We start from the raw sequence: 57,254 nt of genomic DNA on the forward strand, positions 1-57,254 counted from the left end.
GACCATGAGGCCCGGGACGCGCATGCCCCACGAAACGGAGAACGCGCATGACGCCCCGCATGACGCCCCTCTTGAGCGCCCGTCATCTGACGAAGCAATACGGCGGCCGCAACGGCTGCCGCGACGTGAGCTTCGACCTCTATCCCGGCGAGGTGCTGTGCATCGTCGGCGAATCGGGCTCGGGCAAGACCACGCTGCTCAACACGCTCGCGCTGCGCACCGAGGCCGATTCGGGCGAGCTGCACTACGCGGACGCCAGCGGTGAAACGCTCGATCTGCGCGCGCTTTCCGAACCGCGGCGGCGTCTGCTCACGCGCACCGAATGGGGTTTCGTGCAGCAGAATCCGCGCGACGGGCTGCGCGCAGGCGTCTCGGCCGGTGCGAATATCGGCGAGCCGCTGATGGCCGTCGGCGCACGCCACTACGGCCGGATTCGTGACACGGCGCAGCAGTGGATGGAGCGCGTCGAACTCGACGCCGCGCGTATCGACGAATTGCCCTCGGCGTTTTCGGGCGGCATGCAGCAGCGTCTGCAGATCGCGCGCAATCTCGTCACGGGGCCGCGCCTCGTCTTCATGGACGAACCCACCGCCGGTCTCGACGTTTCGGTACAGGCGCGCCTGCTCGACCTGCTGCGCACGCTCACCACGACGCTGCATCTCTCGGTGCTGATCGTCACGCACGACATCGGCGTCGCGCGCCTGCTCGCGCACCGGCTCATGGTGATGCAGGGCGGCACGGTCGTCGAATCGGGCCTGACCGACCAGGTGCTCGACGACCCCCAGCACCCCTATACGCAGACTTTGGTGGCCTCCGTGCTGCCGGTCTAGGAGGATCGCCATGACCGAAACCGGAACCGGCACGACTCATGCTGCCAACCATGCAATGCGCGCGTTCGTCGAACGCCCCGCGTTGATGCTGCGCGCGGAAAACGTGCGCAAGACCTTCACGCTGCACGGCCAGGGAGGCATCGGCATCGAAGCGCTTGCGGGCGTCTCGCTCGAGGTCGAACGCGGCGAATGCGTCGTGCTCGTCGGGCCGTCCGGCGCGGGCAAGAGCACGCTGCTGCGCTGTCTCTACGGCAACTATCTCGCGAGCGGCGGCTCGATTGCGATCCGCGACGACGACACCGCGCTGCAACACCTCGAAATCACGTGCGCCGCACCACACGACGTGCTGCGTCTGCGCCGCAAGGTGGTGGGCTACGTGAGCCAGTTCCTGCGCGTGATTCCGCGCGTCGCCACGCGCGATCTGGTCGCCGCGCCGCTCGTGGCGCGCGGCGTGGCGCAGGACGAAGCCTATGCGCGCGCCGAAACGCTGCTCGCGCGCCTGAACGTGCCGCAGCGGCTCTGGTCGCTTGCGCCCGCAACGTTTTCGGGAGGCGAACAGCAGCGCGTGAACATCGCCCGCGGACTCATCGCGCAGCACCGCGTGCTGCTGCTGGACGAACCCACGGCTTCGCTCGACGCGGAAAATCGCGACGCAGTGTCGCAATTGATCGTCGAAGCGCGCGAGCACGGCGCGGCAATCGTCGGCGTCTTCCACGACGAAGACACACGCGAGCGCGTCGCGACGCGGCGCATGCCGCTCGCCGCTGCGCGCACGCAAACGCCGCCGGGCGAAGCCGCCTGAACCTGTGACCGGCGCCTGTTACCCGCGCCTGTTACCCGAGCCTGTTACCCGCGCTTATCTGCGCTTACCCGCGCCCTGACCTGCGCGCCAATCTGATTACGGAGCCCGACGATGTTGATCACGAACGCCCGCATCGTGACGCGAGACGAAGTTTTCATCGGCACGATGCGTGTCGATGGCAGCCGGATCGGCGAACTGTCACGCGGCACGACCGCCGCTGCCGACGCTGAAGACTGGCACGGCGACTACCTGCTGCCGGGTCTCGTCGAACTGCACACCGACAACCTGGAAAAGCACCTCGCGCCGCGCCCCGGCGTGCACTGGAACACCGACGCCGCGTTCGTGATCCACGACGCGCAGATCGCGGCGGCGGGCATTACAACCGTGTTCGACGCCCTCGCCATCGGCACGCGCCTCGCCGTGGGCGTGCGCGGCCGCGACGTGCAGCTGGCGTGCTCCGGGGCGCTCCTGCGTTTCTCCCGGCGCGACCTCCTGCGCGCCGAGCACTTCCTGCACCTGCGCTGCGAAATCGCAACCCAGGACGTGATCGAACTGTTCGACACGCTGAGCGAGCACCCGCTCCTGCGGCTCGCCTCGGTGATGGACCACACGCCGGGCCAGCGCCAGTGGCACGACCGCGAGCAATGGCGCCGCTACCAGGAGCGCCACGGCAAGTGGACCGATGAGCAGGCTGCGACGGCACTGGCCGAACTCGCCGACGAGCAAAAGCGCTTCGCCGACGACCACCGCCGCGAGATCGTCGAGCGCTGCCGCGTGCGCGGCATCCCCCTCGCGAGTCACGACGACACGCTGGTCGAACATGTCGAGCAGGCTGCCGCCGAAGGCATGGTGCTCGCCGAATTCCCGACCACGCGCCTCGCTGCGGCACAGGCGAAAAAACGCAGCATCGCGACGATCATGGGTGCGCCGAACGTGGTGCGCGGCGGCTCGCACTCGGGCAACGTGTCGGCGCTGGAACTGGCCGAGGCGGGTTTGCTCGACATCCTGTCGTCGGATTACGTGCCGTCGAGCCTGCTCGCCGCGGCCTTCGACCTCGTCGCCAAGGCGGGCTGGACGCTGCCGCGCGCCGTGGCGACGGTCTCGCACGCGCCCGCGCGCAAGGCCGGGCTAACCGACCGGGGCGCGATCGAGCCGGGGCTGCGCGCCGACTTCGTGCGCGTGGCGATGCTCGACTCGCTGCCGGTGCCGCGCGAGACCTACCGCGCAGGCAAGCGGGTGGTCTGAGCGGCGCGCGCGCCGCGTTGCAAAAGCGTGCCGGACAGCCCGCGCGGCCAACGGCACGCCATCGTTTTTATTTCATATTCCATACAGAATCTTTCGGCGCGGCAGCGGCGCGGATTGTCGCACCGACACATCACAGCCCCCGCTTCACAGCCCACGCATCACAGCCCGCTTTCACCAGCGTTTCGGGTGCGCCTCGAGACCGCCGCCAAGCCCCGTCCGGCACGGTTTTCCGTGCCCCTGCGCCCGGTTACCGAACGTTCGGTAACACGCGACTGCCCGCACCATCTCGTATTACACTAGCGACGTCATAATTTTGACCTGGTAATCTTGGCGCACCGCTGGCAATACCGTTGGCGGAAATGACCAGAATTGGGACGCAAACCGCGCCTGATAATTGCACTGCGGCGCCCACAACGCACGCGGTGCACCATGAACCATACCGAGGAGTACACATAGTGAAGAAACTGCTTGCCGCCCTGTCGGTTGCCCTGCTGGCCGTATCGGCCGGTGCTGCCCATGCGAAGGACTGGTCCACCGTGCGCTTCGGTGTCGACGCCAGCTACGCGCCGTTCGAATCCAAAGCACCGGATGGCAAGCTGGTCGGCTTCGACATCGACCTCGGAAATGAAATCTGCAAGCGCCTGAACGCGAAGTGCGTGTGGGTCGAGCAGGATTTCGACGGCATCATCCCGGCGCTGAAGGCGAAGAAGTTCGATGGCGCGCTCTCGTCGATGACCATCACGCCGGAGCGCGAGCAACAGATCGCCTTCTCGGTCAAGCTGTTCAACACGCCGACGCGCCTCGTGGCGAAGAAGGGTTCCAACCTGCAGGCAACGGCTGACGCGCTCAAGGGCAAGTCGGTGGGCGTCGAGCAAGGCACGATCCAGGAAACCTACGCGAAGGCGAACTGGGCACCCAAGGGCGTGAACGTGGTTCCCTACCAGAACCAGGATCAGGTCTACGCCGACCTGCTGTCGGGCCGCCTGGACGCAGCGCTGCAAGACGAAGTGCAAGCCGACCTGGGCTTCCTGAAGACCCCGCGCGGCGCTGGCTTCGCGTTCGCCGGCAAGGAAATCCCGACGGGCTCCGCCGCTATCGGCCTGCGCAAGGAAGACGCCGACCTGAAGGCAAAGATCGACAAGGCTATCGCCGACATGATCAAGGACGGCACGTACAAGAAGCTCGCAGCCAAGTACTTCGACTTCGACGTCTACGGCAGCTAATTGCCCTGCGCCGCGCTGCGATGCCCGCGGGCGTCGCAAACGCGGCACACGAAAAACCCAGATTGCGGTCTGGGTTTTTTTTCGTCCTCACTTTTATTCGCTATCGATCGTTGAGGATTGGAAAACATCTTCGGATGCGCAGCGGCAAGGCGCCGCCCGGGTTCCGGCCTCAGATCGAATCCGCTAAGATCGGCCTACCGCTTTCATCGCGGGAATCGCTGGATCCGAACTCAACTTCAATGCGCGCCGCGGCATACCGTGACGCGCTCAGATCATGCAAACCCATCACCATCCGTTGATCGCGCCGGCGCTCGGCACCGAGCGGCACATCACGAGCTTCCACTACGGCGCAGGCGGCGCTCAAAAGGTCTACGTTCAATCGTCGCTGCACGCCGACGAACTGCCCGGCATGCTGGCCGCATGGGTCCTGCGCCGCAAGCTCGCCGAACTCGAAACGGCGGGCCGCATCCGAGGTGAAATCGTCGTCGTCCCGGTTGCGAATCCGATCGGCCTTGGGCAGCACTGGCTCGGTCATCTCGCCGGACGGTTCGAATCGAATACGGCGCAGAACTTCAACCGCAATTTCTACGACCTCGCGGCGCTCGTGCTGCCGGTGATCGAGGCACGCCTCGGTCCCGATGCCGACGCGAACCGAAACGCCATTCGCGCCGCCATGGGCGAAGCGCTGGCCGCCCAGCAGCCGAAGACCGAGCTGGATTCGCAGCGCCTCACGCTGCAGCGGCTGTCCTTCGACGCCGACATCGTGCTCGACCTGCATTGCGACTGGGAAGCCGCGCTGTACATCTACACGAACCCGGAACTGTGGCCCGACGTCGAACCGCTCGCGCGCTATCTGGACGCCCAGGCGTCGCTGCTCGCGCTGAATTCGGTCGGCAATCCGTTCGACGAGATCCACAGCTTCTGCTGGAGCGCACTGCGCGAGCGCTTCGGCAAGCGCCATCCGATTCCTCTCGGCTCGATCTCGGTGACCGTGGAGCTGCGCAGCCAGCGCGACGTGTCGTATGAATTCGCCGAACGCGATGCGCAGGGCATCGTCGATTATCTGGTCCATCGCGGCGTGATCGACGGCGAGGCGCCGCCGCTGCCGCCGCTCGCGTATCCGGCCACGCCGCTCGCCGGTACGGAGCCGCTTGTCGCACCCGCAACGGGCGTGATCGTATTTCGCGCCGAACACGGCACGTGGATCGAGGCAGGCGCACCCGTGGCCGACATCGTGAACCCCCTGACCGACGAAGTGATCACGCTACGCAGCAGCGTGAGCGGCGTGATGTACGCGCGGCATAGCACGCGCTTCGCCACGGCCGGAGCGGAGATCGCACGGATCGCCGGCGCGCGCCCGATTCGCAGCGGCGCGCTGCTCTCGCTCTAATCCGGCGGTGAGCCCGGCTCATGCGGAACGTATGAGCCGGGCGCTCAACCACGACAGCCGGATCCAGTCGGCACTTGCTCTGCATCACTCACGTTCTCGAACGAGCGTCGGCCGATATGAGCTACATCAAAATCCCGGCAACGATCTTTAATTCGTGTTGTTGATCAATCACATCGGCCTGTCTTTATTGGCCAATAGCCACAGGTAAATCCGGCTGCCTAAAGCTGCCTAAAGCTGCCCAAAGCTGCCCAAAGCTGCCCAAAGCGACCTGCCGCGGCATATTCCCAAAATAAATCTTCCCCGGCTTCTCATCCGCGATCCTCACCAATCCGCGTCGGAACCGGGCACGAATACCATTCCTGAACAAATATCAATTCTCCGGACCTGCTGTCGCATCGGCACCACAGAAAAACAACAAATTTCCTACGTACTCCCTCTGTCATATTAAATTCTGCAGCGTGGAATAAATTGCGCGCCACGAATGACCTTGTCCGAACGAGACGAGGCACTCGTATCTTTCCTTAATCCGGAGAACAAGTCTTGTATAAGAAAATACTGACCACCGCGGTTCTCGCCGCTATCGCGAGCGCAGCCCAAGCACAAAGCAGCGTAACGCTGTATGGCTTGATCGACGCCGGCATCACGTACACGAACAACCAGAGCGGCCACAGCGCCTGGCAACTTCGCAGCGCCACGGTCAACGGCAGCCGCTTCGGCCTGCGCGGCTCTGAAGACCTCGGCGGCGGCCTGAAGGCGATCTTCACGTTGGAGAACGGCTTCAACATCAACAACGGCACGTTCGGCCAGTCGAGCCGCATGTTCGGCCGTCAGGCATTCGTCGGTCTCGCAAGCGACCAGTTCGGCGCCGTGACCCTCGGCCGCCAGTACGACAGCGTCGTTGACTACGTGGCGCCGCTGACGCTCACGGGCAGCCAATACGGCGGCACGATCGCTGCACACCCGTTCGACAACGACAACCTGAACAACTCGGTCCGTTTCAACAACACGGTCAAGTACACGAGTATCGACGTTTCGGGCTTCAAGTTCGGCGCAACGTACTCGTTCTCGAACAGCACCGAGTTCGCGAACAACCGTGCATACAGCTTCGGCGCATCGTATAACTACGGTCCCCTGAAGCTTGCAGCCGGCTACCTCCAGCTGAACAACGACGTCGCGTCGGCCTCGTTCGCCGCCAACCGGAGCGGGAGCTTCACGGGCGCAGGCGGCGCAGGCGCACAAACCGGCGAATGGACGTTCCTGGCTGGCCGTCAGCGCACGTTCGGCGGCGGCTTGAGCTATGCGTTCGGCCCGGCAACGGCTGGCCTCGTGTACACGCAGACGAACCTGTCGGACACTGCAGGCGGCGGCATTTCGGGTTCGCAATCGGGCACCGGCAACGCAACGAGTGGCGGCGTCGCCTTCGGCGCGAACAGCGCCCGCTTCCAGAACATCGAAGCCAACGTTCGTTACGCTCTGACCCCGGCCCTGATCCTGGCAGGCGCATACACGTACACCCGCGCGGACCTCGGCGCAGGCGTAAACCCGAACTACAACTCGGTTTCGCTGCAATCGGACTACCTGCTCTCGAAGCGCACCGACGTGTACCTGCAAGGCGACTGGCAACACGTGTCGGCAACGGGTGGCAGGATCCATGCGTTCATGAACGGCGAAAGCTCGGCTTCGTCGACGCAAAGCCAGGTTGCTGTGACGGTCGGTATGCGTCACCGCTTCTAAGAAGCACCCTGCTGGCAGTTTTGCAGCTGAGAAAGGCGCCGTTTGCGGCGCCTTTTTTCATTGCGGCCGTCTCTTCACGGCCCCGGCCCGGCGTGAACGCTAGCCCATGTCGATGGGCTTCACGCGCCAGATATCGCTCGCGTATTCGGCAATCGCGCGATCCGACGAAAACTGGCCCACGCCCGCAACATTCTCGATAGCGCTCGCAGTCCACCCCGCGACGTCGACGAACCGGCGGTCGACTTCCTCCTGAGCCGCGATGAACGCAGCGAAATCGGCCATCACGAGGTAGTGGTCACCCCAGTCCACGAGCGAGTGAAAAATATCCAGGAAGCGCGCAGGGTCTCCCGGCGAGAAAAAGCCCGTGCGAATCTGGTCGAGCGCCGTGCGCAGCTCCGCGTTGTCCTCGTAGATCTGGCGCGGCCGATAGCCCGACGCGCGCAGTGCATCGACCTGATCCGACGTGTGGCCGAAGATGAAGATATGCTCCGGTCCCACCGATTCGCCGATCTCGATGTTCGCGCCGTCCAGCGTGCCGATCGTCAGCGCGCCGTTGAGCGCGAGCTTCATGTTGCCGGTGCCCGACGCCTCGGTGCCCGCGGTCGAGATCTGCTCGGAAAGATCGGCTGCCGGAATCATCAGTTCCACCACGCTCACGCCGTAGTTCGGCACGAACACCACCTTGAGCCGTCCGCCCACCGCGGGATCGCTGTTCACCTTCTCAGCCACGTCGTTGATGAGCTTGATGATCGTCTTCGCCATGCGGTACGCGGACGCCGCCTTGCCCGCGAACAGCACCACGCGCGGCACCCAGTCGCTTTGCGGGTTCTCGCGGATGCGGTTGTAGCGCACGATCACATGCAGCACGTTGAGCAACTGGCGCTTGTATTCGTGAATGCGTTTGACCTGCATGTCGAAGAGCGCGTCCGGATCGAACGCAATGCCCGTGCGCTGCGTGAGCCGCTGCACAAGACGCACCTTGTTGCAGCGCTTGGCGGCGCGAAATGCGGCTTCGAACGCGGCGTCGCCGCGCAGGTTGCGCAACCCGCGCAGTTCAAGCAGATCGCGACGCCAGTTCGTGCCGACGCTCTCGTCGATGAGCCGGGCGAGCGGCGGATTCGCCTGCGCGAGCCAGCGGCGCGGCGTGATGCCGTTCGTGACGTTCGTGAAGCGCTCGGGATAGAGCCGCGCAAAGTCGGCGAAGATATCGCGCTGCATGAGCTGCGAATGCAGCTTCGAAACGCCGTTGACCTTGTGGCTCGCGACGATCGCCAGAAACGCCATGCGCACGCGCCGGTGGCCGAATTCATCGACGAGCGAGATGCGGCGGATCAGGTCGAGATCGTGCGCGCCCTGATCGCTTGCTTCGGTGAGAAAGGCCGCATTGATATCGAAGATGATCTGCAGATGCCGCGGCAGCAATCGCGCCAATAGTTCGAGATCCCAGGTTTCTAGCGCTTCGGGCATCAGCGTGTGATTGGTGTACGAGAACACGCGCCGGATATGGCCCATCGCGTCGGCCCACGGCAGATGGTGGACATCCACGAGCAGACGGATCAACTCGGGGATCGCCAGCACCGGGTGCGTATCGTTCAGATGCACCGCGACTTTCTCGGAGAAGCGCCCGAACGTGCTGTGCGTGCGCAGATAGCGGCGGATCAGATCCTGCATCGTCGCGGACACGAAGAAATATTCCTGACGCAGACGCAGTTCGCGGCCCGCCATCGTCGAATCGTCGGGGTAGAGCAAACGCGAGACGTTCTCCGATTCGTTGCGCGTTTCCACCGCCCCCTGATAGTCGCCCTTGTTGAACGCCGAGAGATCGAGTTCCTCGTCCGCACGCGCGGACCACAGGCGCAGCGTATTGGTGGCGTCGGTTGCGTAGCCCGGGATGATGGTGTCGTAGGCCATCGCGTTGACGTGCCGGGTGTCGATCCATTCGACGTTGCCGTTGCGCTGCACCGTGCGCCCGCCGAAGTGCACCGGATACTGCACCTCGGGCCGCGGAAACTCCCACGGATTGCCTGCGTGCAGCCAGTAATCGGGCGCCTCGACCTGCTCGCCGTTGACGATCCGCTGCCGGAACATGCCGTAGTCGTAGCGAATGCCGTAACCGAAACCGGGAATGCCGAGCGTCGCCATCGAATCGAGGAAACACGCGGCCAGACGTCCGAGGCCGCCGTTGCCGAGCGCGGCGTCCGGTTCGAGATCGATCAGCGATTCCATGTCGATGCCGACGTCGGCCAGCGCCTCTTTCATCTGATCGTAGATGCCGAGCGCGAGCAGCGCGTTGGAGAACGTCCGGCCGATCAGAAATTCCATCGACAGGTAATAGACGCGTTTAGCGTCCTGATCGTACTGGCGGCGCGTGGTGACCATCCAGCGCTGGACAAGACGATCGCGCACGGCGAGCGCCGCGGCGTGCAGCCAGTCCTGCGGACGGGCCGTGACGGCATCCTTGCCGACGCCGTACATCAAGCGGTTCGAGATGGAACGGCGCAGCGCTTGCGCGCTGCTCTGCAACTGGTCGAATTCCAGACCGACTGTCATCGAAGCCTCCCGGAAATGCGGCGCACTCGCCGCGCGTTCTGGGGCTGCGCGTGCAAAGCGCCCGGGTGTGACGCCGGGGCCGAAACGCAGATCAGTTTGCAGAGTAGGACATTTTTGCGCCGCTTGCGGCAGCACGGCATGGCGTGCGGCGGCGGGCGCCGTGCCGCCGAAGCGCTGCGTCTGCGTGTTATCGCGCGAAATACGCCTTCACGGCCTCGACGAACGTATCGATATCCGCCGCCGACAAATCGAGGTGCGTCACGAATCGCGACGCGTAGAGCATCTGCGTGAGCACGCCGCGTTCCTTGAGCCACGCTTCGAGCGGCGCGCAGTGTTCCTGCGGGAACTGCGCGAACACCATGTTCGTCGCCTGCGACATGACCTTCACCTGCGCGATTTGTGCGAGACCGGCTGCAAGGCGGGCCGCGTTGGCGTGATCGTCGGCGAGTCGCGCGACGTTGTGATCGAGCGCGTAGAGGCAGGCCGCCGCCAGCACGCCCGACTGGCGCATGCCGCCGCCGAGCACCTTGCGCCAGCGGTGCGCCACGTCGATCACGGCCCGGCTGCCGACCAGCACCGAACCCACCGGCGCGCCCAGCCCCTTCGAAAAGCAGATCGACACCGAATCGAAGCCCGCACAGAGCGCCGCGAGCGACTGGCCCGAAGCAACGACGGCGTTGAACACGCGCGCGCCGTCGAGGTGCGTCGAGAGTCCGCGCGCGTGGGCGAGCCCGGTTGCCTCGGCGACATACGCCGCCGGCAACACCTTGCCGCCGATCGTGTTCTCGAGCGCAAGCAGGCGCGTGCGCGCGAAGTGATCGTCGAGCGGCTTGATCGCGGCGGCGATGCGTTCGAGCGCAATCGTGCCGTCTTCGGCATTGTCGAGCGGCTGCGGCTGAATGCTGCCGAGCACCGCCGCGCCGCCGCCTTCGTATTTGTACGTGTGCGCCGCCTGGCCGACGATATATTCGTCGCCGCGCGCGCAGTGCGCCATCAGGGCAGCGAGGTTGCTCTGCGTGCCGCTCGGGAAGAACAGGCCCGCCTCCTTGCCCGCTTGCTCTGCGAGGCGCGCCTGCAGGTGCAGGACAGTCGGGTCGTCGCCCCAGACATCGTCGCCGGTTTCGGCGCGGGTCATGGCGGCGAGCATGCCTTCGCTCGGGCGGGTAACGGTGTCGCTACGCAGATCGATCATGCGATGAAGTCTCCTGGTTGGCGCTCGCGCGATGCTGTACGAGCGGCGCGTGTGCGTCGGGCGTGGCGGGCGTGGCGGCGCGCGCATTCCGGTGCGCGCATTTTGGTGCGGAACCGGCGCGCATCGCGGCGTGGGAACCTTGGAGTGTAGTTTCGAACGGCGTGCGCAGGCAAATGGCGCAAAAACGCCGCGATGTGCGGCGTGTGGTGTGTGGCGCGCGTGCCGCCTAGCGTGGCAGCAGCGGCAACGGATCGACCGGCTTGCCGTTGCTGCGCACCTCGAACTGCACGCTGGCGACACCGTGGGTGTCGACGCCCATTTCGGCAATCGGCTGGCCTTGCGTGACGGCCTCGTCTTCCTTCACGAGCAGCTTGCCATTGTGGCCGTACGCGGTCACGACCGAATCGTTGTGCTTGATGATGACGAGCGGCCCGTAGGCCTCGATGCCCGTACCCGCGTAGACCACGCGGCCCGCCGCAGCGGCCTTGACCGGTTCGCCCGCCACACCGCCGATCACGATGCCGCTGGCCTTGCCGGGCACGAACTTCTGCAGCAGCGGCCCGTAAACCGGCCAGGCGAGCGTGAGAGACGGCGGGACGGGCACGGGCATGGCGACACCCGCCGCTGCGGGCGCTGAAGAAGGCGGCTGCTGAGCGGAGGGCGCGAAGCTCGGCGGCGGCGCGACACGCAGCACCTGGCCGGGCACCACGCTTGCGCTGGGCGGCAACTGGTTCCAGCTTGCGATGTCCTGCACACGCTGGCCGAAGGCCGCGGCGACGCGCGCGAGCGTATCGCCGGGATTGACGCGGTAGTAACCGGCGGGAACGCCGCCGGTCGAAAGCGGGACGGGCCTGCCGGCCGTTTCGCCCCAGGGGGTGATCGTGCAGGCGCTCATCAGGAGCGTCAGGGCAGCCAGTGCTGCCCCTGCTGCCATTGCTGCCGCTGCTGACATTGTGTCCGGGTTTCGCCGGTGTCGATTCATGATGCAGTACCTCGCTTGTGCCTCGCTTGTGCCTCGCTCGTGCGACGCTTGTGGCTCGCTGCGTACACTGGGGGCCACGTACATTCGATGTGCTTCGGTTCGCAAGCGTTCGCTGACGCGCCACGCCTGACGAAAAAGGAGGGCCGGAAAAAACGGGCGATCCATTATATCGTCCGATGCGAAACGCACCGCGCGAAGCGGGCAGCGCTCACTTCCGGCAACGCTCGCCTATACTGCGTCGTGCTGCACCATAAAAATAACGACAGGTGCTTCGCTGCGGTCCCGCATTCGTGAGGAATCCGAGGATGAACAAAGCCACCTTCCTTTCCGTGCAGCTCAGTGTCGAAGACATCGCAGCGTCGCCCGGCCTGGTCGAATTGCTGAACAACCACCTTGTCTTTGCGGCCGACGTGGCCGAGGCGGCCGACGAACTGATCCAGCACGCGAGCGTCGCACACCTGTCGGGCGGCGTCGAGGCGACCGTCGAAATTCCGGCCGTAGTGATCGAACGTCTGCGCCAGTCGCTCGACACGCTGAGCGGCTACGACGAAACCTGGCTGTTCGCACTCGAGCCAGGACGCGCGCTCTTCGACGACATCGCACGCCGCTCGCGCCTCCTGCACTGAGGCAGGGCCTGTGCCTGGCGCAACCAGGCCCTGGCGCGGAGCGGACGGCGCACCAGATAAAAAGCGCGGACCGGTTCTGGACCGGGCCGCGCTTGACTGCGTGCTGCGGATACTGCCACTACTAATCCAACCTCTCAAAGACTTCGGCACTGCAACTTCTACTGCAACTGCAACATCCACTGCGACTGCAACATCCACTGCAACTGCGACTGCAACTGCAACTGCAACTGCAACTTCTACTGCGACTGCTTGCGCAACTTCTACTGCCGGAACCGCCACTTCTACTGCAACTACAACTGCTACAGCTACCTCGACAGCAACTGCTACTTCAACGGCATAAATCTGTCACGACCACCGCAACTGCACGTTCCATCTCCGGGACCCGCGAGCCGCATGACGCCGGGTTTCAGCAAAACGACTTAGTGGCCAAAATAAACCGACCCTGCCTTGGCCGGCCGTTGCGGCGCGACCGAGTCGCCCGTCTGCGACGTGCCGGCTGCCGGTGCGCCGAAGCCGCTGGCGTCGCGGCTGGTGTTGCTGCTGGCGAGCTGCTGCTCATGCACGCGCGCCTCGGCGGCCTCGATGTTTGCCGGATAGTCGAGGTGACCGGTCGCCGGGTTGTAACCCGCGTGTTCGAGTTCCGCCAGTTCCGCACGCACCTGGGCGCGCGTCAGGCCTTGCTGGCTCGCCTGTGCGAACGAAATGGCCGGGATGGCGAACGCGGCTGCAACCACAATCGCGGGAATGAGCTTCTTCATGCTTGGACCTCCATGTGTTTTATCCAGGCTTCGAACGCCTTGTTCGTAAGCCGTTGAACCAAGTCTAGGAGGCTTTTTGATCTAGGGAAAACCCTGATTAGTTGAAACACAATTTCATTTCAAGCAACAATAAAGGCGAGTCAACGTGACTCGCCTTTCAATTCCAGCAAAACCCGTAACGTTAGTATGGGTTTCTACCGCGCACCCGCGCGGGCCGTCCTCAAGCCCAATCGGCGTGAAAACTGCCCGGCTTGTCGATGCGCTCGAACGTGTGTGCGCCGAAGAAGTCGCGCTGCGCCTGCACGAGGTTGGCCGGCAGGCGTTCGGCGCGATAGCCGTCGAAGTACGCAATCGCCGACGAGAACGCCGGCACCGGCACACCCGCCGACACGGCCTGGACCACCACCTCGCGCAACGCCGCCTCGTAGTTCGCGGCGATGTCGCGGAAATAGGGGTCGAGCAAGAGGTTCGCGAGCTGCGGATCGTGCGCGTAGGCGTCCATGATCTTCTGCAGGAAGCGCGCGCGGATGATGCAGCCCGCGCGGAAGATCTTCGCGATCGTGCCGTACTGCAGGTCCCACTTGTAGTCGTCGGAGGCCGCGCGCAGTTGCGCAAAACCCTGCGCATAGGAGATCACCTTGCTCAGGTACAGCGCGCGCCGCACCGCTTCGATGAACGCCGTGCGGTCCCCCGCAAACGGCTTCACGGACGGCGCCGAAAGCACCTTGCTCGCCGCGACGCGTTGTGTCTTCAGCGACGAGAGCACGCGCGCGAACACCGACTCGGTGATGAGCGGCAGCGGCACGCCGAGATCGAGCGCATTCTGGCTCGTCCACTTGCCGGTGCCCTTTTGCGCGGCGCGGTCGAGGATCACGTCGACGAGATCCTTGCCCGTCTCTTCATCCTTCTTGCCGAAGATCCGCGAGGTGATGTCGATGAGATAACTGTCGAGTTCGCCCTGGTTCCACGCGGTGTAGACCTGGCCGAGTTCCTCGTTCGAGAGGCCGAGCACCTGCTTGAGCACGGCGTAGCTTTCGGCGATCAGCTGCATGTCGCCGTACTCGATGCCGTTGTGAACCATCTTCACGAAGTGGCCCGCGCCGTCCGGGCCCATGTACGCGACGCACGGCGCGCCGTCCGGCGCCTTCGCCGCGATTTCGGTGAGGATCGGCGCGACCAGCTCATAGGCATCGCGCGGGCCGCCCGGCATGATCGACGGACCTTTGAGCGCGCCCTCCTCGCCGCCCGACACGCCCGTACCGATGAAATGCAGGCCCGCCTGGGCGAGTTCCTGGTTGCGGCGGATCGTATCGGTGAAAGGCGTGTTGCCGCCGTCGATCAGGATGTCGCCCTTGTCGAGCAGCGGCTTGAGCGCCGCGATGGTGGCGTCGGTCGGCTCGCCCGCCTTCACCATCATCAGGATGCGGCGCGGCTTTTCCAGCGACTCGACGAACGCTTCCAGCGTATAGGCCGGAACGAGCTTGCGGTCGGGGAATTCGGCGATCAGTTCGTCGGTTTTCTCGCGGGTGCGGTTGAAGACCGACACCGCATGACCCCGGCTCTCGATGTTGAGCGCCAGATTGCGGCCCATGACGGCCAGCCCCACCACGCCGATTGCCTGCTTGCTCATGTTGTATCTCCACTTCGCTTTGACGGCGACGCCCAGGGCGCCAATCGTGCAAGGATAAGGGAATCGTCCAGGCGCTGCCTGTACCGAGGCACGGCGTGCCCGGATTCACCGCTTCCTGAAGACCAGACTGAAGTTGTTCGCGGGCATCGGCACACGCTGCTCGCATAAAAGGCCTTGCGCCTGCGCGAGCGCTTCGACAGCTTCCATGTCGCGCACGCCCCATGCCGGATCGCGCTCGCGCAACTGGGCGTCGAATGCCTCGTTGCTCGGCGCCGTATGCGCGCCGCCGCGCCGGTACGGCCCGTAGAGCACGAGCGCGCCACCCGCCGCGAGACGCTGGCCCGCGCCGTTCATGAGCGCAATCGCCGCCTCCCATGGCGCAATGTGGATCATGTTGATGCAGACGACCGCATCGGCCGCATCGATCGGCCACGGCTCGCGGCGCACGTCCAGATCGAGCGGCGCGAGCAGATTCGACAGGCCCGCGTGCTCGCGCCAGGCCAGGATCGAGGCACGCGCGAGCGGATCCGCATCGCTCGGCTGCCATTCGATATCGGGCAATGCCGCCGCGAAATGCACTGCGTGCTGGCCCGTGCCGCTCGCGATTTCGAGCACCTTGCCGCGTGCGGGCAGCGCACCGCGCAGAACTTCGAGGATCGGCGCGGCGTTGCGTTCGGCGGCTGATGCGAAAAGGCGCGCGCTGGAGTGCGGTTCGCTCATCGTTCGATGTCCGTATTCGTGGCGGTTCGGGGTGGTTCGCCGCCGCTTCGAGCCGTGTCGGCAGCCGTGTCGGGCCGCTGTCCGGCATGTTCCTCGTGTTCGTTAAAGCGCGGCATCAAACGCGCGGTAAGCCCTTCGAGCGTCGCGGCACACGACGCCTCGACCTTGAGCGCGAGCAGCGGATCGGCGCGCGTGCGTCCGAAGTTCACCGCCGCGACGGGCTTGCCGCGCTCCTGCGCCCAGGCGCAGAAACGATAGCCCGAGTAGACCATCAGCGACGAGCCGACGACGAGCACCGCATCGGCCGCATCGAGCGCCACCGCTGCCGCCGCGACCCGCTCGCGCGGCACGTTCTCGCCGAAGAACACCACCGACGGCTTGAGCATGCCGCCGCACGCGGCGCACGCAGGCACGGCGAAGGGCAGGTTGCCGTCGAAATCGAGATGGGCGTCGCCATCCGCGGCCGGCGCGGCGAACGCGCCCGCGACTTCGGGATTATTCGCTTCGAGCAGCGGCTGAATCGACGCGCGCGTGTACTGCGCGCCGCAATCGAGGCAGTGGACATGGCCGATGCTGCCGTGCAGTTCGATGACGCCGTGGCTGCCCGCGCGCTGATGCAGTCCATCGACGTTCTGCGTGACGAGCGCCGACACGTAGCCCGCGGAGTCGAGACGCGCGAGCGCGCGATGCGCGCCGTTCGGCTGCGCGAAGCCGACAGCCGGCCAGCCGAGCATGCTGCGCGCCCAGTAGCGCCGCCGCCAGGCTTCGGAGCCGGTGAATTCCTGCAACGTGATCGGCGGCGAGCGCTTCCACGCGCCGTTTTCGTCGCGATAACCCGGGATGCCCGAATCGGTGCTGATGCCCGCGCCGGTCAGCACGAACAGGCGCGGATGGCGCTCGACGAACGCGTGCAGCGCGTCGAGCGCATCGGGCGCGGGAGCGGCGGGAGTCAGCAGGTCGGATTCGGTCATGGCGGGTTCGATTGCGCGCTCGGGCGTGGGCGGCGCACTCAGCTCAGTTGGCCGGTTTGCGCGGTTGCTTCGGGGCTCGCTTTGGCGTCTGTGTTGCGGCCTGCTTCGGGGCCTGTGTTGCGGCCTGTGTTGCGGCCTGTGTTGCGGCCTGTGTTGCGGCCTGTTTTGGAGCCTGTTTTGGAGCCTGTTTTGGAGCCTGTTTTGGAGCCTGTTTTGGAGCCTGTTTTGGAGCCTGTTTTGGAGCCTGCTTTGGAGCGCGCTTTGCGGGCGGTTCACATCGGGTCGGAACCTTCGGTGTCGTATCGCCCGCAGGTGCTTCCCCGGCCTCGCGTGCCGCAGCTTCACGTCGTGCGGCCTCGCGCGCTTCCCATGCGGCAAGCTCGGCGCGCCAGGCGTTCAGCGCTTCGGCGTAGAAATCGAAAACGCAAGGATCGCAGCCGGAGCCGCAGCAGGCATCGTCGTCGGGACGTATGGGTGGCTCGGGGCGCGGATCGTCCTCGGGCCGTGGAGGCAAAGACATGGGTGTTCGGTCGTCGTGGCAAATCGACGACCAGTATACGGGACGTGCTGCGTGCGCGTGCGATGCCGCACGGCCCGCCCGAAGCGGGCCGAACCGTGCACAGCCGCCCCGGAACCAAGGTTCGGCCACCGTTTTCTGACAGCATCAATGACATCGTCAGCCGCTGGCCATCTAACAATTCTCAACAATTAATATTTAGCAATGCTGATAGAATGGCCGACGCTCCAAACAGGAGCGCCCTCTCCAGATCGTTCACACGGATCAGCTTGCCGCACCGGATGCGCAAGCGATGCGCCGAAGATTCGCCCGCTATCAACGCAACAAGAACGATGGCCTGGCGATCTCACTCCACGTTTAAAGAAAGTTTGAACACGAAGACACGCATACCGCCGGTTTCCTCGCACTACTGGGCTTCAACCCGGGCTTCAATCCAGGCCTCACTCCAGGCTTCGCTCCGATCCGCCCTGCGCAGCGCGCTCGTCATGGCGACGCTGGCACTGTGCGTGCCGCTCGCACACGCGGCCGACAGCGTGCTGTGGGTGGGTGACAGCCGTACCTACATCGGCAATCTTCCCGAGGTGTACAGGGCGCTGGTCAAGGCCGTCGACCGGCGCGACATCCGGGCCGACATGCTGGTGGAAACAGGCGGCGATCTGGACGACCGCGTGCGCAGCCAGGCGCTGGCGCGCGAACTCAAAAAGCAGAGATTCGATGTCGTCGTCCTGCAGGAGCGCGGCAACCTGGCGAGTTGCATGCTCGACAAATCCGTGCGTAACGATGCGGGCTGCAAGGCCAGCGCCGCCGCCTTTGCGAACCTCGCGCGGATTGCCCGCGCCCACGGCGCCAGGGTCTACGTGATGGGCACGCACCAGGAGAGCCCCATGGACAACCGCATCGTCAACCGGGCCGAAGCGATCACGAGCGTGCGCATCAAGGCTGACGGGCACGTGCCGACCGGCATGGCCTACTTGATGGCGCAGCAGATCCAGCCCGGCTTCCGATGGGTGACGGCCGGCGACAGTTTCCATCCCGATCGGGATCTCACGCTGCTGATGGCGGCCGTGACTTATTACGCGATCGAGAAAAAGTGGCCGGAACCCGTGGACGTTCCGCTGGCCTACCGGGCATTCGATCACAGCGTGAATTTTGGCGACGACGCATTGGGTTCGACCCAGAACACCCACATCGGGATGATTCGCGAAGTCGTGCCGGCCCGGCATCTGGCCGAAATCATCGAGGTCGGCAAAGCCACCATGAAGTGATGTCCAGAGAGTGCGCGTTCGCAGGTTCGCGCTCGCCAGCCGGCGAGGCACGCACTGCGCCAGGAACGCGACGCTCGTTTCACGTGGACGATGGCACCGCGCGCGGGAACGGTGTCCGTCTGCTTCCCCTATCTCCCCCGCTGCAAGGCCCACCATGAACATCGACTTATACGGCACGCTCGTTGCCGCCTCACTCGTCCTGCTGCTCGGCGGGCGGCTCGTCTCCAGGCTGCCGCTCTTGCGCCGATGGACCATTCCCGAGCCCGTCGCGGGCGGTCTCGTCGTCGCGCTCATCCTGTTCGGGTTGCATTCCGGCGCGAATATCGACGTGAAGTTCGACACCAGCCTGCAAACGCCGCTCATACTCGCCTTCTTCGCCACCATCGGCCTCAATGCGAATCTCGCGAGCCTGAAGATGGGCGGCCCGGTGCTCGTGCGGTTCCTCGCCGTGGTGATCGGGCTGCTCGTGCTGCAAAACGTGGTCGGCATCGGCATGTCGCTGTGGCTCGGCATCGATCCGCTTTTCGGGCTGCTCGGCGGTTCGGTCACGCTGTCCGGCGGACACGGCACCGGCGCTGCGTGGGGCCGCGTCTTCAGCGAAACGCACGGTCTCTCTTCGGCCACCGAAGTCGCCATGGCGTGCGCCACGTTCGGGCTCATCATGGGCGGTATTCTCGGCGGGCCGGTCGCGGAGCAACTGCTCAAGCGCATCGGTCGCCGCGGCGCCGCAGCCGGCGAAGCCGCCGCACCCGACGCCTACGCCTTCGAAGAACCGAATGCCGAACAGCCCACCACGCCCGCCGCATTCATCAACACGCTCACGCTCATCGCCATCAGTCTCGCCGCGGGCAGTGCGATTTCGCGTCTGCTTGCGGGCAGCGCGTTCGAATTGCCCACGTTCGTGTGCGTGCTGTTTGTCGGCGTGTTGCTCTCGAACGGGCTCGCGTACTTCGGGCGCCCGGTCGCCGAGCACGCGGTCGCGCTGATCGGCAACGTGAGCCTCGCGCTCTTTCTCGCGATGGCGCTCATGACGCTGCGCATCTGGGAGCTCAGCGCACTCGCGCTGCCGGTCTTCACGATCCTCGCCGCGCAGACCATCCTGATGGTGCTCTACGCGATGTACGTCACGTTCCGCGCAATGGGCCGCGATTACAACGCCGTGGTGCTCGCCGCGGGCCACTGCGGCTTCGGCCTCGGTGCGACGCCCACCGCCATCGCGAACATGCAGGCGGTCACGGCGCGCTACGGCCACTCGCACGTCGCGTTTCTCATCGTGCCGATGGTGGGCGCGTTCTTCATGGACATCGTCAACGCCATCGTCATCAAGCTCTTTCTCGCGCTGCCGCTGTTCCACTGAAGGCCGCCGGGACCGCCGCGCGTTTCGGATAGAATCGGCTGATTCGCCTCTCCGACGCGCGCGCGGCCCGATCATGTCCCTTACCGCCTGGCTCTTCTTTCTTCCCGCCTGCTTCGCGCTCAACATGGCGCCGGGGCCGAACAACCTGCTGTCCATCAACGTGGCCGCGCGCTACGGCTTCGCCCGCGCAGTGGTGGGCGGCATGGGACGGCTCGTGGCGTTCGCCGCGATGATCGCGCTCACCGCTGCGGGACTCGCGGTCGTGTTGCGCGCTTCCGAAACGTTCTTCCTGGCAATCAAGCTCGCGGGCGCAGCGTATCTGGTCTGGATCGCCATCCAGCTTTGGCGCAGCGACGCGGCGCCGACAGGCATGGCCCTCGAAGAAGACGCGTCGCTTGCACGCATCGCGTGGCGCGAGTGCCTCGTGGCCGCGGGCAATCCGAAGGCGATCCTCGTTTTCACGGCGTTTCTGCCGCAATTCGTCAACGTGGCTAAACCCATGGGCCCGCAGTTCGCCGTGCTCGGCGCGAGCTTTCTCGTGCTCGAATGGATCGCCATCGCGCTCTACTCGCTCGCCGGTGTGTACCTCGGCCGCTGGCTCACGCGCCAGGCCGTGCGCCGCTGGTTCAATCGCTGCTGCGGCGCGTTTCTCGGCCTGATCGGCGTGAGTTTCCTGCTCGTGCGTCATCGCTGATCGCCACGCTCCATTCATAAGCTTTTATTGATGGTTTCACCGACAAACTTTAACTGTCGTTAATCCACGCATCCCCCTATGCTCGAACCATCGTCTGTCGATGCGGCGAGCGGCACGCTTTTTACTGCACGCTTTTTTAAAGCATTGACCCGTCCTGCCATGGGTTGACACTTTTTAGCCGCAAGAGCGGGATTATCTGTGGCAGGATGCGTGCAGAATCGTCTCAAAGCCCCGCCCAGCATGGATTTACGTGAATTCCAGGCAAATTGCTGTGGCGCATGCGCGGGAAAACCCCGAGGCTCAGGGCAGCTTGGTGCACGGGATTCGGTGCACGAGATACACAAGCGCGAGATACACAAGGCTCAGCGAGGTGCAGGCGAGCCGCGCATCACTTTCTTGAAAATGAAAAAGTTGATGCGCATAAAGTTTTGCTCCGCCGGGCTTTAGAACGTGTCGCGCAGTAAACGCAAAACGGGAGGCCCTGGAGCCTCCCGTTTTGCAGATAACAACGTTGCGTACGCTACGCCGTCCCGGTCAATCGAGGAAGTCGCAATGCTTCTCGACGTAGGCGGCGAGATCGAGCGAGTGCTGCCGCACGAGTCGCTCCACCAGTTCGGTGTCGCGCTTTTCGAGTGCCTCGATGATCCGCAGGTGGTCGACGATCGAACGCGCCGCGCGGTCGCTCTGCGAAATCGTCATGCGTCGGATCGCGCGCACGTGCACGAAGATGTTCTTGATCGTTTCAAGGATCAGTTGCGACTTCGAAAGCTCGACGATCGCCTGATGAAACGCGATGTTGGCGTCCGAATACTCGGCAATATGCTCCGCCGGCGTACTGTCGCGGAAATTGTCGAACATGTGGCGCAGATTCGCGATTTCCTCGTCCGTAGCGTGAATCGTCGCGAGCCGGGCGGCCATGCTCTCGAGCGCGGCCCACATCTGGATCATCTCGACGATCTCGCGCTTGCTCTTGCGCACGATATAGATGCCGCGGCGCGGCACCATGCGCAGGAAGCCTTCTTGCTCGAGCAGCGTCATCGCCTCGCGCACCGGCGTGCGGCTGACGCCGAGCGTCTCGCTGAGCACGCGCTCGTCAAGCCGTATTTCCTCGCGCGACTGGTAGATGTCGGCGTCCGCGATTGCCTGACGCAGCATCGCGTACGCCTGATCGCGCAGGCTCAGCGTCGCGTTGATAGGCTGCAACGCGAGCTGGAGCGGCGCGGGAGAAGGATGGGCTACAGCTTCAGTTTGAAGTTCTGACGACATTCATTGCCTCTTTACGGAACTGCGGACGATACGCCGGCTGCTTTGCGACCAGCGCCTCGCCCAGACCGGCAAACCGGCCGTGTTCCGCTGCCGTTTCGACGGCCGACTTCGGCAGCCATTTGGCGATCAGAACGGTGGCGGCGGCGCCTAACCCCAAGACAGATGCGCTGAAGAGCGCGAGAGAGACGAAATCCATTTGAAGCTCCATCAGATTGAGTGATCGAATGGCTCAATCCTATGCTGCGTCGCGACAAAGAACAATATTCTGTATGTGATATATCAAACGCCGTCATTTGTCTGCAACACGTGCTTCAATGGGTGCTCGCCCGTCGGGTTTGCGGCCGGCCCACGCGGGCCGGATTTGACGCTAAAGAATCAATCCTAGATAGAAATCGACCCCGACGGCAAGAGGGAGTAGCGGTCCGGACAAGCGAACGACCAGCAGCCGCACAGGCGTGCGCCGTCCCCCCGAAGCAGAACGCCGGGTGAGCCGCTTGCTGGGCGCACCCGGCGTCAGGAGAAAACCGGCCGCATCAGAACTTGTGGCGCAAGCCGAAGTTCACGATCGTCTGCGTATTCGTGCCCGAATAGCCATACGAGCCGATCGACGCTTCAGCCGGCATCGAGCCGCCCAGACCGTCGCCCGTTTCGCCGCTTGCATGCTGCCAGGCCGCCGTCATGTAAAGGTCGGTGCGCTTCGACAGGCTGTAGTCCGCGCCGATCGACACCTGGTGGTAGTTCGCCGACGTGTCGCCGTTCGCCCGCGTGTAGCTGTAGCCGATGCCGAGCAGCAGCGCCGGGTTCAGCTGGTAATTCACGAAGCCCTGCCCCGTGTTGTATTTCTGGGTGTCGCGGAACACCGAACTGGCGTCCGGCGCGTACCGCGCATTGCTGTAGCCGAGCCCCATCGTGAACGGGCCGATGATGTACTGCGCCGCCGCCCGCGCAATCGCGAGCGAGCGCGCCGTTGCGTAACCGGCGTTGATCGGGCCGTCGAAGGGGCCGTCCGAGGTGCTGATCCAGGTCCCGCGGATGCCGAGCGCAGCCTGGTTGTTCGCCGCGTAGAAGTAGCCGCCCGCGAGGCTGAGCGGGCCGCTGTTCCAGGCCACGGCGGCCGCGTACGACTGCTCGGCGCCCGTCGCGCCGGCCACGCCGCCAAAGGCGTACATGGCCGAAGCCCGAAGGCCGTTCCACATCGGAGTCGTGTATTTGACGGCGTTGTTCACGCGGAAGCTGTTGTCGTAGTTATCGACGTCGCCCGGGGTCGCGAAAACCGATCCGAAGTAGTTATCCGCGGTAATCCCCTGAACCAGATCGATCAGCGGGTCGTACTGGCGGCCGAGCGTGAGCGAACCGTACTGTTCGGCAGTCAATCCAACATAGGCCTGACGCCCGAACAGGCGGCCGCTCTGCCCGGCCGAGCCCGTCGACGGGTTGAAGCCGTTTTCCAGCTGGAAGATCGCCTTGAGACCGCCGCCGAGATCCTCCGCGCCCCTCAGGCCCCAGCGCGACCCCGAAAGATTGCCGAAACTGTTGTTGCCAAGCGACCACTGATTCGCGCTGCCGTTGGCGTGGTTGATGAAGGTGATCGATGTGTCGATGGTGCCGTACAACGTCACGCTGGTCTGCGCATGAGCCAAACCTGCGGCGCAAAGCGCCGCCAGCGAAAGAGATGTCAGGGCGAGTTGGTTCACGTCATTCTCCCGGCACAGTAAAACATCACTTGGCAAACCAGACTAACTCTCCCGGGCGACGAAGTAAAAGAATTAAAAAGGGTGTCTCAAATTGTTAACAGCGACCCGTGGTTTTATCCAGATGTTTTAAAAATGATTGCATCGACAAACAAATTCATTGCGCCTGCCGATAAGCCACACCCGGGCCAGACTCCCACCAGCCCCCTCGCCAAACAGTCATTCCGGCGCGACGTAGTTAGCTACATAGTTAGCGATGTACTGCAAACATCCACACGCCCCTGAAGCGAATCACAAAGATCGTACGAAGCATGCGTCGCCATATACGTGAATCGGCGTTTTTATTTCTAAACGTCTGTTTTAAATCTCATCCGTTTGCGGTGCGACGCATTATCGCGCGGGCCACCCGCACTCCCTTGATCGAACACCGATTTACCGTTCTTTTTCCCCCCATTGTCAACCGCCTTGCGCTCCGAAGCGTTTCCTGACTTTACCGGCCCTTTACCAAACTATTACGTTTCACCACGCCGCCTCTTGCAAAGCCATCTCGCCCCTGCTGTGCACGACGTATAAACCGCGATGTCCGCTCCGGGCAAACCGTTGTGCCACAACGGCCGCACCGAAGCATTGTCAGAACGATCCATGCCCCACTCGCAACCCTCGCGCCTGATGCGTGCTGCGGCCGCACTAAAGCGCCGCGCAGAAGCCCTGCACCTGCAGCTCTTCATCGCACCGGCGTTCGCGCTCGGCATCGGCGCGCTGCTGCTCGTGGTGTTCCAGCACCTGTCGCAGTCCGTCGATTACCGGTCGGTGATCCGTCACCTCTGGAATCTGACCCCGTCCGAATGGATGGGCGCAGTCGCCGCAACGGCCGTGAGCTTTGTCGCGCTCGTCGGGCGCGATGCGGTCGGGCTGCGCTACCTCGGCGCGCGCGTTCCGCGCGGCGCGCTCTGGGTCGGCGCCATCGCCGGATCGGCGCTCGGCAACGTCACCGGCTTCGGCGCGCTCACGGGCGGCGCCGTGCGTTGCCGCGTCTATGGCGGCTCGGGCGTGAGCGCCGCACAGATCGGCCGCATGACCGTATTCACGAGCGCCACGCTTGCGTTCGCACTCACGCTGATGACGGCGCTCGGCATGGCCGGCGCCGCCGGCACGCTCTCCGGCATGCTGCACCTCGCCCCGGAGAAGCTGCGCTGGATCGGCGGCGCGCTCCTCGCGTCCGGTGCCGCGCTGATCGTTGCATGCCCTACGAAGTCGCGCGAAATCGAGCCGTTCGGACGCGCCTGGCTGCGCTTTGCCGTGCCCGCGCGGCGCGACCTCGTCGCACAGTTGCTGCTCGCCGCGCTCGACGTCGTGGGCGCCGGGCTCGCGCTCTGGTCGGTGATGCCGCACGCGCAAGTCGCACTGGTCGATTTCCTGACCGTCTATAGCGCCGCGATGCTGCTCGGCCTGATCGGCCACACGCCCGGCGGCATCGGCGTGTTCGAGGCCGCGATGGTCTTCGCGCTCGGCTCCGCTGTGCCCGGCTCGCAGGTGCTTGCCGCGCTGCTGGCCTATCGCGCGATCTACTTCGGTGCGCCGCTGATCCTCTCGGCCGCGCTGCTCGCCGCGTTCGAGGGCCGCGCACTCGCGCGTCCCGGTGTGCGCCTCGCGCGCCGCGGCGCCAGCGGCGTCTCGCAACTCGCCCCGCTCTTCCTCGCCGTCGTCACGTTCGTAACCGGCGGCATGCTCGTGATCTCGGGCGCGACGCCCGCTTTCACGCACCGCATCGCCGTGCTGCAAACCATCCTGCCGCTCTGGGTGCTCGAAAGCTCGCAACTGCTCGGCAGCCTGCTCGGCGTGCTGTTGCTGTTCGTCGCGCGCGGGCTGCTGCGGCGCCTCGACGCGGCCTGGTGGCTCGCGCTCATGATCGCCGTCACCAACCTCGTGCTGTCGCTCGCGAAGGGTCTCGCGTTCGTCGAAGCGGGCATGCTGTGCGTGCTGATCGTGCTGCTGCTCGCCACGCGGCACCGCTTCAACCGCCGTTCGTCGCTGTTCGCCGAGCCCTTCACGACCGGCTGGCTCACCTCCGTGGGCTGCGTGATGGCGCTGGCCGTCTGGGTGCTGCTGTTCGCCTTCCGCGACGTGCAGTACTCGCACAATCTGTGGTGGCAGTTCGCCTTCGACGGACGCGCCCCGCGCGCGCTGCGCGCGACACTCGGCGCGAGCATGTTCGCCGCCGCGCTCGCAGCGCGGCAACTGCTGCGTCCGGCGGCGGGCCGCTTCGTGATGCCCCCGAGCGAAGATCTGGCCGAAGCGGCGCGCATCGTACGCGCGCAGGAACGCAGCGACGCCGGTCTCGCGCTCATGGGCGACAAGAGCTTCCTGTTCGCGGCCGAGCGCAACGCCTTCCTGATGTACGCCAAACGCGGCCGCACGTGGGCCGCGCTGCACGACCCCGTCGGCCCGCGCGAGGAATGGCCCGCGCTCGTTCGCGAGTTCGTTGCGCTCGCACACGCCCACGGAGGACGCGCCGCGTTCTACCAGGTGCGCGCCGACGCACTGCCGCTCTATCTCGACGCCGGTCTCACGCTGATGAAGCTCGGCGAAGAAGCGCGCGTGATGCTCGGCGAATTCGATCTCAAGGGTTCGCAGCGCGCGCATCTGCGCTACGCGCTCAAGCGCGGCGAACGCGACGGCTTCACGATCGAGCACATCGACTGCGCGCAGATGGACGCCCATCTGCCGACGCTGCGCGCGATCTCCGACGCCTGGCTCGACAGCCGCGATGCGCGCGAGAAGAGCTTCTCGGTGGCCGCCTTCGACGACGACTATCTCGCCGCGCAGTCGGCGCTGCTCGTGCGCCAGCACGGCGAGCCGCTCGCGTTCGTCACGTTCATGACGACCGACCTCAACACCGAGGCGACGGTCGGCGTGATGCGTCATCTGCCCGATGCGTCGTCGTACACGATGGAATATCTGTTCACGCAGCTCGCGCTGCATCTGAAGGCGGCGGGCTACGAGACGCTGTCGCTCGGCATGGCCCCGCTCTCGGGCATGGGGGCCACGCCGCTTGCCTCGCCGTGGCATCGCCTCGCCGGACTGATCTGGCGTTTCGGCGGCCGGTTCTACAACTTCCGGGGCCTGCGCGGCTTCAAGAACAAGTTTTCGCCGCGCTGGGAACCGCGCTATCTGGCCGCGTCGGGCTCGATCAGCGTCTTCATCACACTCGCCGATCTTTCACTGCTGGCTGGAGGCAGTCGTTCATGACCATTCGATTTCCGGCGCTGCCGCGCGTTATCGCCGCCTGCACCGCCTTGCTCGCCTGCGTGGCGGCGCATGCGGCCACCAACACGGCGCCAGCGCCTGTCACGGACGTGCCCGGCGGCCGCTACGGCGACGTCGCGGTCACGAAGCCGGCCGGCCCCATGCGCGGCTTCGCCGTGCTGTTCTCGGCAGGCGAGCATTGGGCGAGCGACGACCAGGCGCGCGCCGATGCCCTCGCGAAACACGGCGCGATGGTCGTGGGCGTGGACACGTCGCGCTATGCCGCGAACCTCGCCGCGGTGAAAACCGAGACCTGCCACAAGCTCTATAGCGACGCCGAAGCGATCGGCCATCAACTGGAGCGCCAACAGGAATCGAGCCAGTATTTCGCGCCGATCGCCATCGGCAGCGGCGAAGGCGCGCTGATCGCCGCGCGCATGCTCTCGCAGGCGCCCGCGAATACGCTCGCAGGCGCGATCTCGCTCGATCCCGCAGCGCGGCTCGACGCCCGCTTCGCGCCGTGCGCAGCCGATCCGAAACTGAGCCGCGGCACGGGCCTGCCTGGCTTCTTCGAGCAAGGCGTCACGAGCGGCGGCGCAAATACGCCGGCACTCGCGGGAGCCGCAGCGCACGTTGCCGCGCCGCACGTTTTCGCGCCGAACCTCACGGGCGCCGACAAGCTCGTCGCGCTGGCCGCGCCGCATCTGCGTGTCGTGACCGAAAGCGAGGAAGACATCTCCGATCTGCCGCTTGTCGAATTGCCTGCCGCGAAGCCGACCGACATGCTCGCCATCGTGATTTCAGGCGACGGCGGCTGGCGCGATCTCGACAAGACCATTGCGGAGGCGTTGCAGAAGAACGGCATCGCCGTGGTCGGCTGGGATTCGCTGCGCTACTTCTGGAAAGAGAAGCCGCCCGCGCAGACGAGCCACGATCTCGCGCGCGTGATCAAGGCCTATGCCGCGCACTGGCACGCGAAGCACATTGCGCTCGTGGGCTACTCATTCGGCGCGGATGTCATGCCGTTCGCCTATAACCGCCTGCCCGATGCGCTGCGCGCGAAGGTGTCGTACATGTCGCTGCTCGGCTTCGCGCCCGACGCCGATTTCCAGATCCGCGTGACGGGCTGGCTCGGCATGCCCGCGAGCGATTCGGCGCTGCCCGTGCGGCCTGAACTGGCGAGGGTACCGCCTGCAATCGTGCAATGCGTCTACGGCGCGGACGAAAAGGACACGCTCTGCCCGGCGCTCGTGAACACGGGGGTCGACGTCGTCAAGACGAGCGGCAGCCACCACTTCGACGGCGATTACAACGCGCTGGCCACGAAAATCATCGACGGCTGGAAGAAGGAGATCGCCGCGCGCGGGTAGCCATGCGCGCGGGTAGCCATGCGCGCAGCGCGCCGCGTCGCGCGCAGCATCAAATATCGAAGTACAGGTAGAACTCCCATGGATGCGGGCGCAACCGGATCGCATCCAGTTCGTGTACGCGCTTGTATTCCAGCCACGTATCGATCACGTCTTCGGTAAAGACATCGCCCTTGCGCAGGAACTCGTTGTCGGCTTCGAGCGCGTTGAGCGATTCATCGAGCGAACCCGGCACCTGGCGGACGTTCTTCGCCTGCTCGGGCGGCAGGTCGTAAATGTTGACGTCGAGCGGATCGCCCGGGTCCGTCTTGTTTTCGATGCCGTCGAGCCCGGCCATCAGCATCGCCGAAAATGCGAGGTACGCGTTGGCCGAGGGATCGGGACAACGGAATTCGACGCGTCGTGCATTCGGCGAATCGGAGTACATCGGAATGCGCGCGGCCGCCGAGCGGTTGCGTTGCGACATCGCAAGATTCACCGGCGCTTCGTAGCCGGGAACAAGGCGCTTATAGGAATTCGTGGTGGGCGCACAGAACGCCATCAACGCCGGAGCATGCTTGAGCAGGCCGCCAATGTACCAGCGGCAGAGGTTCGACGTGAGCGCCCAGCCGTGCGCGTCGTAGAACAGATTCTCTTTGTCTTTCCACAGGCTCTGGTGGCAGTGCATGCCGCTCGCGTTGTCGGCGAATAGCGGCTTCGGCATGAAGGTCGCCACCTTGCCCTTGCTGCGCGCCACGTTCTTGCAGATGTATTTGTAGATCATCACGTTGTCGGCCATCCGCTTGAGCGTCGCAAAGCGCATGTCGATTTCGTTCTGTCCCGCCGTCGCCACCTCGTGGTGATGCACCTCCACCTGCACGCCAGCCTGTTGCAGCATCAGCACGATGGTCGAGCGGATGTCCTGCAGGGTATCGTGCGGCGGCACCGGAAAATAGCCTTCCTTGAAGCGCGGCTTGTAGCCGAGATTGCCGCCGCCATACGCGCCCTCGTCGCGGCCGCTGTTCCAGTCCCCTTCGGCAGATTCGACAAAGTAGTAGCCGCTGTGCGCATCCTGACCAAAGCGGATCGAATCGAAGATGAAGAATTCGAGTTCGGGACCGAAGTAGCAGATCGTCGCAAGGCCGGTCTGCCGCAGATAATCCTCGGCTTTCTTCGCAACGTAACGCGGATCGCGCGAATACGGCTGATGCAGCACGGGATCGACGACATCGCAGATCAACGAGAGCGTGGGCGTCTCGCTCACGGGGTCGATGAACGCAGTGGTCGGATCCGGCTTTAAAAGCATGTCGGATTCCTGAATCTCCTGAAAACCGCGAATCGACGATCCGTCGAAACCAATCCCGTCTTCGAAAAGACCTTCGTGCACCTCGGGCAACGTGATGGAGAAGTGCTGCCAGAGGCCAGGCAGATCAGTGAACTTGAGATCGACGATCTGGATCTCGCGCTCGCGCAACAGCTTGATGACCTGCTGCGGCGTTTCGGGACGTGCGACGCGATAACTGCCGGCATCGACGGATACGTTGAGCGGCGAGGCACCGTGAGGACTGGACATGGCGTTTCTCCCGGTTTGACTACTGGTCGTGCGTGAGCGCCTGGAGACGGGCGTCGCCCGCGTCTTTCGCTGCGCGCTGCGTGGTGTAGCTTTCTTCGGATACCAGCGAGCGCCGGACCTCGCGCGCGTCGAAGTCGACCAGCGTAATGACCCACACCCAGCCGCCAGTCTGTTCGGCGGTTTGCACGAATGCGCGCACGTCGCCTTTGCCTTGAGCGTTCATCTGACCTCCGCAAATCGGCAGGAAACAGATCACAGGTAGCATCGCCCGTACCCGGGGCGCGCAGAACACGGGCAATGCAGTTGACGATCGGCGAATCAGGACAGCTTGCCGATGATGGCGCCCATTTCGCTCTTGGTGAAAGCGCGCAGCGTTTGCGTGCGGACGTTGCCCGCCGAGCCGAGCGCGAGGCCGAATGCAGTCAGCGACTGCTCGTCCGTCGCTTCGACGATGGCCACAATGTCGTAGTGGCCCAGCGTCCAGTAGACCTCTTTCATTTCACAGCCGAAGCCGCGTGCGACTTCCTCGACCTGGCTCGCCCGTTGCGGGCTGTTCTTGATGGTGCGGATTCCCTGATCGGTGAATTGTGCGAGCACTACATACGTTGCCATGGCGATCCCCCTTTACGAGTGAACGTGCCGGGATGCGCGCGATTTGCCGGGCGCAATGACAAGCCGGCTTCGTGCGCCATTTCATTTTAGGCAACGCGAACGGACATACCACGGCTCTCTACGCATTCGCGCGCCGCGCATCGCCCGGTTCACACAATCCGCAGACGAAAAAAAACGCCAGCGCAAAGGCTGGCGTCTCATCCATCGGACGGAAGATTTCAGCAGCGCTTATGCGACCGCCGTGGCCGCCTTGGCGTCCTCTTCCTGCTCCGCCGACGAACGGATCAGATATTCGAACGCACCGAGCGATGCCTTGGCGCCTTCGCCCACGGCAATCACGATCTGCTTGAACGGCACCGTCGTCACGTCGCCCGCGGCGAATACACCCGGAACCGACGTCTGACCTTTCGCGTCGACTTCGATCTCGCCGTGCTTCGACAGCGCAACCGTGCCCTTGAGCCATTCGGTATTCGGCACGAGGCCGATCTGAACGAACACGCCTTCCAGTTCGAGGTCATGCTTCACCTCCGTCGCACGGTCGAGATACGCGAGGCCCGTCACCTTCTGGCCGTCGCCGATGATTTCAGTGGTCTGCGCGCTTACATGCACGGTAACGTTCGGCAGGCTGCGCAGCTTGCGTTGCAACACTTCGTCCGCACGCAGTTGCGCGCCGAATTCGAGCAGCGTCACGTGGCTCACGATGCCCGCGAGGTCGATGGCCGCCTCGACGCCGGAATTGCCGCCGCCGATCACCGCCACGCGCTTGCCCTTGAAGAGCGGACCGTCGCAGTGCGGGCAGTACGCCACGCCCTTGTTGCGGTATTCCTGCTCGCCCGGCACGTTGACGTTGCGCCAGCGCGCGCCCGTCGCGAGCACCACGCTCTTTGCGCGCAGCGTCGCGCCGCTCGCGGTGCGGATCCCGATTGCCTTGTCGCCCGGCACGAGCGCCTCGGCGCGCTGGAGATTCATGATGTCGACGTCATAGGCGCGCACGTGCTGCTCCAGCGCCGCCGCGAATTTCGGCCCTTCCGTTTCCTGTACCGAGACGAAGTTCTCGATTGCCATCGTGTCGAGCACCTGGCCGCCGAAGCGCTCGGCCAGCACGCCGGTGCGAATACCCTTGCGCGCGGCGTAGATCGCTGCCGCTGCGCCAGCGGGTCCGCCGCCGACGATCAGCATGTCGAAAATGTCCTTCGCATCGAGCTTCTCTGCTGCGCGAGCGGTCGCGCCGGTATCGAGCTTCGCGAGAATTTCTTCGACGCCCATGCGGCCCTGGCCAAACACTTCGCCGTTCAGATAGATCGTCGGCACGGCCATGATCTGGCGCTGCTCGATTTCATCCTGGAACAGCGCGCCGTCGATCGTGACGATCTTCACGTTCGGGTTGAGCGTCGCCATCGCATTGAGCGACTGCACGACTTCCGGGCAGTTCTGGCACGACAGCGACATATAGACTTCGAACGAGAACACGCCGTCGAGCGCGCGTACTTGTTCGATTACGTCGTTTTCGAGCTTCACCGGATGGCCGCCCACCTGCAGCAGCGCGAGAACGAGCGACGTGAACTCATGGCCCATCGGAATGCCCGCGAACGCAACCTTGACGTCCGCATTGGCACGCCTGATTTCGAACGAAGGCACGCGCGCGTCGCCCGTTGCGGCGCCACGGCGTTCTTCATAGCGGATCCGGTCCGACAACGAATCAATTTCCTGCAAGAGCGCCTGCAGTTCCTGCGATTTTTCGCCATCGTCGAGGTACGCAACGATCTCGAGCGACTGCGTGATTTTTTCCAGGTAGCTTTTAAGTTGAGTCTTGAGATTGGCGTCGAGCATGGCGATTTCCGGCGGAGGTTGAAGCGGGGAGGGGAAGGCCTGATGAGGCGTCCGGGCCGCAAGCCGCGACGGCGCGGCCCGGAGGTGATACAGCCGTCGCGGCCGCGATGGCCGCTTGGGCTTTGCTGCTTGTTTTGCTGCTGGTGAAGCGCTTAGATCTTGCCGATGAGGTCGAGCGACGGCTTCAGCGTTTCAGCGCCCGGCGTCCACTTGGCGGGGCAGACTTCGCCCGGGTGCGCGGCGACGTATTGCGCAGCCTGCACCTTGCGCAGCAGTTCCTTCGCGTCACGGCCGATGCCGTTGTCGTGGATCTCGCACAGCTTGATGTCGCCTTGCGGGTTGATCACGAACGTGCCGCGCAGTGCGAGGCCTTCTTCTTCGATCATCACTTCGAAGTTGCGCGTGATCGCGCCGGTCGGATCGCCCACGAGCGGGTACTTGATCTTGGCGATCGTGTCCGACGTGTCGTGCCATGCCTTGTGCGTGAAGTGCGTGTCGGTCGAGACGCCGTAGATTTCGACGCCGAGCTTCTGGAATTCAGCGTAGTGGTCGGCCAGATCGCCCAGTTCCGTCGGGCACACGAACGTGAAGTCGGCCGGGTAGAACACGACAACAGACCACTTGCCCTTGAGGTTCTCTTCCGAAACCGGAACGAACTCGCCATTGTGATAAGCGGTGGCCTTGAACGGCTTGACTTGCGTGTTGATGAGAGACATGCGTTGCTTCCTCGCTCTGGGTTGGAATGGGTTGGAAAAGGTATGGGCAGAATTTACGTGAATCCGACCCGTTTGATAAATTGGTTGCTTTGATCGCGGGTATTGGGAATTGCTATCGGCCTTCGAAAGCGCCGCTATCACCGTGACCGTACACGCTAGCCGCAACGGATGCGCACAACGGGTGTGAGCAACGGATGTGGCAACCAACGGGGCGTGAGGATACAACGAAACTGCGACACTACGCCTCATTGCCCCGCTAATTTTCTGGAAATCCCGCTTGCATGCCCCGCGCATCGTGCAGCGAGCGCGCGTTGCCGCATCAAAGCGCGCCGCCGCGCGCGGTCGCTGCACGCGCCGTGAGACGCTCTCGCAGAAATTGCGTAAACGCACGGATCGTCACAGAACTTTCGCGATGCCGTGGATAAACCGCATGCAGCGCGACGGGCGGCGGAATGAACGGCGTGAGCACTTCGACCAGCAGCCCCGCATCGACCGATCCCGCGACGATGAAGTCCGGCAGATACGCGATGCCGAGTCCGGCGATGGCCGAGTCGCGGATCACTTCGCCATTGTTCGCCCGCAGCGGGCCTTGCACGTCGATCGACGTATCCACGCCGTCGACAACGAAGGCCCACGCTGCGCGTCCTTGCTGCCCGTATGGCAAGCACGCGTGCTGCGCGAGATCGGCGGGCGTAGCGGGTGCCTGGCGACGGCGGCGGTAACCGGGACTGCAGCACGCGATCATGCGCACGTCGATGAGCTTTTGCGCGACGAGCGTCGAATCCTGCAAACGCCCGATACGCAGCGCCATGTCGAATCCCTCGCCGATCACGTCGACGGTGCGGTCGCTCAGATCCATGTCGAAGCGCACGTCTGGATGCGCACGCAAGAATTCGGCGACGAGCGGCGACAGATGCACCATGCCGAACGACATCGGCGCGCTCACTTTCAGCAGCCCGCGCGGCTCGGTGCGGCGTGCGGACATGGCGCGTTCGGCGTCGCCCACGTCCGCGAGAATGCGCTTCGCGCGCTCGTAAAAATCCTGCCCAAGCTCCGTCACGGCCACATTGCGCGTATTGCGCACGAGCAGCCGCACGCCGAGGCTCCCCTCCAGCGCGGCCACGCGCCGGCTCACGAACTGCTTTGAGAGGCGCAGCCGGTTGGCCGCGGCCGTGAAATTGCCCGCGTCCACGGCTGCGATGAAGATCCGCATGTCGTCGAATTGCATGGCGATTGTCCACTTGGTAGTGACAGTGAGTCGTATTTTACGGCAATTAGACACAGTCTGATTGACCTAAACTACGCTTCATTCAACCGGACAACATCACTGGAGGTCGAAATGATTGAACTTCGCAAGGCAGATCAGCGCGGTCGTGGCGAACACGGCTGGCTCAGCTCGCGTCACACGTTCTCGTTCGCGAACTACTACGATCCGAAGCAGATCGGCTTCTCGGATCTGCTCGTCATCAACGATGATCGCGTCGCCCAGGCACGCGGCTTCGGCAAGCACCCGCACCGTGACATGGAAATCTTCTCGTACGTGCTCGAAGGCGCGCTCGAGCACAAGGATTCGATGGGCAACGGCTCGGTGATCGTCCCCGGCGACGTGCAGCTCATGAGCGCGGGCACCGGCGTTACGCACAGCGAGTTCAACCATTCGGCGAATGAACTCGTGCACTTCCTGCAGATCTGGATCGCGCCGAATGTGAAGGGCGCACAGCCGCGTTACGCGCAGAAGAACTTCTCCGAGGCCGAAAAGCGCGGCAAGCTGCGGCTCGTGCTCTCGCCGGACGGCGCCGAGGGCTCGCTGGAGATACGCCAGGACGCGCACGTTTATGCAGGCCGCTTCGACGGCGCGGAAAGCGCGAAGCTCGCAATCGGCGCAGATCGCTTCGCTTACGTGCACGTGGCACGCGGCAGTGTGAGTGTTAACGGCGTCGCGTTTGGCGAAGGCGATGGTGCACGCATCCGCAACGAACGCGAACTGACGTTCAGCCAGGGCGACGACGCCGAAGTGCTGGTCTTCGATCTTCGCAACATCGAGTCGTCGGAATTCTGGTCATAACACGTGGCATTGAAGCGTGGAATTGCATAGCCTGTATGAGAGGCCCGCCCGGGCCTCTCTTTCAGCAGGCTTCATATCGGCATAAAAGAACTGAAACAACGTCATCCCGTCGGAGGGAAACATGCGATACAACCTGTTCGGCCAGGGTAACGACGCGGTCCTGCTCGTGTCGCGCATCCTGCTTGCTACGCTGTTCGTGCTGTTCGGTTGGCAAAAAGCCAGTGGCTTCACGGGTACCGTCATGTACATGGCGCACGTCGGCGCACCGGCGCCCACCGTGTCGGCAGCCATCGCCGTCGTGATGGAACTGGTCGTCGGCCTGCTGATCGTCGTGGGTTTGTTCACGCGCCCGCTCGCCGTGCTGCTCGCGCTCTACACCATCGGCGCAGCCCTCATCGGCCATCGCTTCTGGACCGAGACCGGCATGGCGCAAACAGGCGACATGATCAACTTCTACAAGAACGTCAGCATCGCGGGCGGACTGCTCGCGCTCGCCGTGGCCGGGCCCGGACGCCTCTCGCTCGACCGGAAGTAATCGCCTGCCCGAGCGCATTCGCGCTCCCCTCCCCCAAGGCGCGATACGCTTGACGCATCGCGCCTTTTTCATTGCCGTTGCACCCGGCGCCTGCACTGAGCGCTTGCTCTGCGCTGTTGCACCGCACTAAAGCGCGGTCCTGGCCTTGGGCCTGAAACGGCGTCTTCTGCGCTACCATCCCTAACGTCACCCAACACAAAAACACAGGGAGAGAGGCACGACATGTCCACGGCCACACCCGGCGCAACGCCGGGCTTCTACCAGCGCCACCTCAAGGACCTGCTCGCCGGCTGCGCCATCGCCGGCCTGCTGCTGCCCGAAGCCGTTGCGTACGCCAACATCGGCAACGTGCCGCCGCAAGCCGGTATCGTCGCGCTGATCGCGGGCCTCGTGATCTATGGCGTGATCGGCAACAGTCGTTTCGCCGTTGTGTCCTCAACGTCTTCATCGGCCGCCGTGCTCGCCGCCGTCACGCTCTCCGCATCCGGCGGCGACGCCGCCACACGGCTCCTGCTCGGCGCAGGCATCATCATCATGGCCGGCCTGTTCTTCCTCGTTGCAAGCGCCGCGCGCCTCGGCAACATGTCCGACTTCATCGCCAAGTCCGTGCTGCGCGGCTTCACGTTCGGGCTCGCCATCACCATCGTTCTCAAGCAGTGCGGACTCGCACTGCGCGTGAACCCCGCGCACTCGGACGCGCCGCGCTATCTGTGGGGCCTGCTCGAAACGACGAAGCAGTGGAGCCTTTACGGCGGCGCACTCGCCATCGTCGCGCTCGTCATTCTGTACGCGCTCAAACGCTGGCCGCGCGTGCCCGCCACGCTCGTCGTGATCGTGCTGTCCATCGTGCTCGGCTATGCCGTCGATCTCTCGCACTACGGCATCGTGCAGGTGGGCCAGATCGACCTCGCGCACATCGGTTTCGGCCTGCCCGATCTCGAACGCACCCAATGGCTGCGCTGCGGCGAACTGGCCTTCGCGATGATGCTGATCGTCTACGCCGAGTCGTATGGCTCGATACGCGGCTTTGCACTAAAACACGACGACCCGTTCTCGCCGAACCGCGATCTCGCCGCGCTCGGCGCGAGCAATCTCGTCTCCGGGCTCTTCGGCGGCATGCCGGTGGGCGCCGGTTATTCGGGGACCTCCGCCAACGAGGCGGCGGGCGCGCAGACGCGCGTCGCCGCGTGGACCGCCGCCGCCGTCATCGCGCTGATGGTCGCGCTCCTGCTGCCGCAAATCGCGCATATTCCCGAGCCGGTGCTGGCCGCCATCGTGATTCACGCGGTGAGCCACACGATCAATCCGCACGTATTCGCGCCGTATCTCAAGTGGCGGCGCGACCGCTTTCTCGCGCTCGGCGCATGTTTTGCGGTGCTCCTGCTCGGCGTGCTGGACGGGCTGCTGCTCGCCATCGCCGTGAGTCTGCTCTGGACGCTGCGCAATCTTTCGGAGCCGAAGGTGAGCGTGCTGGGGCGGCTCGGCGACACGCACGATTTCGTCGATACGCGCAGCCATCCGGATGCCCATCCGGTGCCGGGCATGATCATCGTGCGGCCAGAAGCGCCGCTTTTCTTCGCCAATGTCGAGCGCGTGCTCTCGCATCTGCGCATGCTCACGGCGAAGCACGACGAGACCATGCGGCACACGATCATCAGCCTCGAAGAATCGGCCGATATCGACGGCTCGACCATCGAAGCCCTGCAGACCTACGCCGCCGAAGTCTCGCGAGACGGCCGCCGGCTCGTGCTTGCGCGCCTCAAGCCGCGCGTCTTGCACGTGCTCACGCGCGCGGCAACCGACGCGCTGCCCGTTGCGGCGCTGAACGAACTGAGCGTGGACGTCTGTGTGCATTCGTTACTCGATGCGCAGGCAACGACTCACTGAAGCGAGGTTTGGTCGCTGGCTGCGGCAATTCGATCAAATTTACTTTCCCCGATCTCCCGTGCGATGATTCGATCAAATCGTGACGCGCATCGCAGGCAGGCGGCGCGCGTCCGGAAAAAAGCACACAGGAGACACCCATGCCAACCCGTCAACGCGTGAACCGGGACCGCGCGCAGCGCGTTCTTGCACGCGAGCGCGATGCCTTTATCGCGGCGTGCTGATCACGCCGTTCCACAACATGATGCTCGTGTGCCCGGACACCACGGCCGCCGACATCGACCGCCTGCTCGAAGCCTTCGACGCATGTGTGGGGGAACTGACATGAGCCGCACCACGTCGCGATGAAAACACGCACCCACCAATCGTTGCAGGACGAAACCTACGCAACGCTGCGCCGATGGCTGAGCCTCGGACGCTTCGTGCCCGGCGAGCGGCTGCGCATCCACGCACTCGCCGAACAACTGGACGTAGGCGAGATGCCGGTGCGCGCGGCGCTCGGGCGTCTCGCGGCGGAATCCGCGCTCGTGAGCGTGCCCAATCGCGGCGTGCTGGTGCCGCAGCTCACGCGCGCGCAATTCGACGATGCGTTGAACGTGCGTGTGATGCTCGAAGGCGAAGCGGCGCGCCTCGCTACGCCCCGGCTCACCGACGACGAGATCGCGCAGCTCGACGCACTTTGCGCGCACATGGGCGAGGCGCTTGCGCAGAACAAACCCACGCGTTATCTGGACGCCAACGAGGTGTTCCACCTCGTGCTGTACCGCGCATGCGGCTCGCCGCTGCTCGTCGATCTGATCGAGACCGTCTGGCTGCAAGTCGGGCCGATCTCGAACCTGCTGTTCGACGACAGCGGCTTTGCGGCCACGCTCAACGACGCTCACGACGACCTGATGCGGCAGCTCAAGCGCCGCGATGCGGAAGGCGTGCGGCGCGCAATCGAACACGATTTGCGGCACACCGCGCAGCAGTTGCACAAGCACTGCCTGCCTGATGCAGCGGATAGCCACGCGGACAACGGCGCTGGCGACACGCAAATCCGTGCCCGCGCCGGTCGGCCCGCACGACGCCGCACCGCGCCTGCGCAGCTGCGGACTTGATCGCCCTGGCCGCACGCGAACAACAACGCGCGCACGGCCGCTCCCAACCAGCGGGAAATAGTCCATCTCCGCTCGCGCACGAATCGGTGCGCGTTTTGCGGCGATAATCACGCCTTCGCGGCAACAGCAAGCACGCTGCGCCGCACGGCGCGACGGCTGCACCGCCAGCGTCGACGCATGCACGAAAACGTGCGACACTCACGCGCCGCGCGCCCATCAGGTCGCGCACCCGGCGCCCACAGCCTCCCTCGCACGCACTATGAACACCCCTTCCCGACCTTCTGTCCCCGCCACCCCGAGCGCTTCGTCGCGCAAGGCAATGACGCTGCTGCTGTTCCTCGCGCTGATCGGCGCGAGCGGCGTTGCCGTGTCACTCGCCGCACGGCATTTCCTCTGAACGCGGCCATCCGCCCGCCAGTCCGCTAGTTCCCCCGTTTTTGCCCATGTACAAGAAAGGCGTTGCCCTCGAAATCCAGTTCTCGCCCGAACGCCTGAACGACGGCGCAGGCGATCCCTACTGGATCGACCTCACCGCCAATGAAGCCACCCGATTGCTGGAAGCGTTGCAGACGCAACTGAGTCATGGCGCAGGCGGCACGTCGTCGCCGCGCGTCGTCGCGCTCGATACGCCGCGCGCGAAAGACGCCGATGCAGCGTCCCACGACGCACACAACGGCACCGCAACCGCAACGGCTGCCGACGACGGCTTCAAACAATGGGTCTGCGTGATCTGCGGCTGGGTCTACGACGAAGCGGCGGGCGCGCCCGACGACGGCCTCGCGCCGGGTACGCGCTGGGCAGACGTGCCCGACGAATGGCGCTGTCCGCTCTGCGACGTCGGCAAGGACGATTTCGCGCTGGTCGAGTTCTAGGCGTTGCCGCGCAGGCCACACGAGTCGCACGGGCTGCCCAGCCTACGAACGGCTTTCAGGGTCCGGGTGAAAAACAGACGCTTGCGTCATGCAAAGCGGAACCGAACTACAATGCATGCCGTCCGATGCATTGCTGTGTGATCTGGTCCGAACATGTTCCGCTTTCCGAGATTTTCCCTGTATCCGCTGAGTCCGTTGCTGGCTGCGGTTGTCGTCGCATTGAGCGCATGCTCGTCGCCGAAGCCGAAATTCCAGGACGATCAGCTGCTGAGCAGCGCACCCAACCAGTTCTCGCGCAGCTTCAGCTACGCGAGCGGCGACGCCTGCGAAGCGTCGCGCCGCGCCCTCCTGAGCCAGGGTTACATGACGACGCTGGGGCACGACGGCACCGTCGATGCCTCGAAGAACTTCCAGCCCGAGAGCGATTCGCACATCGTGGTTGAAATCCACGTGGTCTGTACGGACGGCGACGCGACGAACACGAGCATGGTCTACGTGAATGCCGTGCAAAACGGCTTTGCGCTGAAGAAGAGCGATACGTCGGCAAGCGTGGGATTGTCGATTCTGGGGTCGGTCTCGCTGCCGATCCGCTCGAACAGCGACGCGATGGTCAAGATTTCGAGCGAAACGATCCAGTCCAGCAAGTTTTACGACCGTTTCTTCGAACTGGTCGGGAACTATCTGGGTGCGGCTGCGCGTAGCGAAGCCGTACCGGATGCGGGGAAGATCAAGGTCACGCCGCTGCCGCCGCCCGTTACTGTGCCGGCTGCCGCACCGCATCCGGCAGCGCCGGATACCGCTGCAACGGCTGCATCGGCTGATCCGGCGTCCCTGCTTCGACCCGTTGCAGCAGGCGTGACGCCTCAAACGGCGCTCGCGCCCGTCACGGCACCGCATGCGACCGGCGCAGCGGTGGCGGCCAGCGACGCAGCCGCGGCAACACACGTTGCCGCCACTTCCGCGGCAGCGCCTGCGGCGGCCAGCGCGACGACGCTGGCGTCCACGCCCGCCATAACGGCAGCTCCGGCTCCCGCAGCTCAAGGCGGCAGCAGCACGGCAGGTGCAAGCGCAACCGGCAGCAGCAACGCGACAACGGGCGCTGCACCCGCTTCAGCAACGCCTGCTACGCCTTAACCGGTTCCAGCACTTCAAGCCCCCCAGGCACCTTTCAATCTCCGCAACGCTGCGGCGCCAGGTGAGCGCCCACTCGCGCGCTTGCGCCCACCCGCTGCGGTGCGGCGCGTTCTTGCGCCGCCTTGCGCCTGGCTGCACGCTTTAGCGCAACCCAACCATCAGCGCGCCCATGCCCACGAGCAAACTGCCCATCAGCCGGTTCATTGCGCGCACGCGCCTGGGCCGTTGCAGCGTGTGGCGCAGCCGGTGCGAGAACATTGCCATCGATACCATGCCGCCCACGAACAGCACGACAAACGTCACCGCCAGCAGCAGAAATTGACGGTTTTCGCTCCAGTGCGCGTCGGCACGCATGAACTGCGGAAAGAACGACGGAAAGAACAGCAGCGTCTTCGGATTGAGTCCCGAGGTCGCGAAGCCGCGCCAGAACAGATCGCGGCGGCTGTCGCCCGATGCATCGTCACTCGCCTGTGCACCCACCAGTGCACCGCTGCGCCATTGCTTGAAACCGAGCCAGACGAGATAAGCCGCACCGAGCCAGCGCAGCACGGTGAGTGCGTGCTCACTGATGAGAAGCAGGGAATTGAGGCAAAGCCCGGTCACCGTGAGCTGGAGCAGCACGGCAACCGTGCTGCCCCAGACGCAGGGCAGCGCATGACGCCAGCCGGCCTGAAGCGCGTGGCCCATGGTCATGACATTGACGGGACCGGGCGTGTAGACGAGTACGAGTGCGGCGGCAAGAAAAGACAGATACAGCTGGATCGACATCGTTGTGGTTCTGCAAAACAGGCAAGGGAATCGGCGTGTGAATGCCTTCACGCCCTCCGGACGGTCCGCCGCAGCTTGTGGCTGCGGCGGCGCGCCCCGCGCAGGCAAGATGGCCGCACGGGTCGTGCCGGGGCATGAAGGCACGCCGGAAAATATACCGGCCGCGCCGCTGTAAAGGCTTCCTGTTTTTGTGCCGCCTCGGGCAGAATGCAGAACGTTATTCCGTATTAACTCGCATTGACTGAACAGAATTCTTTTTCACCATGATCGCCCGCGAACGCCCCGCCCGAACACTCGACAGCCAGGATCGCAAGATCCTGCGCGCGCTGCAGACGAATGCACGCCTGTCCAATGCCGAACTGGCCGAACAGGTCGGCATGTCCACCACGGCGTGCTGGAATCGCACGCGCCAGCTTGAAGCGGATGGCTATATCGACGGCTATGTCGCGCTCGTGAACCAGAAAAAGCTCGGATACGCGGACATCGTGATTCTGGAAGTGACGCTCGACCGCCACGAGGACGACGCCCTCGCCCGCTTCGGCGAAGCGCTCGCGGCGCTGCCCGAGGTGCTGGAGGCCTATCTCGTCTCGGGCGAATACGACTACTGGATCAAGGTTGCGGTCGATGGAACCGCGGGCTATGAGCGCTTCCTGCGCGAGAAGCTCTATCGCATTGCGGGCATCCGGCACAGCCGGTCGATGTTCGCGTTGCGCTGCATGAAAGACGTGCCTTCGATGCAGGTGTAAGCCGCACGCCTCGACAGCCGCTATGCGCCGCTTTCCGGCGCTTTCGCGACATCGCCGTCGCTGCGCGCCTGGGCATCGCGCATTTTCGCGAGCGCCTTCGGCCCGAGGCCGAGCGCCACGGCAATTGCGAGCGCATCGATCACCGCGAGATGCGCGATGCGCGAAACACCGGGCGCATGCGGCTCCGTCGCAGCGGGCACGCGCAGCAGCAGCGGGATGTCGGCCACCCACGCGAGCCGCGAGCCGGCATTCGTGAGCGCGATGGTGGTCGCGCCGCGCTCCTTCGCAATCTGGATGCTCTCGTTCACCTCGACGCTGCGCCCCGAATGCGAGATCGCGAACGCCACGTCGCCGGGTTCGAGCAGGCCGGCGTAGAGCCGCTGGAGGTGCGCGTCGGTGAACGCGCTCGCCGCGATGTCGAGCCGCAGCATGCGCAGCGCCGCGTCCTGCGCGACCAGTCCCGAGCCCGCGCCCACGCCGAAGAAGTACACGCGCCTTGCACTGCCGAGCGCCGCCACCGCAGCCGCGAACACGGCCGGATCGAGCGACGCGCGCGCGTGCGCGACGCCTTGCACGACCGACTCGGTCACCTTGTCGAGCAGCGTGCCGATCTCGTCGCCGCTCTCCACGCCCGACGGCGACGCATAGGGCACACCGCCCGCCGCGCTCTGCGCGAGCCGCATCTTGAAGTCGCGCAGGCCGTGCGCGCCCACCGCCCGGCAAAAGCGCGTCACCGAAGGCTCGGACACGTCCGCGCGCTGCGCAAGCTCGGTGATGCTCGCGCGCATGGCGAAGTCGATGTCGCCCAGCACCATGTCGGCGACCTTGCGCTCGGCGGGCCGCAGCGACGCGGCGACATCGCGGATGTGATGGATCAGATTGGAGACCGGCAAGCTGGATTTCCCGTGGATTGGCCGATGAGCCCCGATGTGCCCCGATGTGCACAATGCTCAGTTTCGAATTCAGTCGCTATCGAGCCGCTTGCCGCTTTCGGTGTCGAACAGATGCAAATGCGCGCGAGGCAGACCGAGCGTCATGCGCTGCCCCGGCTCGACTTGCGGCCGCGCGCGCGTGGTGACGCACCAGGTTGAGCCGCCTATTTTCCCGTACATATGGGTCTCCGCGCCAGTCGGCTCGATCACGTCGACGTTGAACGGCAGCTCGCCGCCCGCCTCGATGTGCTCCGGCCGGATTCCGAGCGTCACGCGCGCGCCTTGCTGCGCCCGGCCTTCGGGAAGCGGCACGCGCAAGCCGTCTTCGAGCACGAGCGCCGTGCCGCGCGCATCGCTCATCACCGTGCCCTGCGCGAAGTTCATCGAAGGCGAGCCGAGGAAGCTCGCCACGAACAGGTTGCCCGGCCGGTCGTAAAGATCGAGCGGGCGGCCGATCTGTTCGATGCGGCCCGCGTTCATCACGACGATGCGGTCGGCCATCGTCATCGCCTCGATCTGGTCGTGCGTCACATAGACGACCGTATTGCGCAGGCGCTGGTGCAGCGCCTTGATTTCCGTGCGCATCTGCACGCGCAGCTTGGCGTCGAGGTTCGAGAGCGGTTCGTCGAAGAGGAACAACGCGGGCTCGCGCACCACGGCGCGGCCCATCGCCACGCGCTGGCGCTGGCCGCCCGAGAGCGCGCGCGGCAGGCGTTCGAGATAGCTCGACAGATTGAGCATCTTCGCCGCAGCCTCGATGCGCGGCTTGAACGTGTCCTCGCGTTCCTTGCGGATGCGCGGGCCGAACGCGATGTTGTCGTACACCGAAAGATGCGGATAGAGCGCGTAGCTCTGGAACACCATCGACACGTTGCGCTGCTGCGGCGGCAGGCCGTTCGCGCGCGTGCCGCCAATCGTGAGATCGCCGCCGCTGATGTCTTCGAGACCGGCGATCATGCGCATAAGGGTCGTCTTGCCGCAACCCGATGGGCCGACCAGCACGACGAACTCGCCATCCTCGATGTCGAGGTCGACGCCGTGCACGACCTGCGTTTCGCCGTAGCGTTTGTAGATGCCGTTCAGTTGTACCGCTGCCATGCTTGCCTCGTTCGCTGATTGCGCGTGCGCGCGTGTGTTCTGCAAATTGCGGTCCGGACGCTTCAGAGCGGATCGAGCGTCAGTTCGTTTGCCATGATCCGGTTGCCGGCCATGAGGCCCGCGTCCACCGGCAGCGCAACGCCCGTGATCACGCGCGCCTGCGGCGACGCGAGAAACAGCACCGCATCGGCGATGTCCTCGGGCGCCGCCACGTCGCCGAGCGGATACCACTTCTTCAGTTCCTCGAAGATCTGCGGATGCTGCGCGACACGCGCCTGCCACGCGGGCGTCTTCACCGTGCCCGGGCACACGAGATTCGCGCGGATGCCGTACTGCCCCAATTCGATCGCCAGCGCCTTCGTGTAGCTCACGAGCCCCGCCTTCGCCGCGCTATACGCGGGATGCCCGAGCGCCGCGAGTCCGTTCACGGAGCCGACCAGCACGATCGCGCCGCGCCGCCGCTCGATCATCGACTGGCGCACCGTTTCGACCGTGTAATACGCGCCGTTGAGATTCAGGTCGATATCGCGCCGCCAGCCCGCCGCGTCGGTGCGCGCGAGCGTCGTGCCGAGCGCGCCGCCCGCATTCGCCACGACGACGTCTACCGGCCCGCGCGCGGCCACTCCAGCCGACACGACAGCGGCGAGCGCGTCGGCGTCGCTCACGTCTGCAACGAGCGCCTCCAGCCGTTGCTCACCCCATTGCGTACGCAACGATTGCACACCCGCCTCGTCGCGATCGAGCGCGAGCACCGTATCGCCCGCATCGAGAAACTGTTTGCACAGCGCACGGCCTATTCCGCCGCTCGCGCCCGTCACCAGCACCACCCGGCTCATGTTCGACTCTCCAGAAGGCTCGCTAGCCCTGCTCTCATACCTGAAAATTTCCTACACATCACTTAAAAACAGAGCAGCGGCGTCCGGGTTAACGCGCGCTGGATTTTCTGCTGCGGCGCACGATTTCTCCCGGTTTTACAGTATGTTAGGCAATATGCTGACGGGAAACCAATATCGCGTTTACCAGGTGACAACGCTTTTTTCATCCTGTAGGATTTTTTCAAACAACGCAACCCAGCGCCGGGGCCACGGCGGCGGCATAGCAGGGCATAACCACTACAGGAGATAGAGAATGTCGTTTCAGCAACGTGCATCCACCATGCTCGGCAAGCTTGCCGTCGCACTCGCCTTCGCGGGCATCACGGTCGCAGCGCACGCCGACACCGTTCGCGTGACCGTCGCGCACTACAGCGACGCCACCGCACCGTACTTCGAAAAAATGGCCAGGCAGTTCGAGGCCGCCAATCCCGGCACGACGATCAAGATCGAAGACGTGAACTGGGATTCGCTGCAACAGAAACTGCAAACGGACATCGCGGGCGGCGCGAACGCGGACCTCGCGATTATCGGCACGCGCTGGTTGCTCGACTTCGTGAAGGACGGCATCGCCGAACCGCTCGACAGCTACATGGACGCGAATTTCAAGGCGCGCTTCATCGGCCCGTTCCTGGCGCCTGGCGAAATCAACGGCAAGGTGTATGGCCTGCCGATTGCCGCTTCGGCGCGCGCGCTTTACTACAACAAGGACATGCTCGCTTCGGTCGGCTATCCGAACGGTCCGAAGACCTGGAACGACGTGGTGGACGCGTCGAAGAAGCTGAAAGCCAAGGGCATTGCCGGCTTCGGTCTGCAAGGCAAGGAAATCGAAACCGACGTGTATTTCTACTACGCGCTGTGGACCCACGGCGGCGAAGTGGTGGGCAAGGACGGCAAGGCGGCGTTCAATTCGCCGGAAGGCGTGAAGGCCGCGACGCTCTACAAGTCGATGATCGACCAGGGCCTCACGCAGCCGGGCGTGACGGGCTACAGCCGCGAAGACGTGCAAAACCTCTTCAAGCAGGGCCGCGTGGCGATGATGATCTCGGCGCCGTTCCTCGCAAAGCAGCTCAAGAAGGAAGCTCCGAACATCCATTACGGCATCGACGCGATCCCGGTCGCCACGACGCCCGCGACGTATGCCGTGACCGACTCGATCATGATGTTCAAGAACTCGAAGGTGAAGAAGAGCGCCTGGAAGTTCCTCGACTTCCTGTTCACGAAGGGACCGCGCGTGGAGTTCACGAGCACGGAAGGCTTCCTGCCGACGACGAAGGCTGAGGCGGCCGACCCGGCGTTCAAGGATGCGGACACGCAGGCGTTCATCGCACTGCTGCCGCACGCACGGTTCGCGCCGACCGTGACGGGCTGGGAAGACACCGCGAAGGCCGTGACAAACGCGATGCAGTCGATCTACCTCGGCAAGGCCAAGCCCGCCGACGCACTGAACCAGGCTGCGACGGAAGCGAACAAGTCGCTCGGCAAGTAAGCGCCGGAAAGCAACACGCAGCATCACGCAGCTACGGCAGAAACGTCGCACATGCGGGCACGGCTCGCGTGCGCGGCGCTCCGCCGGAGCGTTGGAGTAATGTAGTCACCACGGCGCAACAACATGACTTCCGGTCCCCTGAGACAAACCGGGCAAGCGCAGCCAGCCAGTCCGGCACCCGGCGGCGCCCCCGACCGTACACGCGAATCCATCCGCATGAGCCGCTCCAACCGTGCCGTCGCCGTACCCCGCGCGCCCTGGCTCCTGATCGTGCCGAGTCTGTTGCTCGCGCTGTTCATCATCAGTTACCCGATCTTCAACATCGTGTACCAGTCGCTGCACGAGGTGTCGCGCTTCGGGCAGATCCGCGGTTTCAGCGGCCTGCAGAATTTCTATAACGTGCTCGGCGATCCCGTGTTCATGAGCGCGCTGCGCAACACGCTCGTCTGGACGTTTTTCGTGGTCGCGGGCACCGTGCTGATTTCGGTGCCGGTCGCGCTCATCCTCAACCAGGACTTCTATGGGCGCGGCGTCGCGCGCACGATCGTGATGCTGCCGTGGTCCGTCTCGCTCACGATGACCGCCGTGGTGTGGCGCTGGGCGTTCAACGACGACTACGGCATGGTCAACGTGACGCTGCAGCGTCTCGGCTTCATTTCAGGGCCCATTCACTGGCTCGCCACGCCGGAATATGCGTTCCCTGTCGAGATTGCCGTCGGCATACTCGTGTCGATTCCGTTCACGACGACGATCCTGCTCGGCGGACTTTCGTCGGTTCCGGGCGACATCTACGAAGCCGCGCGAATCGACGGCGCAAGCGCCTGGCAGCAGTTCCGCCAGCTCACGCTGCCGCTGCTGAAACCGTTCATCAACATGGCGATCCTGCTGAACGTGATCTACGTGTTCAACTCGTTCCCGATCATCTGGGTCATGACGCAAGGCGGCCCCGACGACAGCACGCACATTCTCGTCACCTACCTCTACGAAACAGGCTTCCGTCTGGGACGCCCCGGCGAAGCGGCGGCAGTGTCGCTCGTCATGCTCGTGATCCTGTTCGCATTCTCGATCGCCTATCTGCGCCTGCAGGCCATGCGCAGCAGCAGTTCGGAAGGAGACCTCGCATGAACCGCAAGCTCAAACGCTCGCTGCTCTGCTGGCTCGCGCTCTCGCCGCTGGTGGTCGCCGTGCTGTTCCCGTTCGCCGTGATGTTCTTCACGTCGTTCAAGCCCGCCTCCGAAGTGTTCGTGTTTCCCGCGCGCTGGCTGCCGGTGCACTGGCGCTGGCAGAACTACGTCGACATGTGGGAAGCCGCGAACTTCGGCGTCGCGCTGCGCAACAGCATCATCGTGAGCGTGCTCTCGACTTCGCTCGCGCTCGCCGTGAGCCTGCCCGCCGCCTACGTGCTCGCACGCTTTCCGTTCCGCGGACGCGGCCTGTACAAGCAATTCCTGCTCGTCACGCAGATGCTTTCGCCGATCCTGCTGGTGGTGGGTCTGTTCCGGCTCGCCGCGATGATTCCGTTCGGCGACGGCAACCTCGTCGATTCGAAGATCGGCGTGATCGTTTCGTATGCGGCATTCAACATCGCGTTTGCCGTGTGGATGCTCTCGTCGTACTTCCAGACGGTGCCGCGCGATCTCGAAGAATCGGCGTGGCTCGAAGGCAGCAGCCGCATGGGCGCGGTGTTTCGCGTGTTCCTGCCGCTCGCCGTGCCCGCCGTGGTGGTCACCGCGATCTTCACGTTCATCAGCGCGTGGAATGAATTCGCCGTGGTCTATACGCTGATCCGCTCGCCCGAGAACAAGACGCTCACGGTGCAGGTCACCGACATGGTGGCCGGCAAGTACACCGTCGAATGGCAACTCGTGATGGCCGCCACGCTCGCGGCGACGCTGCCCGTTTCGGTGGTATTCGCGTGGCTGCAGCGCTATATGGTCAAAGGACTCGCGCTCGGCGCGGTCAAGTAGCGACAAAAGCGTGCTCACGGCCGCGCGCCGCGTAGGCGACGAAGCGCAGACGGAAGCCCTCGCGGGCTTCACGCCTGAAGAAGCCGAACAGTTCAGCCAGATGCTGCAGCGCGTGCGCGCCAATCCGGGACCGCTCGTCGAGCGTTGACGGTATTTATCGCGTGGCAACCTTGCGCTGCCGCCACAGGCACAGCAGGTCGCACGCAATGTGCGCAGCCGCAATCGCAGTAATTTCGCTGTGGTCGTACGCGGGCGCCACTTCCACCACATCCGCGCCAATCAGATTCACGGCTTCGAGTCCGCGCACGATCGCAAGCGCCTGCGCCGACGAAAGACCGCCCGGCACCGGCGTGCCCGTGCCGGGCGCAAAGGCCGGATCGAGGCAGTCGATATCGAACGTAAGATACGCGGGCCGCTCGCCGACGATATCCAGAATGCGCTGGCGCGCCGCTGCTGGACCATGCTCGTGGACCCACGCGGCGTCAAGCATATTGATGCCGAGAAAGTCCTCATTCCACGTGCGAATCCCCACCTGGACCGAAGTCTTCGGATCGATAAGCCCATCTTTCACGGCCTTGTAGAACATCGTGCCGTGATTGAGGCTGTCCGGCGAATCGTCGGCCCATGTATCGCAGTGCGCGTCGAAGTGAATCAGCGAAAGCGGCTTGCCGTATTTTTCCGCGTGTGCAATCAAAAGCGGATACGTGATGAAGTGATCGCCGCCGAATGTGAGCATCTTCGCGTTCGAGCGCAGGATCGTGCGTGCGTGCTCCACGATGGCGGGCTTGATCGACAGTGGATTGTGAGCGTCGAACCAGCAGTCGCCGTAGTCGGTTACCGCGAGCGTTTCGAACGGATCGAAGCCCCACGGATACGGATCGAGTTCGGCAAGCTGCACGCTGGCCGCACGCACCGCGCCAGGTCCGAGCCGCGCGCCGGAGCGAAACGTCGTGGCGAGATCGAACGGCACGCCCGACACGACGACATCGACGCCGTCGAGTTCGCGCGTGTAGTTGCGTCGCATGAACGACAGCACGCCGCTATAGGTGTTTTCGATGGAAGAACCGTGAAGCGATGGACGGCGAATCGCGCCGTCGCCATGGATGATGGCAGTCATGCAAGACCTGATTGAAAGGACCGCAGCGCTTGAAGCGGAAAAAGTGCGCCGCGGCGGCCGGATTCATTGGGAACGCGGCGGCAGGCATCAAATGCATTGCGTGCATGACGTGCATTGCATGCATTACGTGCATTACGTACCCGCAGCCGCGCTGGCTTGCGAATCCTTTAGCGCAGCCGCACGAGCGTGGACTTCAGCTCGGTGTACTTCTCCAGTGCGTGCAACGACTTGTCACGGCCGTTGCCCGATTCCTTGAAACCGCCGAACGGGAAGTTCATGTCTCCCCCTTCGTCGTAGCAGTTGACCCACACGGTGCCCGCGCGCAGACGGCGCGCGATGTCGTGCGCGTGCGTGAGGTTGGCCGTCCAGACCGCAGCGGCGAGACCGTAGTCGGTATCGTTGGCGATGCGGACCGCTTCGTCGATCGTACTGAACGTAATGACCGACAGCACCGGTCCAAAAATCTCTTCGCGCGCGATCTTCGAATCGTGGTGCGTATCGAACACGGTCGGCTGGATATAGAAGCCGCCGCTCGACTCGTTCACGCGCTCGCCGCCCAGCAGCAGCTTCGACTCCTTGCGGCCTGCCTCGATATAGCCCAGCACGCGCTCGAGCTGGATCTTGTCGACAATCGCGCCCATCGATGTTTTCGGGTCGAGCGGATTGCCCGGCACGTATTGGCGCGCAGCCTCGACGAGCTTCGCGAGAAACACGTCCTTGATGTCGCGATGCACAAGCAGGCGCGAACCGGCCGTGCACATCTCGCCCATGTTGTAGAAGATCGCACTGGCTGCGGCGTTCGCGGCGCGGTCGAGATCCGGGCAGTCAGGCAGCACGATGTTCGGCGACTTGCCGCCCAGTTCGAGCCACACGCGCTTGAGATTCGACTGGCCTGCGTACTGCATGATCTGCTTGCCCACACCCGTCGAACCCGTGAACGCGAGGCAGTCCACGTCGCGATGCAGCGCCAGCAGCTTGCCCGGCTCTCCGCCGCCCGGCAGCACGTTGAACACACCTGCCGGAATGCCCGCCTCATGCGCGAGTTGCGCAACGCGAATGGCCGTGAGCGGCGATTTCTCCGAAGGCTTGAGCACCACGCTGTTGCCCGCCGCGAGCGCCGGGCCGAACTTCCACGACGCCATCAGAATCGGGAAGTTCCAGGGCACGACGGCAGCGACCACGCCGATCGGCTCGCGCGTGACGAGGCCCACGAGATGGTGGTCGGCGGGCGCGACTTCGCCGCCGATCTTGTCGATCGCTTCCGCGAACCATTGGACGCAATAGGCCGCGCCCGGCACGTCGACTGTCGTTGTGTCGCCAATGGGTTTGCCCGCGTCGAGCGTTTCGAGCAGCGCGAGTTCGTCGCGATGCTCGCGCATGAGCGCGGCCCAGCGCAGCAGAACCGCCTTGCGCGCACGCGGATTCAGGCCCGCCCACACCTGCGCGTCGAACGCGCGGCGCGCCGCGGCAACGGCCGCATCCACATCGGCGGCCCCGCAATCCGCGACGCTTGCGAGCACGCGCGAATCGATCGGGCTCACGCAGTCGAAGGTACGGCCCGAGTAAGCGTCACGATATGCGCCGTCGATAAATGCGCGGCCTTCGATCGACAGGGTTGCAGCCTTGTCCTGCCAGTAAGCGAGTGTTTTCTTTTCCATCAGGATGCCTCAATGTTGTGCGATTTACCGTGCGTGCCGCGTACAGCGCGGCTGACGGCCGTTGGTTCGCGCGATCAGAAAGTGGGCGGCGAATTTGCCGACACCACCTCGCAGATGTCGTTCGCGCTGGGATTGCGAAAACGGTGCGGCAGGCGGCTCTCGAAGTAGTAGCTGTCGCCGGGGTCGAGCAGCCAGGTCGTGCCGTCCACGCTCAGTTCGAGCTGGCCGGACACCACGACGCCGCCTTCATGGCCCGCATGGGCGAGCATTTCGGCGCCGGTATCCGCGAGCGGCTGGTACACCTCGCGCATGATGCCCATGTTGCGGTCTTTCACGTTCGCGCCCGCGAGATAGAACTCGATGGACGCCGTGCCGAGATTCGGCATCTCGCCGCGCCGCGACACCACGCTGCTGCCTTCGCTCAGGTCGAAGGTGAAGAACTCCGCGAGACTCATGGGAATGCATTCGAGCAGCTTCTTGAGCGACCCGACCGACGGGCTGACCCGGCTTTGCTCGATCAGCGAGATCGCACCATTGGTAACGCCCGCGCGCTTTGCAAGCTCACGCTGGGACAGGCCGTACCGCTTGCGCACGTAGCGCAACCGGACAGCGACTTCGGTGGACGACGAAACAGATTCGGACACGTTCAGGAACCGTAGACAAAAGAGCACGCACGCGCGTGAGACCCAGCGGACGTGTTGAATATTCTAATCAGTTGGGGTTTTTTTCAGTCAGTAGAAACCCCTGTATGGCGCGCATCGCCGCAAAATCGGGCCATACGTCCCCCGCGCAAGCCCGTTCCGGCGGAAACTCGGGAAAGTGCTGACCCCGAAAACGTTAAAAAATAATTGACGCCTATTTTGGCTCGTATATCCTGAATCACAGGTCGGCATGATGAAGTTCCCGCTGCTACGCTGCAGTGCCGCATATGAGTAGCGATGCGAAGGACTTCGGAAGACGACCGCGTTCCAGTTGATGCAACGTTGGCCGTATGCGCGTTCGCAGCGGGAATGAACCCATGTTCAACGTCACCCAGTCGAGTGCAATTGTGAGAGTCCGTGGCCCTCTGGTCCGATGGCATCAAAGTCCTGCGAGGTGTCTTCGCAGCGACTGTGCCGCCATCGCCGATGGCAGTAGCGGCAGGCTTGCCTCTCGCCTGCTTTTATCCGCCATCACGATACTTTCGCGCCGGTCGGTCCGGCGCCGTAATGCCATCTCCGCGCGCGCGTTCATCGCCGTCCATACGGACGAAGTCGCGTCGCTGCTGCCCTAGCGCCTCTCCTTCCTGCGCTGTTCGCCGTTTCTGTCGTCTTTCGCCCGTGAGGCCAGTCGCCTCGCCAATGCGAAATGACTGCGCGCGTCCAACCACGGTTGCGCCGCACATCGGCAGGAAACGAACCGCCTACATGATCTCTACGCGCAGCGCCATGCGTTAGCCAGGCGCTTGCTGCAATCCAGGGTTGCGGCCCCGCTTCTTGCGGGGCTGCAAGGTCATGTCACACCCGCTGCATTTCCCGCAATTCATGAATTGCGCATATCGGCGGACCAAGGAAGCAGAACTTTAGCCATGCGAATGAAACCTCTGGTCGGCGTCACTGCCGATCGAAACATGACAGGCGCACATGCGTCGCACGTCACCGGCGAGAAGTACATCACCGCCGCCGTGGACGGCGCGGGCGCACTCGCGCTCGTGGTGCCCGCACTCGGCGCGCATCAGGCCGCCGCCGATCTGCTCGACGCCGTCGACGGGCTGCTCTTCACGGGCAGCTACTCGAACGTCGAACCGCATCATTACGGCGGTGCGCAGAGCGAGCCGGGCACGCTGCACGACCCGCACCGCGATGCAACCACGCTGCCGCTCATGCGCGCCGCCATCGAGGCCGGCGTGCCGGTCCTCGCGATCTGCCGCGGCTTTCAGGAAATGAACGTCGTGTACGGCGGCACGCTGCATCAACACGTGCACGCCGTGGAAGGCTTCGACGATCACCGTGAAAACAAGGCCGATTCGCTCGATGAGCAATATGGCCCGGCGCATCAGATCGCGCTCGTCGACGGCGGCCTGCTGCAACGTATCGCGCATGGCGCACGCGAGGCGCGCGTGAACTCGTTGCATGGGCAAGGAATCGACCGGATCGGCGCCGGGCTCGTGGCCGAAGCCCATGCGCCGGACGGGCTCATCGAGGCCGTGAGCGTCGCCAATGCACGCACTTTCGCGCTGGGCGTGCAGTGGCACCCCGAGTGGAAGCATGCGCAAAACGCCCTGTCCACCGCGATATTCCGTGCGTTCGGCGAAGCCTGCCGGGCACGCATGCTGGCCCGAATACCGGGCGGGGCCGCGAGTCCTGGCGCTGAAGCGCCTCGCACCGTCCACGCCTGAAGCCGGCCCGAACACGATAGAGAGAACCATCATGCAAGAGATCGACGAGTTTCTGAAAAAGCATCACATCACCGAAATCGAAGCCATCATCCCCGATATGGCAGGCATTGCGCGCGGCAAGATCATTCCGCGCAGCAAGTTCGAATCCGGCGAATCCATGCGGCTGCCGCAAGCCGTGATGATCCAGACCGTGACCGGCGAATACCCGGAAGACGGCAGCCTCACCGGCGTCACCGACCCGGACATGGTCTGCGTGCCGGATTCCTCGACGATCCGCATCATTCCGTGGGCCGTCGATCCGACCGCGCAGGTGATTCACGATTGCGTCCACTTCGACGGCACGCCCGTCGAAATCTCGCCGCGCCGCGTGCTGCGCCGCGTGCTCGAACTCTATGAGGCGAAAGGCTGGAAGCCTGTTATCGCGCCGGAACTGGAGTTCTACCTCGTCGACATGAACAAGGATCCGGATATCCCGCTCGCGCCGCCCATCGGCCGTACGGGACGTCCGGAAACGGGCCGCCAGGCTTACTCGATCGAGGCCGTCAACGAGTTCGACCCGCTCTTCGAAGACATCTACGAGTACTGCGATATCCAGGATCTCGAAGTCGACACGCTGATTCACGAAGTCGGCGCCGCGCAGATGGAAATCAACTTCCTGCACGGCGATCCGCTCAATCTTGCCGACCGCGTATTCCTGTTCAAGCGCACGGTGCGCGAAGCGGCGCTGCGCCACCACATGTACGCCACCTTCATGGCGAAGCCGATGGAGAACGAGCCGGGCTCGGCCATGCACGTGCACCAGAGCCTCGTGAGCGCCGAAAGCGGCCAGAACCTGTTCACGGGTCAGGACGGCAAGCCCACCGACATGTTCTACGCGTACATCGCGGGCCTGCAGAAATACACGCCCGCACTGATGCCGATCTTCGCGCCGTACATCAATTCGTACCGCCGCCTGTCGCGCTTCATGGCCGCGCCGATCAACGTTGCATGGGGCTACGACAACCGCACGGTGGGCTTTCGCGTGCCGTACTCGTCGCCCGCCGCGCGCCGCGTCGAGAACCGCATTCCGGGCGTGGATACGAACCCGTACCTCGCGATTGCCGCGACGCTCGCCGCGGGCTACCTCGGCCTCACGCAACATCTGAAGCCGACCGAGCCGCTCGTGAGCGACGGCTACGCGCTGCCGTACCAGCTTCCGCGCAATCTCGAAGAGGGCCTCACGTTGATGAGCGCATGCGAACCGCTGAAAGACATCCTCGGCGAGAAATTCGTGCGCGCCTATCTGGCGTTGAAGGAAACCGAATATGAAGCGTATTTCCGCGTGATCAGTTCGTGGGAACGCAAACATCTGCTGTTGCACGTGTAACCGCAAGGAGACAAACAATGAGCTACCGAATCGATGCGCCCGCAAGCGCCATCCAACCCGCCCCGACGATGCTGCACGCGCAGGCCGCGCGCTCCACGAGCGAGTACCGCGCTCTCGACGCCGCGCATCACATCCATCCCTTCTCGGACATGGGCTCGCTGAACGCGCACGGCAGCCGCGTGATCGTGAAAGCGAAGGGCGTGTATCTGTGGGACTCGGAGGGCAACAAGATCATCGACGGCATGGCCGGTCTGTGGTGCGTGAACGTGGGCTATGGCCGCAAGGAACTGGCCGACGCCGCTTACCGGCAGATGCAGGAACTGCCGTACTACAACACCTTCTTCAAGACGACGCACCCGCCGGTCATCGAACTTTCGGCGCTGCTCGCCGAACTGTCGCCCGAGCCGTTCAATCACTTCTTCTATTGCAACAGCGGCTCCGAAGGCAACGACACGGTGCTGCGCATCGTGCATCAATACTGGCTCACGCAGGGCAAGCCGTCGAAGAAGGTCGTCATCTCGCGCAAGAACGGCTATCACGGTTCGACCATCGCGGGCGGCACGCTCGGCGGCATGGGCTACATGCACGACCAGATGCCGTCGAAGGTCGAGAACATCGTTCACATCGACCAGCCGTATTTCTTCGGCGAGGCCGAAGGCGACATGACGCCGGAAGCGTTCGGCCTCGCACGCGCACAGCAGCTCGAAGCGAAGATCCTCGAAGTCGGTGCGGAGAATGTCGCCGCATTCATCGGCGAGCCGTTCCAGGGCGCAGGCGGCGTGATCTTCCCGCCCGCAACCTACTGGCCGGAAATCCAGCGCATCTGCCGCAAGTACGACATTCTGCTCTGCGCGGACGAAGTGATCGGCGGCTTCGGCCGCACGGGCGAATGGTTCGCGCATCAGCACTTCGGCTTCGAGCCGGACCTGATCACGATGGCCAAGGGCCTCACGAGCGGCTATGTGCCGATGGGCGCGGTGGGTCTGCACGACCGCGTGGCGAAGGCGATCATCGAGAACGGCGACTTCAACCACGGCCTCACCTATTCGGGTCACCCGGTGGCGGCAGCCGTCGCCGTCGCGAACCTCAAGCTGCTGCGCGACGACGGCATCGTCGCGCGCGTGAAGGCGGACACCGGCCCGTATTTCCAGCAACGTCTGCGCGAGACGCTCGGCAAGCATCCGATCGTGGGCGACATCTCGGGCGTCGGCCTCGTCGCCGGCATCCAGCTCGCCCAGGATCCGAAGTCGCGCAAGCGCTTTGCCAACGGCGGCGACGTCGGCACGCTGTGCCGCGACTTCTGCTTCAACGGCAACCTGATCATGCGCGCCACCGGCGACCGCATGCTGCTTTCGCCGCCGCTCGTGATCACGCGCGCCGAGATCGATGAAATCGTGTCGAAGGCGAAGGCCGCCATCGACGCAACCGCGCAACAACTGGGACTTATGTAACGCCACTTGTCTTTGACCGGCGGCGTGCCGCGGGGCGCAGGCGTCGCCGGTCAACCTTCACTTCAGGGGATACCAAAATGAGTGTTAGTCATCTTCGTCATGCGGTCGCGGCTGCCGCCCTCGCTCTGTGCGCGGGCCTCACGGCTACTTCGAGCCAGCCGGCGCGCGCAGCGGACGACGTATTGAACGTCTATAACTGGTCCGACTACATTGCGAAGGACACGATTCCGGGCTTTGAAAAGCAAAGCGGAATCAAGGTGAAGTACGACAACTACGACAGCGACGACACGCTGCAGGCCAAGCTGCTCGCAGGCAGCTCGGGCTACGACATCGTTGTGCCGACATCGAACTACATGGCCAAGCAGATTCAGGCCGGCGTGTACCAGAAGCTCGACAAGGCCAAGATCCCGAACCTCGCGAACCTCGATCCGGTGCTCATGCACATGATCGCGGACGCCGATCCGGGCAACCAGTACGGCGTGCCCTGGGCCTTCGGCACCGACGGCATCGGCTACAACGTCGAGGCCGTCAAGAAGGCGCTCGGCGACAACGCGCCGGCCGATAGCTGGGCGCTCGTGTTCGATCCGCAAAATCTCTCGAAGCTCAAGGGCTGCGGCGTGTCGTTCCTCGATCAGGCCGTGGACGTGTTCGCCGCCACGCTGCAGTACATGCACAAGGACCCGAACAGCACGAATCCCGCCGATTATCAGGCCGCCTTTGAAGTGCTGAAGAAAGTCCGCCCGTACATCACCCAGTTCAACTCGTCGGGCTACATCAACGACCTCGTCAACAACGACGTCTGCGTCGCGGTGGCCTGGTCGGGCGACGTCGGCATCGCGCACCGCCGCGCCGAGGAAGCCAAACGTTCGTATCACCTCAAATTCTCGAACCCGAAGGAAGGCGGTCTGCTGTGGTTCGACGTGATGGTCGTGCCGAAGGATGCGCCGCACCCCGAAGCCGCGATGAAGTGGATCAACTACATCGAAGATGCGAAGGTCAATTCGCAGATCACGAACGAAGTGTTCTATCCGACCGCGAACAAGGCCGCTCACCAGTT

53 protein-coding genes and 1 pseudogene (1 of these 54 running past the window's edge) are annotated in these 57,254 nt (G+C 64.3%); 30 read left to right on the top strand and 24 right to left on the bottom strand.

Annotation, left to right across the window (positions count from 1 at the left end):
- The first annotated feature begins 59 nt into the window (after window positions 1-59).
- The 6 genes from phnK (at window position 60) to EPN59_RS12670 (ending at window position 7,224) form a co-directional block, all read left to right on the top strand.
- On the top strand, window positions 60-830 hold the full coding sequence (gene phnK / locus EPN59_RS12645) for a phosphonate C-P lyase system protein PhnK (RefSeq protein ID WP_293042119.1): 771 nt from the start codon (window positions 60-62) through the stop codon (window positions 828-830).
- Window positions 831-840: 10 nt separating this feature from the next.
- Window positions 841-1,632 (top strand): phosphonate C-P lyase system protein PhnL, encoded by a 792-nt coding sequence (gene phnL, locus EPN59_RS12650; protein WP_293046118.1) that lies wholly within the window; start codon window positions 841-843, stop codon window positions 1,630-1,632.
- 111 nt (window positions 1,633-1,743) lie between these two features.
- Window positions 1,744-2,877, top strand: a complete 1,134-nt coding sequence (locus EPN59_RS12655; RefSeq protein WP_293046120.1) for an alpha-D-ribose 1-methylphosphonate 5-triphosphate diphosphatase — start codon at window positions 1,744-1,746, stop codon at window positions 2,875-2,877.
- Between the two features lie 455 nt (window positions 2,878-3,332).
- The gene (locus EPN59_RS12660) at window positions 3,333-4,100 is read left to right on the top strand and encodes an ABC transporter substrate-binding protein (RefSeq protein WP_293038351.1); all 768 of its coding nucleotides are present in this window, start codon (window positions 3,333-3,335) and stop codon (window positions 4,098-4,100) included.
- 274 nt (window positions 4,101-4,374) lie between these two features.
- The gene (locus EPN59_RS12665) at window positions 4,375-5,490 is read left to right on the top strand and encodes a succinylglutamate desuccinylase/aspartoacylase family protein (RefSeq protein ID WP_293046123.1); all 1,116 of its coding nucleotides are present in this window, start codon (window positions 4,375-4,377) and stop codon (window positions 5,488-5,490) included.
- A 540-nt stretch (window positions 5,491-6,030) separates the two neighbouring features.
- A complete protein-coding gene (locus EPN59_RS12670; protein WP_293038345.1) occupies window positions 6,031-7,224 on the top strand; it encodes a porin in 1,194 nt (397 codons plus the stop codon).
- A gap of 99 nt (window positions 7,225-7,323) precedes the next feature.
- Here EPN59_RS12670 and EPN59_RS12675 read toward each other — a convergent pair whose 3' ends face one another.
- The 3 genes from EPN59_RS12675 to EPN59_RS12685 all read right to left on the bottom strand — a co-directional run bounded on the left by EPN59_RS12675 (window position 7,324) and on the right by EPN59_RS12685 (window position 11,900).
- On the bottom strand, window positions 7,324-9,774 hold the full coding sequence (locus EPN59_RS12675; protein WP_293046125.1) for a glycogen/starch/alpha-glucan phosphorylase: 2,451 nt from the start codon (window positions 9,772-9,774) through the stop codon (window positions 7,324-7,326).
- Between the two features lie 187 nt (window positions 9,775-9,961).
- Window positions 9,962-10,966: a low-specificity L-threonine aldolase gene (ltaE, locus tag EPN59_RS12680; RefSeq protein ID WP_293038339.1), complete on the bottom strand. Its 1,005-nt coding sequence runs from the start codon at window positions 10,964-10,966 to the stop codon at window positions 9,962-9,964.
- 226 nt (window positions 10,967-11,192) lie between these two features.
- Window positions 11,193-11,900 carry a peptidoglycan DD-metalloendopeptidase family protein gene (locus tag EPN59_RS12685; protein ID WP_293038336.1) on the bottom strand — a complete coding sequence of 236 codons (708 nt, stop codon included), beginning with the start codon at window positions 11,898-11,900 and terminating at the stop codon, window positions 11,193-11,195.
- A 353-nt stretch (window positions 11,901-12,253) separates the two neighbouring features.
- Between EPN59_RS12685 and EPN59_RS12690 the strand changes: the two genes are divergently transcribed.
- A complete protein-coding gene (locus EPN59_RS12690; protein WP_293038333.1) occupies window positions 12,254-12,574 on the top strand; it encodes a hypothetical protein in 321 nt (106 codons plus the stop codon).
- A gap of 419 nt (window positions 12,575-12,993) precedes the next feature.
- Here the strand turns inward: EPN59_RS12690 and EPN59_RS12695 are convergent, their stop codons facing one another.
- The 5 genes and pseudogenes from EPN59_RS12695 to EPN59_RS12715 form a co-directional block, all read right to left on the bottom strand.
- Entirely contained in the window at window positions 12,994-13,332 is a 339-nt protein-coding gene (locus EPN59_RS12695; RefSeq protein ID WP_293038331.1) for a DUF4148 domain-containing protein, read from the bottom strand.
- 220 nt (window positions 13,333-13,552) lie between these two features.
- Window positions 13,553-14,962, bottom strand: coding sequence for an NADP-dependent phosphogluconate dehydrogenase (gene gndA, locus EPN59_RS12700; protein WP_293038328.1), 1,410 nt, complete (start codon window positions 14,960-14,962; stop codon window positions 13,553-13,555).
- Window positions 14,963-15,067: 105 nt separating this feature from the next.
- Window positions 15,068-15,682, bottom strand: a complete 615-nt coding sequence (locus tag EPN59_RS12705) for a DUF938 domain-containing protein (protein ID WP_293038326.1) — start codon at window positions 15,680-15,682, stop codon at window positions 15,068-15,070.
- Window positions 15,679-16,653, bottom strand: a complete 975-nt coding sequence (locus EPN59_RS12710; RefSeq protein ID WP_293038323.1) for an NAD-dependent protein deacetylase — start codon at window positions 16,651-16,653, stop codon at window positions 15,679-15,681. Before EPN59_RS12710 ends, EPN59_RS12705 begins: the two co-directional genes overlap by 4 nt.
- A 346-nt stretch (window positions 16,654-16,999) precedes the next feature.
- Window positions 17,000-17,173 (bottom strand): annotated as a pseudogene (locus EPN59_RS12715) (oxidoreductase-like domain-containing protein); the annotation flags it as partial.
- Between the two features lie 482 nt (window positions 17,174-17,655).
- On the opposite strand from EPN59_RS12715, the gene EPN59_RS12720 reads away from it, so the two are divergent.
- The 3 genes from EPN59_RS12720 (at window position 17,656) to EPN59_RS12730 (ending at window position 20,486) form a co-directional block, all read left to right on the top strand.
- A complete protein-coding gene (locus tag EPN59_RS12720) occupies window positions 17,656-18,435 on the top strand; it encodes a hypothetical protein (RefSeq protein WP_293038320.1) in 780 nt (259 codons plus the stop codon).
- Window positions 18,436-18,589: 154 nt separating this feature from the next.
- Window positions 18,590-19,792, top strand: coding sequence for a sodium/glutamate symporter (gene gltS / locus EPN59_RS12725; protein ID WP_293038317.1), 1,203 nt, complete (start codon window positions 18,590-18,592; stop codon window positions 19,790-19,792).
- Window positions 19,793-19,865: 73 nt separating this feature from the next.
- Entirely contained in the window at window positions 19,866-20,486 is a 621-nt protein-coding gene (locus EPN59_RS12730; protein WP_293038315.1) for a LysE family translocator, read from the top strand.
- Window positions 20,487-21,020: 534 nt separating this feature from the next.
- Here the strand turns inward: EPN59_RS12730 and EPN59_RS12735 are convergent.
- The 3 genes from EPN59_RS12735 to EPN59_RS12745 form a co-directional block, all read right to left on the bottom strand.
- The gene (locus EPN59_RS12735; protein ID WP_293038312.1) at window positions 21,021-21,752 is read right to left on the bottom strand and encodes a GntR family transcriptional regulator; all 732 of its coding nucleotides are present in this window, start codon (window positions 21,750-21,752) and stop codon (window positions 21,021-21,023) included.
- Complete coding sequence (locus EPN59_RS12740) at window positions 21,730-21,948, bottom strand: hypothetical protein (RefSeq protein ID WP_293038309.1); 219 nt, start codon at window positions 21,946-21,948, stop codon at window positions 21,730-21,732. The genes EPN59_RS12735 and EPN59_RS12740 overlap by 23 nt, the downstream gene beginning before the upstream one ends.
- A 337-nt stretch (window positions 21,949-22,285) precedes the next feature.
- The gene (locus EPN59_RS12745) at window positions 22,286-23,446 is read right to left on the bottom strand and encodes a porin (RefSeq protein WP_293038306.1); all 1,161 of its coding nucleotides are present in this window, start codon (window positions 23,444-23,446) and stop codon (window positions 22,286-22,288) included.
- Between the two features lie 666 nt (window positions 23,447-24,112).
- On the opposite strand from EPN59_RS12745, the gene mprF reads away from it, so the two are divergent.
- On the top strand, window positions 24,113-26,692 hold the full coding sequence (mprF, locus tag EPN59_RS12750; protein ID WP_293038357.1) for a bifunctional lysylphosphatidylglycerol flippase/synthetase MprF: 2,580 nt from the start codon (window positions 24,113-24,115) through the stop codon (window positions 26,690-26,692).
- Complete coding sequence (locus EPN59_RS12755) at window positions 26,689-28,059, top strand: AcvB/VirJ family lysyl-phosphatidylglycerol hydrolase (RefSeq protein WP_293038303.1); 1,371 nt, start codon at window positions 26,689-26,691, stop codon at window positions 28,057-28,059. The genes mprF and EPN59_RS12755 overlap by 4 nt, the downstream gene beginning before the upstream one ends.
- Before the next feature lie 49 nt (window positions 28,060-28,108).
- Here the strand turns inward: EPN59_RS12755 and glnA are convergent, their stop codons facing one another.
- From glnA to EPN59_RS12785, 6 genes are all read right to left on the bottom strand, one after another.
- Entirely contained in the window at window positions 28,109-29,608 is a 1,500-nt protein-coding gene (glnA, locus tag EPN59_RS12760; protein WP_293038300.1) for a type I glutamate--ammonia ligase, read from the bottom strand.
- A gap of 19 nt (window positions 29,609-29,627) precedes the next feature.
- The gene (locus EPN59_RS12765; protein ID WP_293038297.1) at window positions 29,628-29,831 is read right to left on the bottom strand and encodes a hypothetical protein; all 204 of its coding nucleotides are present in this window, start codon (window positions 29,829-29,831) and stop codon (window positions 29,628-29,630) included.
- 95 nt (window positions 29,832-29,926) lie between these two features.
- Complete coding sequence (locus EPN59_RS12770) at window positions 29,927-30,220, bottom strand: GYD domain-containing protein (RefSeq protein WP_293038295.1); 294 nt, start codon at window positions 30,218-30,220, stop codon at window positions 29,927-29,929.
- A gap of 228 nt (window positions 30,221-30,448) precedes the next feature.
- Entirely contained in the window at window positions 30,449-32,050 is a 1,602-nt protein-coding gene (ahpF, locus tag EPN59_RS12775) for an alkyl hydroperoxide reductase subunit F (RefSeq protein WP_293038292.1), read from the bottom strand.
- Between the two features lie 152 nt (window positions 32,051-32,202).
- Window positions 32,203-32,766 (bottom strand): alkyl hydroperoxide reductase subunit C, encoded by a 564-nt coding sequence (gene ahpC, locus EPN59_RS12780; protein WP_293038289.1) that lies wholly within the window; start codon window positions 32,764-32,766, stop codon window positions 32,203-32,205.
- Window positions 32,767-33,085: 319 nt separating this feature from the next.
- Complete coding sequence (locus tag EPN59_RS12785) at window positions 33,086-33,994, bottom strand: LysR family transcriptional regulator (protein ID WP_293038287.1); 909 nt, start codon at window positions 33,992-33,994, stop codon at window positions 33,086-33,088.
- Between the two features lie 111 nt (window positions 33,995-34,105).
- On the opposite strand from EPN59_RS12785, the gene EPN59_RS12790 reads away from it, so the two are divergent.
- From EPN59_RS12790 to EPN59_RS12825, 8 genes are all read left to right on the top strand, one after another.
- Window positions 34,106-34,831: a pirin family protein gene (locus EPN59_RS12790; protein ID WP_293038284.1), complete on the top strand. Its 726-nt coding sequence runs from the start codon at window positions 34,106-34,108 to the stop codon at window positions 34,829-34,831.
- Between the two features lie 121 nt (window positions 34,832-34,952).
- Window positions 34,953-35,366: a DoxX family protein gene (locus EPN59_RS12795; protein WP_293038281.1), complete on the top strand. Its 414-nt coding sequence runs from the start codon at window positions 34,953-34,955 to the stop codon at window positions 35,364-35,366.
- A 222-nt stretch (window positions 35,367-35,588) separates the two neighbouring features.
- The gene (locus tag EPN59_RS12800; protein ID WP_293038278.1) at window positions 35,589-37,253 is read left to right on the top strand and encodes a SulP family inorganic anion transporter; all 1,665 of its coding nucleotides are present in this window, start codon (window positions 35,589-35,591) and stop codon (window positions 37,251-37,253) included.
- A 79-nt stretch (window positions 37,254-37,332) separates the two neighbouring features.
- A complete protein-coding gene (locus EPN59_RS12805; RefSeq protein WP_293046150.1) occupies window positions 37,333-37,578 on the top strand; it encodes a hypothetical protein in 246 nt (81 codons plus the stop codon).
- Window positions 37,579-37,594: 16 nt separating this feature from the next.
- On the top strand, window positions 37,595-38,350 hold the full coding sequence (locus tag EPN59_RS12810; RefSeq protein ID WP_293038275.1) for a GntR family transcriptional regulator: 756 nt from the start codon (window positions 37,595-37,597) through the stop codon (window positions 38,348-38,350).
- Between the two features lie 259 nt (window positions 38,351-38,609).
- Window positions 38,610-38,747, top strand: coding sequence for a hypothetical protein (locus EPN59_RS12815; protein ID WP_293038272.1), 138 nt, complete (start codon window positions 38,610-38,612; stop codon window positions 38,745-38,747).
- Between the two features lie 46 nt (window positions 38,748-38,793).
- Window positions 38,794-39,222: a rubredoxin gene (locus EPN59_RS12820; protein ID WP_293038269.1), complete on the top strand. Its 429-nt coding sequence runs from the start codon at window positions 38,794-38,796 to the stop codon at window positions 39,220-39,222.
- Between the two features lie 153 nt (window positions 39,223-39,375).
- Complete coding sequence (locus EPN59_RS12825; RefSeq protein WP_293038266.1) at window positions 39,376-40,356, top strand: DUF2242 domain-containing protein; 981 nt, start codon at window positions 39,376-39,378, stop codon at window positions 40,354-40,356.
- A gap of 141 nt (window positions 40,357-40,497) precedes the next feature.
- Here EPN59_RS12825 and EPN59_RS12830 read toward each other — a convergent pair whose 3' ends face one another.
- Window positions 40,498-41,124, bottom strand: a complete 627-nt coding sequence (locus EPN59_RS12830) for a LysE family translocator (RefSeq protein WP_293038263.1) — start codon at window positions 41,122-41,124, stop codon at window positions 40,498-40,500.
- A gap of 263 nt (window positions 41,125-41,387) precedes the next feature.
- Between EPN59_RS12830 and EPN59_RS12835 the strand changes: the two genes are divergently transcribed.
- Entirely contained in the window at window positions 41,388-41,870 is a 483-nt protein-coding gene (locus EPN59_RS12835) for an Lrp/AsnC family transcriptional regulator (protein ID WP_293038260.1), read from the top strand.
- Between the two features lie 20 nt (window positions 41,871-41,890).
- Here the strand turns inward: EPN59_RS12835 and EPN59_RS12840 are convergent, their stop codons facing one another.
- From EPN59_RS12840 to EPN59_RS12850, 3 genes are all read right to left on the bottom strand, one after another.
- Entirely contained in the window at window positions 41,891-42,763 is an 873-nt protein-coding gene (locus tag EPN59_RS12840; RefSeq protein WP_293046128.1) for an SIS domain-containing protein, read from the bottom strand.
- A 69-nt stretch (window positions 42,764-42,832) separates the two neighbouring features.
- Window positions 42,833-43,900, bottom strand: a complete 1,068-nt coding sequence (ugpC, locus tag EPN59_RS12845) for a sn-glycerol-3-phosphate ABC transporter ATP-binding protein UgpC (RefSeq protein ID WP_293034666.1) — start codon at window positions 43,898-43,900, stop codon at window positions 42,833-42,835.
- Window positions 43,901-43,962: 62 nt separating this feature from the next.
- Window positions 43,963-44,736, bottom strand: a complete 774-nt coding sequence (locus EPN59_RS12850; RefSeq protein ID WP_293034668.1) for an SDR family oxidoreductase — start codon at window positions 44,734-44,736, stop codon at window positions 43,963-43,965.
- Between the two features lie 292 nt (window positions 44,737-45,028).
- On the opposite strand from EPN59_RS12850, the gene EPN59_RS12855 reads away from it, so the two are divergent.
- The 4 genes from EPN59_RS12855 to EPN59_RS12870 all read left to right on the top strand — a co-directional run bounded on the left by EPN59_RS12855 (window position 45,029) and on the right by EPN59_RS12870 (window position 48,376).
- Window positions 45,029-46,261, top strand: a complete 1,233-nt coding sequence (locus EPN59_RS12855; protein ID WP_293034670.1) for a sugar ABC transporter substrate-binding protein — start codon at window positions 45,029-45,031, stop codon at window positions 46,259-46,261.
- 216 nt (window positions 46,262-46,477) lie between these two features.
- A complete protein-coding gene (locus EPN59_RS12860) occupies window positions 46,478-47,386 on the top strand; it encodes a sugar ABC transporter permease (RefSeq protein WP_293034672.1) in 909 nt (302 codons plus the stop codon).
- Window positions 47,383-48,228, top strand: coding sequence for a carbohydrate ABC transporter permease (locus EPN59_RS12865; protein ID WP_293034674.1), 846 nt, complete (start codon window positions 47,383-47,385; stop codon window positions 48,226-48,228). The genes EPN59_RS12860 and EPN59_RS12865 overlap by 4 nt, the downstream gene beginning before the upstream one ends.
- Before the next feature lie 10 nt (window positions 48,229-48,238).
- The gene (locus EPN59_RS12870; protein ID WP_293034676.1) at window positions 48,239-48,376 is read left to right on the top strand and encodes a hypothetical protein; all 138 of its coding nucleotides are present in this window, start codon (window positions 48,239-48,241) and stop codon (window positions 48,374-48,376) included.
- 6 nt (window positions 48,377-48,382) lie between these two features.
- Here EPN59_RS12870 and speB read toward each other — a convergent pair whose 3' ends face one another.
- From speB to EPN59_RS12885, 3 genes are all read right to left on the bottom strand, one after another.
- Window positions 48,383-49,345, bottom strand: coding sequence for an agmatinase (gene speB, locus EPN59_RS12875; protein WP_293034678.1), 963 nt, complete (start codon window positions 49,343-49,345; stop codon window positions 48,383-48,385).
- A gap of 167 nt (window positions 49,346-49,512) precedes the next feature.
- Window positions 49,513-51,003, bottom strand: a complete 1,491-nt coding sequence (locus EPN59_RS12880; RefSeq protein ID WP_293034680.1) for an aldehyde dehydrogenase — start codon at window positions 51,001-51,003, stop codon at window positions 49,513-49,515.
- Between the two features lie 74 nt (window positions 51,004-51,077).
- A complete protein-coding gene (locus EPN59_RS12885) occupies window positions 51,078-51,647 on the bottom strand; it encodes a cupin domain-containing protein (RefSeq protein ID WP_293034682.1) in 570 nt (189 codons plus the stop codon).
- Between the two features lie 404 nt (window positions 51,648-52,051).
- On the opposite strand from EPN59_RS12885, the gene EPN59_RS12890 reads away from it, so the two are divergent.
- From EPN59_RS12890 to EPN59_RS12910, 5 genes are all read left to right on the top strand, one after another.
- On the top strand, window positions 52,052-52,276 hold the full coding sequence (locus EPN59_RS12890) for a hypothetical protein (RefSeq protein ID WP_293034701.1): 225 nt from the start codon (window positions 52,052-52,054) through the stop codon (window positions 52,274-52,276).
- A 294-nt stretch (window positions 52,277-52,570) separates the two neighbouring features.
- A complete protein-coding gene (locus EPN59_RS12895; RefSeq protein WP_293034684.1) occupies window positions 52,571-53,380 on the top strand; it encodes a gamma-glutamyl-gamma-aminobutyrate hydrolase family protein in 810 nt (269 codons plus the stop codon).
- A 31-nt stretch (window positions 53,381-53,411) separates the two neighbouring features.
- On the top strand, window positions 53,412-54,746 hold the full coding sequence (locus tag EPN59_RS12900; protein ID WP_293034685.1) for a glutamine synthetase family protein: 1,335 nt from the start codon (window positions 53,412-53,414) through the stop codon (window positions 54,744-54,746).
- A 17-nt stretch (window positions 54,747-54,763) separates the two neighbouring features.
- Window positions 54,764-56,197, top strand: a complete 1,434-nt coding sequence (locus tag EPN59_RS12905; RefSeq protein ID WP_293034687.1) for an aspartate aminotransferase family protein — start codon at window positions 54,764-54,766, stop codon at window positions 56,195-56,197.
- A 77-nt stretch (window positions 56,198-56,274) separates the two neighbouring features.
- Window positions 56,275-57,254: the 5' portion of a polyamine ABC transporter substrate-binding protein gene (locus EPN59_RS12910; RefSeq protein ID WP_293034689.1), read on the top strand. The gene runs 142 nt beyond the window's last position; 980 of the gene's 1,122 nt are visible here — the first part of the coding sequence; the start codon lies at window positions 56,275-56,277; its stop codon lies off the right edge, out of view.

The organism is Paraburkholderia sp. (assembly GCF_004298475.1).
In the GTDB taxonomy this organism is placed as follows: Bacteria; Pseudomonadota; Gammaproteobacteria; order Burkholderiales; family Burkholderiaceae; genus Paraburkholderia; species Paraburkholderia denitrificans.

Coding starts and splice junctions, on each gene's coding strand:
- phnK (WP_293042119.1), top strand. CDS start 60: ATGACGCCCCTCTTGAGCGCCCGTCATCTGACGAAGCAATACGGCGGC.
- phnL (WP_293046118.1), top strand. CDS start 841: ATGACCGAAACCGGAACCGGCACGACTCATGCTGCCAACCATGCAATG.
- EPN59_RS12655 (WP_293046120.1), top strand. CDS start 1,744: ATGTTGATCACGAACGCCCGCATCGTGACGCGAGACGAAGTTTTCATC.
- EPN59_RS12665 (WP_293046123.1), top strand. CDS start 4,375: ATGCAAACCCATCACCATCCGTTGATCGCGCCGGCGCTCGGCACCGAG.
- EPN59_RS12675 (WP_293046125.1), bottom strand. CDS start 9,774: ATGACAGTCGGTCTGGAATTCGACCAGTTGCAGAGCAGCGCGCAAGCG.
- ltaE (WP_293038339.1), bottom strand. CDS start 10,966: ATGATCGATCTGCGTAGCGACACCGTTACCCGCCCGAGCGAAGGCATG.
- EPN59_RS12685 (WP_293038336.1), bottom strand. CDS start 11,900: ATGGCAGCAGGGGCAGCACTGGCTGCCCTGACGCTCCTGATGAGCGCC.
- EPN59_RS12690 (WP_293038333.1), top strand. CDS start 12,254: ATGAACAAAGCCACCTTCCTTTCCGTGCAGCTCAGTGTCGAAGACATC.
- EPN59_RS12695 (WP_293038331.1), bottom strand. CDS start 13,332: ATGAAGAAGCTCATTCCCGCGATTGTGGTTGCAGCCGCGTTCGCCATC.
- gndA (WP_293038328.1), bottom strand. CDS start 14,962: ATGAGCAAGCAGGCAATCGGCGTGGTGGGGCTGGCCGTCATGGGCCGC.
- EPN59_RS12705 (WP_293038326.1), bottom strand. CDS start 15,682: ATGAGCGAACCGCACTCCAGCGCGCGCCTTTTCGCATCAGCCGCCGAA.
- EPN59_RS12710 (WP_293038323.1), bottom strand. CDS start 16,653: ATGACCGAATCCGACCTGCTGACTCCCGCCGCTCCCGCGCCCGATGCG.
- EPN59_RS12720 (WP_293038320.1), top strand. CDS start 17,656: ATGGCGACGCTGGCACTGTGCGTGCCGCTCGCACACGCGGCCGACAGC.
- gltS (WP_293038317.1), top strand. CDS start 18,590: ATGAACATCGACTTATACGGCACGCTCGTTGCCGCCTCACTCGTCCTG.
- EPN59_RS12730 (WP_293038315.1), top strand. CDS start 19,866: ATGTCCCTTACCGCCTGGCTCTTCTTTCTTCCCGCCTGCTTCGCGCTC.
- EPN59_RS12735 (WP_293038312.1), bottom strand. CDS start 21,752: ATGTCGTCAGAACTTCAAACTGAAGCTGTAGCCCATCCTTCTCCCGCG.
- EPN59_RS12740 (WP_293038309.1), bottom strand. CDS start 21,948: ATGGATTTCGTCTCTCTCGCGCTCTTCAGCGCATCTGTCTTGGGGTTA.
- mprF (WP_293038357.1), top strand. CDS start 24,113: ATGCGTGCTGCGGCCGCACTAAAGCGCCGCGCAGAAGCCCTGCACCTG.
- EPN59_RS12755 (WP_293038303.1), top strand. CDS start 26,689: ATGACCATTCGATTTCCGGCGCTGCCGCGCGTTATCGCCGCCTGCACC.
- glnA (WP_293038300.1), bottom strand. CDS start 29,608: ATGTCCAGTCCTCACGGTGCCTCGCCGCTCAACGTATCCGTCGATGCC.
- EPN59_RS12765 (WP_293038297.1), bottom strand. CDS start 29,831: ATGAACGCTCAAGGCAAAGGCGACGTGCGCGCATTCGTGCAAACCGCC.
- EPN59_RS12770 (WP_293038295.1), bottom strand. CDS start 30,220: ATGGCAACGTATGTAGTGCTCGCACAATTCACCGATCAGGGAATCCGC.
- ahpF (WP_293038292.1), bottom strand. CDS start 32,050: ATGCTCGACGCCAATCTCAAGACTCAACTTAAAAGCTACCTGGAAAAA.
- ahpC (WP_293038289.1), bottom strand. CDS start 32,766: ATGTCTCTCATCAACACGCAAGTCAAGCCGTTCAAGGCCACCGCTTAT.
- EPN59_RS12785 (WP_293038287.1), bottom strand. CDS start 33,994: ATGCAATTCGACGACATGCGGATCTTCATCGCAGCCGTGGACGCGGGC.
- EPN59_RS12790 (WP_293038284.1), top strand. CDS start 34,106: ATGATTGAACTTCGCAAGGCAGATCAGCGCGGTCGTGGCGAACACGGC.
- EPN59_RS12795 (WP_293038281.1), top strand. CDS start 34,953: ATGCGATACAACCTGTTCGGCCAGGGTAACGACGCGGTCCTGCTCGTG.
- EPN59_RS12800 (WP_293038278.1), top strand. CDS start 35,589: ATGTCCACGGCCACACCCGGCGCAACGCCGGGCTTCTACCAGCGCCAC.
- EPN59_RS12810 (WP_293038275.1), top strand. CDS start 37,595: ATGAAAACACGCACCCACCAATCGTTGCAGGACGAAACCTACGCAACG.
- EPN59_RS12815 (WP_293038272.1), top strand. CDS start 38,610: ATGAACACCCCTTCCCGACCTTCTGTCCCCGCCACCCCGAGCGCTTCG.
- EPN59_RS12820 (WP_293038269.1), top strand. CDS start 38,794: ATGTACAAGAAAGGCGTTGCCCTCGAAATCCAGTTCTCGCCCGAACGC.
- EPN59_RS12825 (WP_293038266.1), top strand. CDS start 39,376: ATGTTCCGCTTTCCGAGATTTTCCCTGTATCCGCTGAGTCCGTTGCTG.
- EPN59_RS12830 (WP_293038263.1), bottom strand. CDS start 41,124: ATGTCGATCCAGCTGTATCTGTCTTTTCTTGCCGCCGCACTCGTACTC.
- EPN59_RS12835 (WP_293038260.1), top strand. CDS start 41,388: ATGATCGCCCGCGAACGCCCCGCCCGAACACTCGACAGCCAGGATCGC.
- ugpC (WP_293034666.1), bottom strand. CDS start 43,900: ATGGCAGCGGTACAACTGAACGGCATCTACAAACGCTACGGCGAAACG.
- EPN59_RS12850 (WP_293034668.1), bottom strand. CDS start 44,736: ATGAGCCGGGTGGTGCTGGTGACGGGCGCGAGCGGCGGAATAGGCCGT.
- EPN59_RS12855 (WP_293034670.1), top strand. CDS start 45,029: ATGTCGTTTCAGCAACGTGCATCCACCATGCTCGGCAAGCTTGCCGTC.
- EPN59_RS12860 (WP_293034672.1), top strand. CDS start 46,478: ATGAGCCGCTCCAACCGTGCCGTCGCCGTACCCCGCGCGCCCTGGCTC.
- EPN59_RS12865 (WP_293034674.1), top strand. CDS start 47,383: ATGAACCGCAAGCTCAAACGCTCGCTGCTCTGCTGGCTCGCGCTCTCG.
- speB (WP_293034678.1), bottom strand. CDS start 49,345: ATGACTGCCATCATCCATGGCGACGGCGCGATTCGCCGTCCATCGCTT.
- EPN59_RS12880 (WP_293034680.1), bottom strand. CDS start 51,003: ATGGAAAAGAAAACACTCGCTTACTGGCAGGACAAGGCTGCAACCCTG.
- EPN59_RS12895 (WP_293034684.1), top strand. CDS start 52,571: ATGCGAATGAAACCTCTGGTCGGCGTCACTGCCGATCGAAACATGACA.
- EPN59_RS12900 (WP_293034685.1), top strand. CDS start 53,412: ATGCAAGAGATCGACGAGTTTCTGAAAAAGCATCACATCACCGAAATC.
- EPN59_RS12905 (WP_293034687.1), top strand. CDS start 54,764: ATGAGCTACCGAATCGATGCGCCCGCAAGCGCCATCCAACCCGCCCCG.